This window comes from Vampirovibrio sp. (genome assembly GCF_041737375.1).
In the GTDB taxonomy this organism is placed as follows: Bacteria; Cyanobacteriota; Vampirovibrionia; order Vampirovibrionales; family Vampirovibrionaceae; genus Vampirovibrio.
In genome coordinates this window covers 57,672-114,471 of the sequence record NZ_JBGSRV010000020.1, presented here as the reverse complement: position 1 = coordinate 114,471, position 56,800 = coordinate 57,672, and the positions used below count along the sequence as shown (strand labels likewise).

The 56,800-nt window shown below is 50.4% G+C and carries 55 protein-coding genes and 1 tRNA gene (1 of these 56 running past the window's edge); 26 read left to right on the top strand and 30 right to left on the bottom strand.

Features of this window, described 5'->3' with window-relative positions; translation table 11 throughout:
• The 5 genes from ACEW81_RS13535 to ACEW81_RS13515 all read right to left on the bottom strand — a co-directional run.
• On the bottom strand, nt 1-318 hold the 5' portion of the coding sequence (locus ACEW81_RS13535) for a flavin reductase family protein (RefSeq protein ID WP_373533529.1). It extends 306 nt beyond the left edge of the window; only the first 318 of its 624 coding nucleotides appear in the window; the start codon lies at nt 316-318; the stop codon falls past the left edge of the window.
• The gene (locus ACEW81_RS13530; protein ID WP_373533528.1) at nt 315-1,427 is read right to left on the bottom strand and encodes a homogentisate 1,2-dioxygenase; all 1,113 of its coding nucleotides are present in this window, start codon (nt 1,425-1,427) and stop codon (nt 315-317) included. The genes ACEW81_RS13535 and ACEW81_RS13530 overlap by 4 nt, the downstream gene beginning before the upstream one ends.
• A 118-nt stretch (nt 1,428-1,545) precedes the next feature.
• Nucleotides 1,546-1,908 (bottom strand): hypothetical protein, encoded by a 363-nt coding sequence (locus ACEW81_RS13525; protein WP_373533527.1) that lies wholly within the window; start codon nt 1,906-1,908, stop codon nt 1,546-1,548.
• A 145-nt stretch (nt 1,909-2,053) separates the two neighbouring features.
• Nucleotides 2,054-2,608: a hypothetical protein gene (locus ACEW81_RS13520; protein WP_373533526.1), complete on the bottom strand. Its 555-nt coding sequence runs from the start codon at nt 2,606-2,608 to the stop codon at nt 2,054-2,056.
• Between the two features lie 211 nt (nt 2,609-2,819).
• Nucleotides 2,820-3,848, bottom strand: coding sequence for a fumarylacetoacetate hydrolase family protein (locus ACEW81_RS13515; protein WP_373533525.1), 1,029 nt, complete (start codon nt 3,846-3,848; stop codon nt 2,820-2,822).
• A gap of 424 nt (nt 3,849-4,272) precedes the next feature.
• Between ACEW81_RS13515 and ACEW81_RS13510 the strand changes: the two genes are divergently transcribed.
• Both ACEW81_RS13510 and rlmD read left to right on the top strand, forming a co-directional pair.
• Complete coding sequence (locus ACEW81_RS13510) at nt 4,273-5,295, top strand: acyl-CoA thioesterase (RefSeq protein ID WP_373533524.1); 1,023 nt, start codon at nt 4,273-4,275, stop codon at nt 5,293-5,295.
• A gap of 13 nt (nt 5,296-5,308) precedes the next feature.
• The gene (gene rlmD, locus ACEW81_RS13505; protein ID WP_373533523.1) at nt 5,309-6,613 is read left to right on the top strand and encodes a 23S rRNA (uracil(1939)-C(5))-methyltransferase RlmD; all 1,305 of its coding nucleotides are present in this window, start codon (nt 5,309-5,311) and stop codon (nt 6,611-6,613) included.
• Here the strand turns inward: rlmD and ACEW81_RS13500 are convergent.
• Complete coding sequence (locus ACEW81_RS13500; protein WP_373533522.1) at nt 6,597-7,901, bottom strand: glycosyltransferase family 39 protein; 1,305 nt, start codon at nt 7,899-7,901, stop codon at nt 6,597-6,599. The two genes, rlmD and ACEW81_RS13500, sit on opposite strands and share 17 nt — an antisense overlap.
• A gap of 224 nt (nt 7,902-8,125) precedes the next feature.
• Between ACEW81_RS13500 and ACEW81_RS13495 the strand changes: the two genes are divergently transcribed.
• Nucleotides 8,126-8,959, top strand: a complete 834-nt coding sequence (locus ACEW81_RS13495; protein WP_373533521.1) for a hypothetical protein — start codon at nt 8,126-8,128, stop codon at nt 8,957-8,959.
• 32 nt (nt 8,960-8,991) lie between these two features.
• Here ACEW81_RS13495 and fliI read toward each other — a convergent pair whose 3' ends face one another.
• The 7 genes from fliI to flgB form a co-directional block, all read right to left on the bottom strand.
• Entirely contained in the window at nt 8,992-10,323 is a 1,332-nt protein-coding gene (gene fliI, locus ACEW81_RS13490) for a flagellar protein export ATPase FliI (RefSeq protein WP_373533520.1), read from the bottom strand.
• Nucleotides 10,323-11,558 carry a FliH/SctL family protein gene (locus tag ACEW81_RS13485; RefSeq protein WP_373533519.1) on the bottom strand — a complete coding sequence of 412 codons (1,236 nt, stop codon included), beginning with the start codon at nt 11,556-11,558 and terminating at the stop codon, nt 10,323-10,325. Before ACEW81_RS13485 ends, fliI begins: the two co-directional genes overlap by 1 nt.
• On the bottom strand, nt 11,551-12,579 hold the full coding sequence (fliG, locus tag ACEW81_RS13480) for a flagellar motor switch protein FliG (RefSeq protein WP_373533518.1): 1,029 nt from the start codon (nt 12,577-12,579) through the stop codon (nt 11,551-11,553). The genes ACEW81_RS13485 and fliG overlap by 8 nt, the downstream gene beginning before the upstream one ends.
• A gap of 73 nt (nt 12,580-12,652) precedes the next feature.
• Complete coding sequence (gene fliF / locus ACEW81_RS13475) at nt 12,653-14,239, bottom strand: flagellar basal-body MS-ring/collar protein FliF (protein WP_373533517.1); 1,587 nt, start codon at nt 14,237-14,239, stop codon at nt 12,653-12,655.
• Nucleotides 14,240-14,308: 69 nt separating this feature from the next.
• On the bottom strand, nt 14,309-14,653 hold the full coding sequence (fliE, locus tag ACEW81_RS13470; RefSeq protein WP_373533516.1) for a flagellar hook-basal body complex protein FliE: 345 nt from the start codon (nt 14,651-14,653) through the stop codon (nt 14,309-14,311).
• A 65-nt stretch (nt 14,654-14,718) separates the two neighbouring features.
• Nucleotides 14,719-15,246 carry a flagellar basal body rod protein FlgC gene (gene flgC, locus ACEW81_RS13465; protein WP_373533515.1) on the bottom strand — a complete coding sequence of 176 codons (528 nt, stop codon included), beginning with the start codon at nt 15,244-15,246 and terminating at the stop codon, nt 14,719-14,721.
• Between the two features lie 2 nt (nt 15,247-15,248).
• Nucleotides 15,249-15,710: a flagellar basal body rod protein FlgB gene (gene flgB / locus ACEW81_RS13460; protein WP_373533514.1), complete on the bottom strand. Its 462-nt coding sequence runs from the start codon at nt 15,708-15,710 to the stop codon at nt 15,249-15,251.
• A gap of 316 nt (nt 15,711-16,026) precedes the next feature.
• On the opposite strand from flgB, the gene ACEW81_RS13455 reads away from it, so the two are divergent.
• The 3 genes from ACEW81_RS13455 (at nt 16,027) to ACEW81_RS13445 (ending at nt 19,121) form a co-directional block, all read left to right on the top strand.
• On the top strand, nt 16,027-17,268 hold the full coding sequence (locus tag ACEW81_RS13455; protein WP_373533513.1) for a hypothetical protein: 1,242 nt from the start codon (nt 16,027-16,029) through the stop codon (nt 17,266-17,268).
• 84 nt (nt 17,269-17,352) lie between these two features.
• On the top strand, nt 17,353-18,450 hold the full coding sequence (gene hppD, locus ACEW81_RS13450; RefSeq protein ID WP_373533512.1) for a 4-hydroxyphenylpyruvate dioxygenase: 1,098 nt from the start codon (nt 17,353-17,355) through the stop codon (nt 18,448-18,450).
• Between the two features lie 11 nt (nt 18,451-18,461).
• The gene (locus ACEW81_RS13445; protein ID WP_373533511.1) at nt 18,462-19,121 is read left to right on the top strand and encodes an NUDIX hydrolase; all 660 of its coding nucleotides are present in this window, start codon (nt 18,462-18,464) and stop codon (nt 19,119-19,121) included.
• On the opposite strand, the gene ACEW81_RS13440 is transcribed toward ACEW81_RS13445, so the two are convergent.
• The 8 genes from ACEW81_RS13440 to tsaE form a co-directional block, all read right to left on the bottom strand.
• Complete coding sequence (locus tag ACEW81_RS13440) at nt 19,114-19,317, bottom strand: hypothetical protein (RefSeq protein ID WP_373533510.1); 204 nt, start codon at nt 19,315-19,317, stop codon at nt 19,114-19,116. The genes ACEW81_RS13445 and ACEW81_RS13440 overlap by 8 nt on opposite strands.
• A 112-nt stretch (nt 19,318-19,429) precedes the next feature.
• Entirely contained in the window at nt 19,430-19,903 is a 474-nt protein-coding gene (locus ACEW81_RS13435) for a hypothetical protein (RefSeq protein WP_373533509.1), read from the bottom strand.
• Between the two features lie 191 nt (nt 19,904-20,094).
• Nucleotides 20,095-21,375 carry an aminotransferase class I/II-fold pyridoxal phosphate-dependent enzyme gene (locus tag ACEW81_RS13430; RefSeq protein WP_373533508.1) on the bottom strand — a complete coding sequence of 427 codons (1,281 nt, stop codon included), beginning with the start codon at nt 21,373-21,375 and terminating at the stop codon, nt 20,095-20,097.
• Nucleotides 21,376-21,585: 210 nt separating this feature from the next.
• Complete coding sequence (locus ACEW81_RS13425; protein WP_373533507.1) at nt 21,586-21,867, bottom strand: hypothetical protein; 282 nt, start codon at nt 21,865-21,867, stop codon at nt 21,586-21,588.
• Between the two features lie 273 nt (nt 21,868-22,140).
• Nucleotides 22,141-22,653 carry a DNA starvation/stationary phase protection protein Dps gene (gene dps / locus ACEW81_RS13420; RefSeq protein ID WP_373533506.1) on the bottom strand — a complete coding sequence of 171 codons (513 nt, stop codon included), beginning with the start codon at nt 22,651-22,653 and terminating at the stop codon, nt 22,141-22,143.
• Between the two features lie 254 nt (nt 22,654-22,907).
• Complete coding sequence (locus tag ACEW81_RS13415) at nt 22,908-23,060, bottom strand: lmo0937 family membrane protein (RefSeq protein ID WP_373533505.1); 153 nt, start codon at nt 23,058-23,060, stop codon at nt 22,908-22,910.
• A gap of 199 nt (nt 23,061-23,259) precedes the next feature.
• Nucleotides 23,260-23,940 (bottom strand): tRNA (adenosine(37)-N6)-threonylcarbamoyltransferase complex dimerization subunit type 1 TsaB, encoded by a 681-nt coding sequence (gene tsaB / locus ACEW81_RS13410; protein ID WP_373533504.1) that lies wholly within the window; start codon nt 23,938-23,940, stop codon nt 23,260-23,262.
• The gene (gene tsaE, locus ACEW81_RS13405; RefSeq protein ID WP_373533503.1) at nt 23,940-24,437 is read right to left on the bottom strand and encodes a tRNA (adenosine(37)-N6)-threonylcarbamoyltransferase complex ATPase subunit type 1 TsaE; all 498 of its coding nucleotides are present in this window, start codon (nt 24,435-24,437) and stop codon (nt 23,940-23,942) included. The genes tsaB and tsaE overlap by 1 nt, the downstream gene beginning before the upstream one ends.
• Nucleotides 24,438-24,669: 232 nt before the next feature.
• Here tsaE and efp point away from each other — a divergent pair, with 232 nt between their 5' ends.
• The 4 genes from efp (at nt 24,670) to uvrB (ending at nt 29,697) form a co-directional block, all read left to right on the top strand.
• Nucleotides 24,670-25,227, top strand: coding sequence for an elongation factor P (gene efp / locus ACEW81_RS13400; RefSeq protein ID WP_373533502.1), 558 nt, complete (start codon nt 24,670-24,672; stop codon nt 25,225-25,227).
• A gap of 13 nt (nt 25,228-25,240) precedes the next feature.
• Nucleotides 25,241-25,744 carry an acetyl-CoA carboxylase biotin carboxyl carrier protein gene (gene accB / locus ACEW81_RS13395; protein ID WP_373533501.1) on the top strand — a complete coding sequence of 168 codons (504 nt, stop codon included), beginning with the start codon at nt 25,241-25,243 and terminating at the stop codon, nt 25,742-25,744.
• Between the two features lie 125 nt (nt 25,745-25,869).
• Nucleotides 25,870-27,216, top strand: coding sequence for an acetyl-CoA carboxylase biotin carboxylase subunit (accC, locus tag ACEW81_RS13390; protein ID WP_373533500.1), 1,347 nt, complete (start codon nt 25,870-25,872; stop codon nt 27,214-27,216).
• A 447-nt stretch (nt 27,217-27,663) separates the two neighbouring features.
• Nucleotides 27,664-29,697 carry an excinuclease ABC subunit UvrB gene (uvrB, locus tag ACEW81_RS13385; protein ID WP_373533499.1) on the top strand — a complete coding sequence of 678 codons (2,034 nt, stop codon included), beginning with the start codon at nt 27,664-27,666 and terminating at the stop codon, nt 29,695-29,697.
• A 143-nt stretch (nt 29,698-29,840) separates the two neighbouring features.
• Here the strand turns inward: uvrB and ACEW81_RS13380 are convergent, their stop codons facing one another.
• The 4 genes from ACEW81_RS13380 to ACEW81_RS13365 form a co-directional block, all read right to left on the bottom strand.
• Nucleotides 29,841-30,464 carry a pseudaminic acid biosynthesis-associated methylase gene (locus ACEW81_RS13380; protein WP_373533498.1) on the bottom strand — a complete coding sequence of 208 codons (624 nt, stop codon included), beginning with the start codon at nt 30,462-30,464 and terminating at the stop codon, nt 29,841-29,843.
• Between the two features lie 126 nt (nt 30,465-30,590).
• Complete coding sequence (locus ACEW81_RS13375) at nt 30,591-31,877, bottom strand: YibE/F family protein (RefSeq protein ID WP_373533497.1); 1,287 nt, start codon at nt 31,875-31,877, stop codon at nt 30,591-30,593.
• Nucleotides 31,878-31,922: 45 nt separating this feature from the next.
• Nucleotides 31,923-33,119, bottom strand: a complete 1,197-nt coding sequence (gene ruvB / locus ACEW81_RS13370) for a Holliday junction branch migration DNA helicase RuvB (protein WP_373533496.1) — start codon at nt 33,117-33,119, stop codon at nt 31,923-31,925.
• Nucleotides 33,120-33,184: 65 nt separating this feature from the next.
• Entirely contained in the window at nt 33,185-34,441 is a 1,257-nt protein-coding gene (locus ACEW81_RS13365; protein WP_373533495.1) for a cysteine desulfurase family protein, read from the bottom strand.
• Between the two features lie 74 nt (nt 34,442-34,515).
• Here ACEW81_RS13365 and ACEW81_RS13360 point away from each other — a divergent pair, with 74 nt between their 5' ends.
• The 3 genes from ACEW81_RS13360 (at nt 34,516) to ACEW81_RS13350 (ending at nt 37,659) form a co-directional block, all read left to right on the top strand.
• Nucleotides 34,516-35,454, top strand: a complete 939-nt coding sequence (locus ACEW81_RS13360; protein ID WP_373533494.1) for a carbamate kinase — start codon at nt 34,516-34,518, stop codon at nt 35,452-35,454.
• A 77-nt stretch (nt 35,455-35,531) separates the two neighbouring features.
• Nucleotides 35,532-36,338 carry an undecaprenyl-diphosphate phosphatase gene (locus ACEW81_RS13355; RefSeq protein ID WP_373533493.1) on the top strand — a complete coding sequence of 269 codons (807 nt, stop codon included), beginning with the start codon at nt 35,532-35,534 and terminating at the stop codon, nt 36,336-36,338.
• A 46-nt stretch (nt 36,339-36,384) separates the two neighbouring features.
• Complete coding sequence (locus tag ACEW81_RS13350) at nt 36,385-37,659, top strand: DUF445 family protein (protein WP_373533492.1); 1,275 nt, start codon at nt 36,385-36,387, stop codon at nt 37,657-37,659.
• A 43-nt stretch (nt 37,660-37,702) separates the two neighbouring features.
• Here the strand turns inward: ACEW81_RS13350 and ACEW81_RS13345 are convergent, their stop codons facing one another.
• Nucleotides 37,703-38,518, bottom strand: a complete 816-nt coding sequence (locus tag ACEW81_RS13345) for a tetratricopeptide repeat protein (protein WP_373533491.1) — start codon at nt 38,516-38,518, stop codon at nt 37,703-37,705.
• A gap of 93 nt (nt 38,519-38,611) precedes the next feature.
• Between ACEW81_RS13345 and rpsO the strand changes: the two genes are divergently transcribed.
• From rpsO to ACEW81_RS13305, 8 genes are all read left to right on the top strand, one after another.
• The gene (gene rpsO, locus ACEW81_RS13340) at nt 38,612-38,884 is read left to right on the top strand and encodes a 30S ribosomal protein S15 (protein WP_373533490.1); all 273 of its coding nucleotides are present in this window, start codon (nt 38,612-38,614) and stop codon (nt 38,882-38,884) included.
• Between the two features lie 227 nt (nt 38,885-39,111).
• Nucleotides 39,112-41,298: a polyribonucleotide nucleotidyltransferase gene (pnp, locus tag ACEW81_RS13335; RefSeq protein ID WP_373533489.1), complete on the top strand. Its 2,187-nt coding sequence runs from the start codon at nt 39,112-39,114 to the stop codon at nt 41,296-41,298.
• A 10-nt stretch (nt 41,299-41,308) separates the two neighbouring features.
• Complete coding sequence (locus ACEW81_RS13330) at nt 41,309-42,682, top strand: aminotransferase class I/II-fold pyridoxal phosphate-dependent enzyme (protein ID WP_373533542.1); 1,374 nt, start codon at nt 41,309-41,311, stop codon at nt 42,680-42,682.
• Nucleotides 42,683-42,862: 180 nt separating this feature from the next.
• Nucleotides 42,863-43,111 (top strand): hypothetical protein, encoded by a 249-nt coding sequence (locus ACEW81_RS13325; protein ID WP_373533488.1) that lies wholly within the window; start codon nt 42,863-42,865, stop codon nt 43,109-43,111.
• Nucleotides 43,112-43,449: 338 nt separating this feature from the next.
• On the top strand, nt 43,450-44,148 hold the full coding sequence (locus tag ACEW81_RS13320; RefSeq protein ID WP_373533487.1) for a hypothetical protein: 699 nt from the start codon (nt 43,450-43,452) through the stop codon (nt 44,146-44,148).
• A gap of 64 nt (nt 44,149-44,212) precedes the next feature.
• A complete protein-coding gene (locus ACEW81_RS13315; protein ID WP_373533486.1) occupies nt 44,213-44,794 on the top strand; it encodes a Spy/CpxP family protein refolding chaperone in 582 nt (193 codons plus the stop codon).
• Nucleotides 44,795-44,860: 66 nt separating this feature from the next.
• The gene (locus tag ACEW81_RS13310) at nt 44,861-45,451 is read left to right on the top strand and encodes an RNA polymerase sigma factor (RefSeq protein WP_373533485.1); all 591 of its coding nucleotides are present in this window, start codon (nt 44,861-44,863) and stop codon (nt 45,449-45,451) included.
• Complete coding sequence (locus ACEW81_RS13305; RefSeq protein WP_373533484.1) at nt 45,448-46,233, top strand: hypothetical protein; 786 nt, start codon at nt 45,448-45,450, stop codon at nt 46,231-46,233. Before ACEW81_RS13310 ends, ACEW81_RS13305 begins: the two co-directional genes overlap by 4 nt.
• An 11-nt stretch (nt 46,234-46,244) precedes the next feature.
• On the opposite strand, the gene ACEW81_RS13300 is transcribed toward ACEW81_RS13305, so the two are convergent.
• The 4 genes from ACEW81_RS13300 to ACEW81_RS13285 all read right to left on the bottom strand — a co-directional run bounded on the left by ACEW81_RS13300 (nt 46,245) and on the right by ACEW81_RS13285 (nt 51,873).
• On the bottom strand, nt 46,245-47,087 hold the full coding sequence (locus tag ACEW81_RS13300; protein ID WP_373533483.1) for a carbohydrate ABC transporter permease: 843 nt from the start codon (nt 47,085-47,087) through the stop codon (nt 46,245-46,247).
• A 2-nt stretch (nt 47,088-47,089) separates the two neighbouring features.
• Entirely contained in the window at nt 47,090-48,019 is a 930-nt protein-coding gene (locus ACEW81_RS13295; RefSeq protein WP_373533482.1) for a carbohydrate ABC transporter permease, read from the bottom strand.
• A 223-nt stretch (nt 48,020-48,242) separates the two neighbouring features.
• On the bottom strand, nt 48,243-48,671 hold the full coding sequence (locus ACEW81_RS13290) for a winged helix-turn-helix transcriptional regulator (RefSeq protein ID WP_373533541.1): 429 nt from the start codon (nt 48,669-48,671) through the stop codon (nt 48,243-48,245).
• Nucleotides 48,672-49,140: 469 nt separating this feature from the next.
• Nucleotides 49,141-51,873, bottom strand: a complete 2,733-nt coding sequence (locus ACEW81_RS13285; RefSeq protein WP_373533481.1) for a hypothetical protein — start codon at nt 51,871-51,873, stop codon at nt 49,141-49,143.
• Between the two features lie 482 nt (nt 51,874-52,355).
• Between ACEW81_RS13285 and ACEW81_RS13280 the strand changes: the two genes are divergently transcribed.
• The 5 genes from ACEW81_RS13280 (at nt 52,356) to trbB (ending at nt 56,788) form a co-directional block, all read left to right on the top strand.
• Nucleotides 52,356-52,571: a hypothetical protein gene (locus ACEW81_RS13280; RefSeq protein ID WP_373533480.1), complete on the top strand. Its 216-nt coding sequence runs from the start codon at nt 52,356-52,358 to the stop codon at nt 52,569-52,571.
• A gap of 110 nt (nt 52,572-52,681) precedes the next feature.
• Nucleotides 52,682-52,758, top strand: a tRNA-Pro gene (locus tag ACEW81_RS13275).
• A gap of 117 nt (nt 52,759-52,875) precedes the next feature.
• Nucleotides 52,876-54,240 (top strand): tyrosine-type recombinase/integrase, encoded by a 1,365-nt coding sequence (locus ACEW81_RS13270; protein ID WP_373533479.1) that lies wholly within the window; start codon nt 52,876-52,878, stop codon nt 54,238-54,240.
• Between the two features lie 157 nt (nt 54,241-54,397).
• The gene (locus ACEW81_RS13265; protein WP_373533478.1) at nt 54,398-55,588 is read left to right on the top strand and encodes a Fic family protein; all 1,191 of its coding nucleotides are present in this window, start codon (nt 54,398-54,400) and stop codon (nt 55,586-55,588) included.
• Nucleotides 55,589-55,825: 237 nt separating this feature from the next.
• Nucleotides 55,826-56,788: a P-type conjugative transfer ATPase TrbB gene (trbB, locus tag ACEW81_RS13260; RefSeq protein ID WP_373533477.1), complete on the top strand. Its 963-nt coding sequence runs from the start codon at nt 55,826-55,828 to the stop codon at nt 56,786-56,788.
• Nucleotides 56,789-56,800 lie beyond the last annotated feature (12 nt).

The following is a 56,800-nucleotide window of genomic DNA, read 5'->3' as shown; positions in this document are numbered from 1 at the left end:
CAATTCGGCGGCGGTTTGGTTCATCTGGCTCACAATGGCCTCGTTTACCACATTCACCACAAATTCCCCGGTGGCCTCAATATTGAGCAAGGTATCTTTCTTCTGCCCATCAGACCCTCTGACCATGGGGCAAAACAAAATAGTGGGCGGGTTGGAGCATACCCCGGTAAAAAAGCTGTAGGGGGCCAAATTCAGTTGCCCCTGTGGGGACTGGGTAGAGACAAACGCAATGGGTCGAGGCACCACACTGCCAATCAGCAATTTGTAGTTATCCTGGGTGGAATTTTCAGCAGGATCAAGGGTAATAAAACGACTCATGGGTTGTTGCTTTCCTGTTTTGATTGCCAGGACAGGTAATACTCCTGCCACTCCACGGCCTGGGCTTCCGGGGTCATACGCAACGGCTTTTCAGCATCCAGCATAACCGCCACTTCATCGGTTGCCGTTTTTTGTTTGCTGGCGTTCACCGCTTTGGGATGCGGCCCATGGTGAATGCCCTGCGGGTGAAAGGTGATCATGCCCGCATCAATGCCATCCCGGCTAAAAAAGTGACCGGAGTGGTAGAACAGCACCTCATCATAATCAATGTTGCGATGGTAAAAAGGCACCCGCACGGCTTCTGGGTCTTCCTCCAGCGGGCGGGGTACGAAGGAGCAAATGACAAAACCACTGCCCTGAAAGGTGGTATGCACACTGGGAGCCAAATGCGCCCGATGGGACATCACCGGTCGGAAATCGCGGATATTCAGTTGCCAAACGGTTAAGTCGCCCTTCCAGCCCACCACGTCCATGGGATTAAAGGGGTAAAACACGGAGGTCAGCTCATTCAGCCGTTTAATACGCACCTCCCATTCGCTATTATCCTCAATAGGCTGGGGAGAAGGGGTTTTAACCATAGCCGGATCATACAAGGCATGTTGCCCCATCAGCCCTCGATCGGGTTGATGAATGCGGCTGAAGGATTCAATCACCAAAAACGCATTGTCGGTGGTTTCCGGCAGCAAGCGATAGGTGGTGCCTCTGGGAATAACCAAGTAATCGCCCGGTTCAAACACAAGCGGCCCAAAGTCGGTTTCAATCACCCCGTTGCCACGATGAATAAAATACACCTCATCCCCATCCGCATTGCGGAAATAATAGGGCATGGGCTGGGTGGGGCGGGCGTAATGAAGCACCACATCCTCGTTATAAAGCAACGGCACCCGGTCCAGCATGGCGGCAGAATTAGGGCCAGAGGCTTTGGCGCAATCAAAAGCCCGAGGCTTCAGAGGGCCCTCAATCCGGCTCCAGCCAGTGGGGGCATGGGTTCGGTACAAGTGAGATACCGGGCCGTAAAAGCCATCCCGACCATGCTCGTCCTCAAAGGTTCCTTCCGGCAATGCCACATGCGCTTGCCGGGTCACAATTCCCTTCACTAACGGATACATAAACCCCTCTTTCCGTCTGTTAAGCGCTCAAACCTGGCCATAGAATAGCAGAAAAAGAACCTGCCCTCCATAGGGTTTACGGCAGGCAAGCCAATAAGTTGGAGTGCTTTAATGAGGACTATCGACTTTGGACTGAACGCAGGGCGTTAAACTGCCCCAAATTTAAGCGTTTTTTTAAGTCATCCATTTGCACAATCATAAAGCGTTGTTCGTTAAACAGCCGGGTTTGATTGCTTTGAATGCGATCCTGAGCATTGGCCAGCACTTGATACCCAGCCGCCTGTTCCTGACGCTGACGATTCAATTGCTCTTGCATCGCCTGACGGGTTTTAAACTGATCTTGTTTCAGTTCATTCAAACTTTCCACAATTTGCTGATGGTAATTCGAAATCATATCGGGTTTTTGCGAAGGAGCGGAACTGGCAGGGATGATGGGAGATGAAGCGGTATTAAGCCCCAAACGGGAAAATAGGCTGAACATAACGGTGAGTGAACCTTCTGAATTAATTGCAAGTTTACTTTCAACATTTCAAGTTCCCATGAACATCGCAATCTGCCAAGCATGATTGTGATTTCAAGCCCTGTTTCCTGCCTATTAAAACTTGTGCCAAATGATGCTGACCGTTTTAAAACTCGCCCAAATGGATGGTACTGCCATCGGAAATATAACCTTGCTTTTGCAACAGCGGAGGAGGCACTTCCAGAGTGGATAAACTGGCCTTAAACTCACGCTGCACCGCTTCCAGATAGAGAGCCGCCCGGTCGGTCTCTAAAGACAGATAAGCGTCCCGCACCTCTTCCAGCTTTTTTTTATTGGGCAACAAGGCCCTGAATTTACACTTGTCCTGATAATCCTGAGCGAATTTGACCAGCCCCAGTATCCGCTGAGAGACGCTTTGCCGCTCTTCCGGCTCTAAAACCCGCAAATAGTTAAGGGCCACATGAAATTCTGCCACCTGATCGTAATCCCGCCGTTTGTTTTTGGATTTATACAACGGCAAAATGGTCTCACTGCCCAGTGATTTCAAGTTGCCCAACCGGTGATCCGCCTGATGGTCCTGAATCGCTATAAAGCTAAACCCGGCGGCAATCACCCCTTGCAAATCCTGAGTTAATTGCCGAGTGATGTTAATGGAATCCCCGACCAAACGATCCCCATCGTAAAAACGCCTGTCCGACATTTATGTTTTCACTCCCGCTATGCTCAAATCCCAGTCAAGCCCAATGAAAGTTAGCGTTCAAATGCTGACCCCAGTGGACGCCTGTTCGCCTGCCTCACCCAAATATTCAATAACCCATATACCTGATTTAATCATTATAATGCATCTTTAAAGACCCGCAAGGCATGCCTTTGGATATACAGCGTTGAGAAAGACAGCCTGATTAAAGCGCTTACGGCTGAAGAATCTGGTTTCTGAGGATGCCCAGCCCGGTTATTTCAAGCTCCAGGGTATCGCCAGCCTGAGGCCAACGATCCAGCTCCAGCCCACAGCCGAAACCAACCGTTCCAGAGCCTAAAATGTCTCCCGGATAAATCCATTCCTCTTTGGAAACATGCTCGATCATCTGCTCAAAAGTCCAGTGAGAGGTACCGGCATTGCCATCCGACCAAACCTCGCCATTAATGCGGGCTATCATTCGTAAATCACGGGGATTTTTAATTTCATCCGCCGTAACCAGCCACGGGCCAACGGCGGTGCAAAAATCTTTGCCCTTGGCCGGTCCCAAGCGGCACATCATTTCGTGTTTCTGAATATCACGGGCGCTAAAGTCGTTCATAATGGCGTAGCCCACAATATAATCAGCCGCTTTTTCCGCTGTAATATTTTTACCCTGTTTGCCAATAATGCAGGCCAGCTCCAGCTCATAATCAAAAATTCGGGTATAGCTGGGCCACATCACAGGCTCGTCATGCCCAATTAAAGTATGAGGGTTGCCCTTGTAATACACCGGCATTTTGTACCAGGCATCAGGAATAGGCTCGTTGCGCCGCTTAAAGCCATTGGCCGTATGCACTTCAAAGGACAGAAAATCCCGCATCATTTTGGGGTTGGGAACCGGGGTTTTCAGGGTCACTTCATGCCGGGCAAACGCTAAACGCTGCCCAGCGCCGCCCCATAAATCTTCTGGCTGGCTATTTTTTAACACGGCCAAAAATCGTTGCTCCACCTCACGGGCAGCATCCAGGGCCGGTTCACCCAACTCCAAAAAGGCGCGCATATCCGCCGGAAACAGAAAATCGGCCCATCGCTGGGGACATGGCTTTTGCCCTGCTTCCAGCAACATCCAGGCATAGGCGGCATTCAGGTCAACCAGCGTGGGGGCCTGAGTATTAGGGTCACTTCCGGGTGGAAACAGCACCAGTCCAATGCGTTGAGCCGATCCTAAGCTGGTTTTCACTTCAAACGTGGATAACTTCATACAGTACGCCGCCTCCTGATTGTGAAATCATCCAACGCCTGTGGAATCATCCAGCCCTGACAAACCCCAGTGTAAACCCTCAAGCCATAAATGAAAGCCGCCCCCTTTGCTTATGGATCTTTATTTTTCAATGTAAAAAAGGCAATTATGGATTGCGGATAAACTTGTGTGTTCTATGATATGAAGGTGAAACTATGAGATTGTCATCTTTTGTCAGGTTTTTAGCCCAAGGGCTTTGTCAAACTACAATTTCGATTACATTTGTTTGATTGCATCTTGTTTTATTGTTGATTGCATCCTACGACGCTCTTTTTGTCATCCCATCTAGTCTCGGCTCTATGATCAGTCATTCCTCTCATCCCAACCGGTTAAGACCCGCTCCGCCCGTCTTGCCAATCGTCACCAACCCACCGGGGACATCTTTATGACCAATCCGCACGACACCAACCCTGTTCCGCATCACCTGATCCGTACACCAGCCTACCCCTGGCTGCTGGATGAGGCTGGATTTATGCGCGCGGGCCATGTATTGAAGCTGATTGACATTGTGGGCAGTGAAGCCGCCTTGCGCCACCTGAATCAGGATGGCAAAAAAGGGTTGGTAGTAACCGCGTCACTGGATCGCACCAACTTCCACCAGCCCATCCTGCTTTGGGAAATGCTGCGGCTGGAAAGCCGGGTTAGCCAGGTTTGGCGCAGCTCTATGGAGGCCGAGGTTAAAGTTCAGGCGGAAAACATTATTAGTGGGGAAAAGCGGGATATCGCCACTTCCTATCTGGTTTTTGTGGCCCTGAACGACAAAAACCGGGAAAGAATGACCTTCCCCCCTTATCAGCCTCAAAGCGCTGAGGAATTTCAACTGGCGCTAGGGGCGGACTTACGCAAGAAAAACCGGGCCGCGGAAGGCAAAACCGCTCCTTTTATTCCCATTGAGGACAGCGATGAGCCGTTGGTGGTTAGTCGTTTAATGACCCCCAATGATGCCAATGCCCATTCCAACGTGTTTGGCGGCATTATGCTGTCCCTCATCGATGAGGCAGGCAGTCAGGTTGCCAGAAAACAAGCTTTGAACCAGCCGGTGGTGGGTGTCCGTCAGGATCGCATGAGCTTTATTGCCCCTACTTTTATTGGCGAAACGGTTGAAACCAAGGCCATACTCACCAAAACCTGGAACACCTCCATGGAAGTGCAGGTAGAGGTTTACGCAAAAAATCCCAATCAACCCGAACCCCGTCGGGTGGCCAGCAGTTATCTGGTCTATGTAAAATTGGGTCCCAATGGGCGGCCGGGTGAAGTACCGCCCTGGACGCCTTACACCACCACTCAAACCCAACGGGCCGAATTGGCGGATGTGCGTCGAGAAATCAGAGAACGGGAAGAGCTACAGGCCCTGGGCTTTAAAGGCAACAGTGAGCCGGTTGGCGCTTCTCCCCAAAGTCAATTATAAGCGAGGTTATATTTTGGAACTAACCATTGAAAAACTGGTTTACGGCGGAGAAGGTCTAGGCCGCACGCCGGAAGGCGAAGTTATTTTTGTACCCTACAGCGCCCCGCAGGACATCCTGAGCGTGGAGCGGGTTCGTGGTAGCGCCAAACCAGCCAAGGCCACCATTTCAAGCATTGTAACCCCCAGCGGCGAGCGGGTTGAACCCGCCTGCTCGGTGTTTGAGGAATGTGGCGGCTGCCAGTGGCAGCATCTTTCCATTACCGCCCAGCGTTCCTGGAAGCATGACATTGTGCTGGAAAGCCTGAACAGAATTGGAAAAATGCCGGATGTGGCCGTACTGCCCACCTTGTCTGTTGATGATGACGGCTGGAAAAGCAGAAACCGTGTGCAGTGGGAAATTGAACCCGCTGGGGACGAGCTTGCCGGAAACCCCATTCATAAACTGGGCTATTACCAGGCCCAAAGCCATGACATTGTTGAGTTTGATCACTGCCATGTCATCCCTGACGCTTTAAATCAGGTGGCCCTTCGCATGCGTCAACTCATCCGGGAAAACGCCAGTTTGGCATCCGGCCTGTTACGGATAGAGGCGTTCATTAGCCCCGCCCCGGAAGAGGAAATTTTGTTAACGCTGAGCGGTGAAAAAAATCAGGCCTTAAAACCGCTGGCTGAACAGTTGATGCAAGAGTTCCCGACCATTCAGGGGGTTTGCTATCTGGATTCTGGCAACAAGGACGCCACACCCCGCCCACTGGCAGGCGACTCCGCACTGGAATTTTCGCTGGCCGGAAACCAGTACCGGGTATCCGCTGGCCACTTTTTCCAAACCAGTTACGCAGGCGCGGAAACATTGCTGAACATTCTGGAAAAAGCGCTGCCAGAGTCCATTGATTCTTTGCTGGATGTTTATGCTGGCGTGGGACTGTTCTCTATTCACTTTGCCAAACGCACCCAGCGGGTTCTGGCCATTGAATCCTCCCCGTCCACTGAAGCCGACGCCCACGAAAACTTCAGCATGAACGAGATTATCAACGTGGCCTGGAAAACAGGCGATGCCCGTCAGTCGCTGCGCGCCCTCAATGAAAAATTTGAAGTGGCCATTGTGGATCCCCCTCGGGGAGGGTGTCAGCCGGAAGTACTCAACTGGCTGAGTCAGCACATTGAAAAACAGCTGGTGTATGTCAGCTGCAACCCCACCACGCTGGCTCGTGATTTAAAACTGCTGGTAGCTCAGGGCTGGAAAATTGACATGGTGCAGCCCGTGGATATGTTCCCCCACACCTATCACGTGGAAACCGTGGTTAGCCTCTCTCGCTAAGCACAGGTTGAGTGTTTGCTTTCGCCTGGCGGGCTTTGGTCTGCCAGGCGTTTAAGCTGCCAAAAATCCCCACAGCGGCCAAAATAAACACAAACGGAATGCCCGGATGACGATAACGGGTGTAATACAACGCAATGGCCGGAAACACATAAAAGAAAAAACCGAGAAACCCCAGATAAACCCCATGGGGATAGCGCACGATCACGCACACCATCAGCGCCAGCAAGGCCACGGTTTGCAGGGTGACCCGAAAGGCCAGATTGAGGGCCGTGTTGTGCCAGGGAATGCGGTTCCAGTGGTAATCCTGAAAATAAAATTCGTGTTCTGAAACCACATAATAGCCCACCCGCTTAAAAAACAGCCGAGCGTATTGCCAGGGGTGCTGTTGAATCCAGAGCCGGTTGTTGTGGATTAAATGCCGATCCAGCTCCACAATATTCCTGCTTTTCCGCAACGCGTCCTGATACATCCAGCTCTGATCATAGCCGCGCGTGTAGTCCCCTTTGCCCTTATCGTTATTGCCAGCAACCAGATTCACCCCCGATGAGTTATCCACCAGCACCCATTCATGAAACTCCAGATAATTGCGAATCACCCAGGGGGACAGGGTCAGGAAAAAAGCAGCCAGTACATTCAGCAAGGATTTCCAGCCCATTTGGCGGTACAACCACATCAGCGACAAAAGCCCCAACAAAAGCGGCAAACTAATGGGGCGGGTTAAATTGGCAATGCCCCATAAAAAACCGGTTAACCACCAGCCCTTGGCGCTCTGCTTTGGGTTCAGCGTTAGCCACACGGCCCAAACCAGCAATGTCATAAACAGGATTTCAGACAGAAGAATGCCGCAGTACGCAATGAGGGGCGGATAGAGCACACAAGCGGCCATGGCCGTTAAGCCCACCGGCCTTTGAATGGCGGGAGTGGACACTCGTTTGCCTAACTGGTAAACCCCAACCAGCAACAAAAGCCCCAACAAACTTTGGGCAATATAGGCATTGCGAACCTGTGGCCCAAACAGCCGATAGATGCCTGCCAAAAACAAAGGATAAAAAGGAGGCCGATACGTAGAGGCCCCAAAGCTCAAGGCATCCTTACTGGTGTTAAAGGCCCCTGTTTCCATTAAAGTGAGGGCTTTGGCGTTAAAACTGGACATATCCGACTTTAAAGGGGTATCCACTTGTAAAGCAAATTGCAGGCGAATCCAAAGCCCAGCGAGCAAAATTAGCCAAAAACCAATTTTTTGCAAACGAACCATCGTGAAACCGGAAACCGAAAAGCGCATCATCATTCAAACCTGACCATCCAACAGCTAAAGCCCATTATAAGCAAAAGGGCTGGTTCTCACGTAATACAGGCTAGACGTAGAGAATTAAAAGCCTGCATTCCAGGCTATTTTTAGCAAAGCGCCCCAACAATTGTAAATAAATGCCAACCTGAACTTCAGAAAGCGGAGAAGCGATCGATATTCAATATGAAGGCTCTATGAGTAGTGTTCCCTCCAGAAAGGGTGTTATGTTTCAGCTTAAACCAACTCCTCTAAAGCAACATCGCGGCAATACCATGGCTGAATACGCTTTAATCGCCAGCATGGTTTGTTTGGTATCCCTGACCACCTTGCTGGCCTTTAGTGGGGCCTTTAGCAATCAGGTTGGTAATCTGAAAGTAAGCATGAAAGCCAACACCATGGCCGCCAATGAGCAAGCCACCGAATTAGCGGCCATCAAAGCACTGGGCAATCAAAATAGTGTTTCCAGACAAAATTTAAACGCCGATGCTTTTTCTGCCCAGAATGATGTGGGTAATACACTGACCACTGGCGCCAACGGAAAAATATTGGGCCTGAACGCCATGGCGGGAGACAACCTAGCCAGTGCCTTGCCCCATATTTCCAGGGAAGATAAAAACCTGGTGAAAGATGTGGCCAATACCGCCCATCAAATCGCCCGGTTTCAGGAGATGCTGGAACAGCTTTCCGAATATAGCAACGGGGATATGGATAAATTTAGAAACAGCGTGGTAGTGGTGGATGGCAACAGAATGACCGCCTTTGAACTGGCCTCAACATTAGGCGATACAGGCCTATCTGCCAAACTGGCAAAGATGAAGCAGCAAATTTTGTCTTCCGGGATGGGCAACGCAGTGAAGGGCAAGGTATCCAGTATTTCAGAAGAAATTAGACACGATGCCAATACCACCAGTGATACCACCAACGAAGTGCTGTCTGAAAATACGAACCCCAAAAAGGTGAGTGACGTCACCGATTCAAAAGAAACCGATCAAAAGGCCAGCATGATTTGTAAAAGCACTGGCGGAAAAGATACCGGAAAAAATTGCGGAACACCCTAAAAGCATAAGGCACAAGCGAGCGGTGGCTGACGCTAAAACTTGGCTTTGGCCGCAATTTGCAACATTTTTTCAACCGTTTCCGAAAAAGGCGCGTTGGACTCAATTTCCTGCTTGAGCAACTCGTCAATCTCATTCTTCAAAATCACGGCCTGATCCAGCTTGGGGTTTGCCCCTTGCACGTAGGCGCCAATGTTAATGAGGTCTTCAGAGCGCTTGTAAAGGGCCATTAAATCCCGAATTTTTCCTGCGGCGTCCCGGTGCGCTTTATCGGCAATGGCGGTCATCAAACGACTGACCGAGGACAGCACGTCCACCGCCGGAAAATGATTCTGGTGAGCCAGCTCCCGGCTTAGCACAATGTGGCCATCCAGCAAGCCTCTCACTGTATCGGCAACTGGCTCGTTCATATCGTCGCCTTCCACCAGCACCGTATACAAGCCGGTAATAGAACCCTTATCAGAAGTACCGCTTCGCTCCAGCAACTTGGGCATAAAGGCGAACACGCTGGGGGTGTAGCCTCGGGTGGTAGGGGGTTCTCCAACCGCCAGACCCACTTCCCGCAAGGCCATGGCCACACGGGTTAAAGAGTCCATCATCAGCAGCACATTTTTGCCATTTTTACGAAAATACTCGGCCACGGTGGTCGCCACCAAAGCGGCTTTTATTTTCATCAATGCCGGTTGTTCCGAGGTGGAAACCACCACCACTGAACGCTTCATACCTTCCGCCCCCAAAGAATGCTCGATAAAATCCTGTACCTCACGGCCCCGTTCCCCAATCAGGGCAATCACACTTAAATCCGCTTCGGTATTGCGGGCAATCATACCCAGGGTGGTTGATTTACCCACCCCGGAACCCGCAAAAATCCCGATTCTCTGGCCTTTGCCAATGGTATTGAATCCATCAATGGATTTCACCCCCAACGGGATGACCTCGGTAATTTCCTTCCGCTTTAGGGGGTGGGGGGCATGGGCGTGCACATGAAACTTTAAATTATCGGAAATGGGATAGCGATCATCAATGGGATTCCCCAAGCCATCCAACACCCGCCCCAAAAGCTCTGGCCCCACATTTACCTGAAAAGACTGGCCCGTGTTAAACACTCTGGCGCCGGGGGACAAGTTTCCCATTTCGCCCAGCGGCATCAGCAAAATTTTTCCTTCCTTAAAACCCACCACTTCCGCAGGGATATGGGGGGTAAAAGGATCACCGGTCTCAATCAGGCAAACATCGGCAATTTTGGCTTTAGGCCCTTTGGACTCGATGACCAGCCCAATGACCTGATCCACCAGACCAATCTGCTGATAAGGCTCGGCCTTGTCCAGCAAGTTCAGCAAGGCTCCAATGTCTTCAGGGGCCAACATTAAAGCAAATCCTGTTCAGGGTCCAGATCCTGAAAATGGTAAGGTTTTACCCCCGAAGGCGACTCTGGCTCTGGCAGGGGCGCTGAGAGAGAAAGCACATCATCCAGCTCACCAAGGGCCTCTGGCAGGGCCGCCTTGGGGTCACTGGGTTCTGCCGCCTCAAACGCCTCGGCCAACAAAAGTTCCGGGGGGAACACCAAAGGCCCTTCAAGCGAGTCTGCCAATAGGCCAGCCTCCACAGTCAGTGCCGGGGCATCTTCCAAAATGGTTTCTGAGGCCGCTTCCGGCTCCAGTAAAGACAAATTCAACGCATTGGCCGATTGCAAGTCCGTGGGGCTATCGATGTTCTCAGCAGATGGATCGGTGTGGGTATCCATCGTTTCTGGCCGGGGTAAGCTTACCGCAGCGGCCAAGGGGGCCATTAACTGGGCCACCTGCTTCTCCATACTTAAATCAAAAGCGCCCTCTTCGCTCACAATAAAAACCTGAGTCAGTTCCAGCAAAGGGTCCACCACAAACTCAAAGCGGCTCATGCGGGTCATGGCCGATTCCGTGGCCCCGCTAAAGGCCCGCAGCTCCTGTAAAACCTGAGGGTTTAACACCATCTTGATTTTCCCCGTCAAGTAAAGGCTTTCCACGGCATGATGCACCATATTCAGCAAGGTTTCAGAATCATCCTTCAACTCTCGCTGTAGAATTTTACGAGCCAGATGTTCAATCAGGGCCAGCGCATTTTTCTCATAATTTTTTAAAATCAGCTTTTCAGCCCGATATGCATTGTCAGTCACCAGATGAGCGCTTTGCAAGAGGCCAACCACCTCTTGCTCCACCTGAGTGGTGGCATCGGCGTAGCCTTCCTGAAAACCCATCTTAAAGCCTTCCTCATGGGCAGCTTCTTGAATGGAATCCACCTGAGCCTGAGCGGTTTCCACCATCTCTTTGGCCTGAGCGTTGGCCTTGCTTAAAATATCATCCGCAATTTGCTTGGCATTACTTTCAGCGGTGCGCTCCGCAACCTGAACCAGACCAATGGCCTCATCTTCGGCTTCCTGAAGCCGTTTTTTAACAATTTCGGATAACGATTGCTCCAAATCCCGTTTAAACTGGGCATCGCTTTCCAAATGATAGGTCTGCCCAACAGCAACCGCTTCCCCCTGAATGTGAGAAGCTGAGCTGAGCGGGTCCGCCACCGGCTCGTAGCGGTATCGAACCACTTTCTGGACAAACTTACTCAATGAAGTCGTCCTCCTCACTACCTCGAGACACTACAATTTCGCCAGTGCCTTCTAACGCTCGAATAATACTGACGATAAAGGTTTGTTTTTCCTGAACATCCTTGGCTCGTACTGGGCCCATGTAGTCCATATCATCCTTGAGCATGGTGGTGGCCCGTTCAGACATGTTGCGGAAGATTTTTTCCTGTACATCGGTATTGGAGCCTTTGAGAGACAGGGCCAGATCCTTGGTATCCACTTCACGCAGCACCCGCTGAATGGAACGATCGTCCAGATGAATAATATCCTCAAATACAAACATCAGTTCCCGCACCTGTTCGGCAATTTCGGGATCTTTCATTTCCAGACTATCCAGAATGGCTTTTTCCGTGGTGCGATCGCTACGGTTGATAATTTCTGCCAGTGATTCCACCCCACCCGCCATACTAAAGTCGGCAGTTACCACAGAAGAGAACTTGTTTTCCATAATCCGCTCCACTTCCCGCAGTACTTCCGGGTTGGTGCGATCCATTTCGGCGATGCGCTGAGCCACATCGGCCTGCATTTCGGGAGACAAAGCCCCCAAAACCGCAGCCGATCGTTCCGGCTTGAGATAAGCCAGCACCAGCGCAACCAGTTGAGGGTTTTCATTTTGAAAAGAAGTGGCCAGCTGAGCGGGATCCGCGTTGTTGAAAAAATCAAAAGGGTTGGTTTGCAGGGTGGCTACCAGACGTTCCAGAATTTTATCCGCCTGATTTTCCCCATAGGCCTCGTTCAACAGTTGACGCGCGTATGAAACCCCACCCGAGGCCAAGTAGCCGCTGGCTTGAAACAGGGAATAAAATTCAGCCAAAATGGCGTTCAGTGTTTCCGGGTTAATACGCTGCAACGAGGCGATTTCCAGGGCGATATGCTCGACCTCAATCTCGTCCTCGATGTTTTTCATAATTTCGGAAGCCGTTTTGGGCCCCAAGGCAATCAGCAAAGCCGCTACCTTCTGGGAATTGGTCATATGCCTGATGGAAAGGGCTTCGCTGCTCATAATGCTGATGAATCCGCCTAACGCTTACTGAGTCCACACCAATTGATTGTTTTTTAATTCATTATCGCAGATCTTACATCTCTTTCATATAGGTCATCAATACTCTGGCCGCTTCCGCCGGATCATCGGTTACCAAAGTGCTAATCGAAGATTTCATATGCTCCACCTCAGGGTCCATCTTGGTTTCCAGGGCGGGGAAGGAGGTTTCTTCCAGCAATTGAGTGGCGCTGTCCTCGGCGCTCAGGTAGCTGTACTCTTCTTCCGATTCTTCCACAATCTGGCCTTCAGCAGGCTTTCTGAACAGCGTATAGAAGATAAACATAGCCGCGATACCCAGAATCAGCATGGCGCCCACCGAGGCCAGTTGCAGATAGAAATTCTGCTGGGCGGCGGCCTTGGCGGCCTGAGTTAAAGCCTCTTCCGGGTTGGTGGGCTTGGAAGAGAACTGGAAGCCTTTAATATCCACCGAATCGCCCCGAGAAATATCAACACCCGCCGCGTTCTGTACCAGCTCACTGATTTCCTGAGTTTCTTTAGCGGTTAATACCTTGTTCAGCACCACGGCCACCGTCATCCGTTCCACCGTACCGGGGGCGTAGATGACTTTCTTATGCTCTTCGGAGTTGGTGTAGTTGGTGGTGGTTTTGCTGCGCTTGTAATTGTTGTCCTTGTCTTTCTGGACTTCTCCCTGATAGGAAGGAGCGGCGTTGCTTTCCACACCGGCGGGTCCCCCTTCGGAGGTGGGCTTTTTGCCGCCCGAATACTCTTCTACATCGCTTTGCTGGCTAACCGCAAGACCAGTGGGGTTTTCCGATCCACCGCCTGAGGGAATCACCCGGTTAATCTCGGATTCAGCCTGATCAAAATTCAGGATGGCGCTGACGGAAACCACGGCGTTTTCTTTCCCGACCACCGGGGCCAAAATACTCAGCACTTTTTTGGTAACTTTATCCTCGTAGGCTTTTTGGCGTAAGTCCGCCTCGCTTTGACCATTGGCCATCACGCTACTGGGGCCCACCAGGGGGTTGCCGGAGTTATCGGCAATGGCTACATTTTCGGCCTTCAAGCCCGGTACGGCGTGAGACACTAGGTTTTTAATCACTTTAATCTGTTCATCGTGCAAGCGAAAACCGGGTTCCACCATCAGCATGACTGAGGCGGTGACCGGTTGCTCATCATCAGAAAACACGGAATGCTCCGGCTGGCTGACAATCACCTGAGCGTTTTTAATGCCCTGAATCGAATTTAAAATCCCGGCGATTTCCTGGGTATTCAGCTTTTTAATCCACTCTTTTTGCACATCGCCTTGCAGCACGGGTGGTATTTTAGCTAAATTTATGGTGTTTTCCCCGGTTAATTCATTGGCGGTGGCCAAAACCAGCTCATTCTTTTTGCCACGAGGCACCAACAAGGTGTGGCCGCCATTGGCTATGCGGTAAGGCTCGTGCAGACCCTTCAGTTTTTCAACCGCCGCCGCAGCGTCCGGCAAGCTCATGTTGTCGTACAGAATATCATAATCATCGTTGGTGCGCTGAAACACGAAAAAAGTAGACAGAATCATGGCCATCAACAAAGTACCCAGCATCACTCTCTGATTGAAACTGAGCATTCCCCAACGGGCGGCAAATCCGCCCAGTATTGAATTCATTCTTTCGTTCATGCCCTGCTATCCACTTTCCGCTACGACATCGTTTAAATCTATTGAAACCGGCTAACGCTTTGAAAACCGTTACACCGACATATGACTCACTTCCTGATAAGCGGCCACCATCTTGTTGCGCACTTGCATGGCCAGTTGCAGCGATAATTCCGCTTTTTCGCCCGCAATTAACACGTTGTGTAATTCAATATCCCCACCGGTGGCGTAAATTTGCTTGGCTTCGCCCGCTTCCGCTTCCAGTTGGCTAATATGGCCTATTTGCTCTTTCAGGATATTGCCAAAGCTGTTTAAAACGCCGCCAATGCCATCGGCACCATTTTCCTGCTTGGCTTCCGCTTTTTTAATGGCCGAATCCGACTGCATGCGGCTAAGCAAAATATCGCTTCCGGCTAAATTATTGCTGATACTTTCCACGGTGTACGCTCCTGAATCCACTTGTAAGAAACGTGTCGTTTCTCAATTGCTAAATCTTATAAATCCTAAATTTCCAAAGCGGCCTGATTCATCCCTTTTACCGACTGCAAGGCGGTTACATTGGCCTCATAAGCTCTGGAGGCGGAAATCATATCCACCATCTCGGTTACCACATTCACGTTGGGCATTTCCACATAGCCCTTTGCGTCGGCATCCGGGTGTTGGGGGTCATAAACCATGCGCATGGGGTTTTTGTCATCTTCGTTAATTTGAGTCACCTGCACCCCCGCCCCGTTAAACTCGGCATGACTAACGCTGCCCGTGAGCAAAGGCCGCCCATTGGCCCCGATGCTTAAGCCATTTTTGGCCCCACGCATGGGAATGGAATCCCCGAAGTTGCCGCCACCCGGCATGGAAAACCGATTGCCCGCCTGCTCCATAATGGGAGCGAAAACCACATTTTTACGACGATAGGCCCCGATAGAACCATCCGGCTTGCGGGTGGTGTTGACGTTGGCCAGGTTGCTGGAAATGGCATCCATCCGCAAGCGCTGGGCGGTCAGGGCTGACGCCGTAATATCAAAAGAATCCATAATTAACTACCTCCACCGGTAATCACGGAGCGCAGCCCCCGGAAATAACCGCTTTCCATTTTGGCCACTGCGTTAAACCGTTCCGTATTTTTAGCCAGTTGCACCATCTCGGTTTCCACATCCACCGAGTTGCCGTCCATGCGGTATTCCATATCCTCGGCTTCGGTAAAGGCCGGATTGACCTCCTCTAAAGAGGCCGCCATATGGCCCACAGGAATATGTTCGCTGCGACTGACCCGCATAGGGAGCGGATCCTCATTAGAAGCTTGCTTACGGGCCAGAGAACCCTGCCCTTTGATCTCACGAATGGCGTGATTGAGAGCGCCTTCAAAGGTAACGTCCCGCCGTTTGTAATGGGGGGTATCCACGTTGGCCAGGTTGCTGGCAATGGCTTTATGCCGCTTGGATAAGCCATCCAGCGCCTTGTTCATTACCTGGGATGTGAGAGATGTAATTAAATCCATCGCTTAGTCCACACCAAATCTTTATTGATCTCACTCGTTTCCTTCTTTCAATTTAGATGAGCGCCCCCCGCTTTTCCTCATCCACAGGGTGTAACTTGCCTATTAAAGGCTCCGCCACATGGCCGATGTTTAGCGGCCAACTATCCGGCAAACTCCTGCGTCGCGTTTAACTTTGGCCATGCCTCCCTCCCAATACAATCGTTTCTGATCATCAGAACCGACTACCCAAAATTTCCGTTTTGCCAAAATTGAAAAGGGCACAAAAAAAGCAGGCTCGGTTTTAAGTTGTACAAGTTGATTGTGAGAATTAAGTTCGATGAAAATTGCAACTGAAAAACAAGCCTACCCTAGGCCCGATATCATAAATAGAGACAGAAAAGCATTTGTCCACAAATCCCCTCTTGCTTCAGCTGTATTATTTGGAAAAACCATAACCACTTCAAAGGAAGAAGTTACCCCTTCTGATCCGAAGCTAGAAAAGGAATTAGAGCGACTTATTCAAAGAGCGCCGAAAATTTTTGGTCAATTTTTCATCACAAAAGCTCAAAAGCCACTTTTCCAAAAAAGAGCCCAATATAACTTAAACCAGAATCCAGATTTATTAACCAGTGTTTTACCCTACCGGCAAATCCTGACTCAAAAGAACGATTTAAAGCATTTAAAACAATACGATGCTTTGGTTAACAACATTATGAACCAAGCTGAATTTTATGAAATGAAAACATTAAAGCCTGCAAAAAAGGCAATTCATAAACTTTATAACTTGCAGGATATTCCTACTCACCCTTTTAAAAAAAACGGCATTGACACGCTTTGGAAAATCATCAAGCTTTATGTGTCATTCCCTTTTAGCAAGCAGGCTAGAAACACTTTATTTAAAATAATTGTAGAGATAATGCAAGAAAACGCTAAGCACATCTCTGATCAAAGTTTATCCAAGCAGGTTTTACAGTCTGGCGCAGAACCATTGAAAGACCCTTCCACCCGTTACTTAATTGCCTCCAGCATTTCAGACATACTATTTAAAAATCCAGAGCAAGCCAAACAACTATTAACTGACTCCAAACATCCACTGCGTTTCATTATCGGAAAAGAGAGGGCATGGGCCAGCTCCGGGCAGTTTAAACCTGGCTTTAATTTAATTTTTCTAAATGAAGAATCGTTATGGCAAGAAGCCCTTAAGGGAATGAAGAGGCCTTATACCTCTCAACATGAGTTTATTCATGCTTTAAGCGATAGCACGGGTGGTGAAGTATTACCCAGCATGTCTGAAACACAAAAAAACCTTTTTTTAAAAGCCCGAACACAATTAAAAACGCTACATTCTAGAAAAGACGCAGGACCACCTGGCTGGATTCGCTCACTGTGGAATCGGCATACGGCAACCGGATTAAGAGGTTACGCTTTTTTCAATGATTTAGAGTTTTTGACAGTCACTTTGGACACCTTTAAATCAAACCCTCAGGAACTCTGCCGCACTCAGCCCGGAAAAGAGATTTATCAAATTTACAAAGAGATTTTTAAATTAGACCCGCTTCAAGACTTTAAAGCCGCTTAAAAAGTCCTGAGCTAACCTTGGGGAATGGGTGTCTTTTTGATATGCTACTTAGCATGTCGTGGAACGCTTTGGGAGGGAATCAAGATGGGGCATGTATCCGAGTATCAGGGAGAAACGGTTAATCCACTGGGGCTAAAAGGGATTGAGTTTATTCAATTTGCCACCCACGAGCCGGAATACGTGGACAAAGTGCTAAAGGGGTTTGGCTTTTCCAAGCTCATGAAGCATCGGGAGAAAAAACTGTTCTACTACCGGCAAAATGACATTCATGTGCTGGTAAACCACGGAGAAAGCGGGTACGAACGGGCTTTTGCCGAACAACACGGCACCTCCATTTGCGCCATGGGCTGGCGGGTAGAAGACGCCGAAACCGCCTGCCAAAAAGCCATTGAACTGGGGGCCAGCCCCTTTGAACCCGGTAAAATCGGGGATTGCGATTTGGCCTTACCCCGCATTTATGGCATTGGGGATAGCGTTATTTATTTTGTGGGCAACCCGCAATCCGTTAAACTGGATGCCGCCAACCCCAGCCAAACCAGCTTTCTGCAAAGCGAAGGCTTTGTACCGCTGGAATCGCCAGAAATAGTACCGGATAAAGGCTTTTTGGTGGTGGATCACCTCACCAACAACGTGTATAAAAACACCATGGCCTACTGGGCAAATTTTTACAAACATATTTTTGGGTTTAATGAAGTCCGCTATTTTGACATCAAGGGCCAAAAAACCGGGCTGACCTCCTTTGCGCTGCGCTCCCCGGATGGCTCATTTTCCATTCCCATTAACGAGGGGAATGAGTCCAAATCGCAAATTGAAGAGTACCTGCGGGAATACCGGGGCGCTGGCGTCCAGCATCTGGCTTTCCTGAGCGCCAACCTGCTGGAATCGGTTGAAAAGCTTAAGGGTACAGGTATTGAAACGCTGGATATCAGCGACAGCTATTATGATGAGGTCTTTGAGCGGGTACCCAACGTCACCGAAGACCGGGCAGGCATTCAGCGGCTGCAAATTCTGGTGGATGGTGATGAAGAGGGCTACTTGCTGCAAATATTCACCAAAAACCTGTTTGGCCCTATCTTTATTGAAATGATTCAACGTAAAAACCATCACGCCTTTGGCGAAGGCAACTTCAAGGCGCTGTTTGAGTCCATTGAGCGGGATCAGGAACGCCGGGGCGTATTGTAGGAGTGGAGCACATGCCGTCTGAGCCTTCTTCCGCAACCAACACCAGCCCTGGCTTGATTCATCCCTGGCTGGAGTGGATTAAGCAAGTTCACGCCATTGCCCGCTGGGGGCTGACTTATGCCAAAGATCCTTTTGATCTGGAGCGCTATGAAGTGCTGCTGAAATTAAGTGTGGCCATGATGGCCGACTTTGCCCAAATGGATACCTCTCGGGTGGAAGACCTGTTTGCCAATGAGGAAGGGTATCTTACCCCCAAAGTGGATGTGCGTGGCGTAGTGTTTCAAGCGGGCAAGCTGCTGATGGTGCAAGAAAAATGGGATAGTCGCTGGACCATTCCCGGTGGATGGGCCGATATTGGCCTCAGCCCCGCTGAAGTAGCGGCCAAGGAAGTGCAAGAGGAAGCGGGACTGGAAGTTCGCCCCGTTAAAATGCTGGCCATGCTGGACAAAAAATTCTATTCCCACCCCATTTCGCCTTATCATATTTATAAGGTGTTTATGGCTTGTGAAATAACGGGTGGAAGTATCTCCACCGGGCTTGAATCCCAAGGGGTTGGCTTTTTTGGGCCAGATGAGCTGCCTGAGCTTTCTACCCAGCGCATTACGCCTGAGCAAATCGCCCTTTTATTTGAGCATCACCGTAACCCGGATCGACCCACCGACTTTAATTAACAGGCGGCTTTTGTTTAGCAAGCTGACTGGACAATTGCACCAAATCGTTATGCAGTTGGCTAAAGCCCAGGGTCAAAATGTCCACTTGCGCGTGATTGGCGGTTCCTGGCTTTAAATGCGCCTGACGCCGATTTTGCTCCATGGCGTTTAAAAAGGCTTTATTCATGTCAGGTACGTTCACGTTTTGTATCGACATACTCAAAAAAATCCCACTCCACTGGTATGAATGCCATCATACAACCTCAAAACCATAAGGCCAGCAAAACACAACCCGCAAGATACCCCCCGCAAGACACACAAGGAAGCGCTTATTTTTTAAAAAAGCCTTTAAACAAACCAAGAATCCCTTCCCCGGCAGACGCCTGAGCGTTCGGGTGCTGGGTTAACTCGGCTTCATAAGCCTGCTTGGCGATAGAGTGGTAATACCAGGCCAAAGAATCCTCTTTACCGTTCTCAAAGCGCTTCTGGGCTTTATCCAACGGGTAAATCACATCGATAGGACCCACTTCATTCACTTCGGGCTGGCCCTGTTCGTTCCAGTGGCCGCCCAAATGGCGGATAATCACTTCACCCACATAGCTGCCAATTCTTAATAGCAGGGTTTCACCCACGTCCTTGGCGCTATTGCTGTCAAAATGCTCACTAATAAACTGATCGAGGCGCTGCAAGCTTTCCACCGAATAATCCAGCTGGATTTGAGGGGCCATTTCGCCCATGGTGGACAAAAAAGTGCCTGCTTCTTCCTGATAACGCGACTGAGGGGCGGGCTGTGGGGATGCCATACCGTTCTAACGCTCCTTGGGAATTTTTTGGGGAAAAGCCTATAGCTACTTCTATTATACAAAGCCATTGCTTGTGGAGCATCCCTCTGAAAAAAGGAGTTTTCGCAGGAAACATCCGTTCAAACCAAAACCCGCCTTTACAAACGCAAAGGCGGGTTTTCAAGTCATTCAAAGTTTTTTAAAAAACAGGCTTAATAGAGGAAGCCATCTTCTTCCATGCGGTTGATGACCGCTTCCAGCTCGTGCCGGGGGTTTACCAGAGACAAACGAACAAATCCCTCGCCGGTTTTGCCAAAGGCCGTTCCGGGAACCAGCACCACCCCTGATTTTTCCAGCACGTCAGCGGCAAATTTCTCGCAAGAGGTGTAGTTACGGGGAATGGGCAACCACAAGTAAAAAGTGGCCTTGGGGGGATTGAGATCTTCCACCGGCCAACCCAAACGCTTGAAGCCAGCCACCATCATTTTCTGGTTCTCGGCGTACATCTGGTTGCAGTTTTTAATGTACTGATCGCACTCGGGGCTGGTGAGGGCAAAGGCGGCCGCTTTTTGCACCGCTCTGAAGATGCCGCTGTCCATGGTGCCTTTTACTTTGGCCAGAATACCCACCGCATCGGCGTTGCCCACCGCAAAACCAATCCGCCAGCCAGTCATGGCATAGGGCTTGCTCAGGCTGTGGAATTCAACTGCCAAATCCTTGGCCCCTGCCACTTCCAGAATACTGTGTGGCGCTTCCTGCCCGTTAAAGTACATTTCAGAGTAGGCCACATCGCTAATCACCAGAATCTGATGCTTGCGGGCAAAGGCCACGACTTGCTCATAGTAGCTAAATGGAGCGGTGGCCCCGATGGGATTGCTGGGATAGTTGATAATGACGGCTTTTAAACGGGCCGGATCGAAACCGTCTTTTTTCAAATTCTCAACAGCCACATCCAAGTCCGGCAGGTAGTTGTTTTCAAGGTTCAGCGGAGTGGGGTAACTATGGCCACCCGCGATTTCAATGGCATCCACATAAGAGGCGTAGCCGGGATCGGGGGTTAAAATAATATCCCGTTCCTTCATATCCAGCCGGGGGGTGATAATGGCCCGAAACATATTGGCCAAGCCTTCTTTGGAGCCAAGGAGAGAAGTAACTTCAGTGGCCGGGTTTAGGTCCACCCCAAACCGGGATTTCATGCGCTGGGCAATGGCATCCAGCAAAAACTTTTCGCCCTTGGGTACCGAGTACGTGTGGATGTTGGGTTCGGACAACGTTTTTACAAAGTAGTCCAGCAGGGCTTTGGGAGGCTCGATGGTGGGAGCGCCAATGCTCATTTTGATTGGCGGGCGGCCTTTTTTCTCCAGCTCGGGGGTTAATTCCACTACCCGAGCCGAAATACGGAACATAATATAGGTTTCCATATTGGCGCAGTAGTCGGAATACAGATTTTTAACGCTAAATTCACCGGATTTGGCTTCAGAAAGGGTGGTCATGGCCGGATGGTTCCTTTATGGTGCTTTAACACAGAGCGAACACGAAACGGGAATGCAAGAAAACAGAGCCCACAAGGCACTAAAAAATGCTGGAAGATGGGGGTAAAAACTATCTATATATACCACAAAGCCAAAAAATAGGACGAAGCCCAAACCAAACCTTGAACAGTCACTCAAGCCCTTTGGGGCAGCGCAAATACGCTGGAATCACTATTTTTTGTTTTTAAAACGCTGAAAAAATAGTTGCAGGGGTAAGGCCACTATTGCAAATACAGCGGAAACAGAACTGCCCACGGTGATCACCAGCTCTTTAAAAACATCCTTAAACACAGCCCAAAAATCTTTCAGCGTCCATGGCTCTGATTGCTTCACCGTCGGAGCGGCTTTTTGAGGGGCCTTTCCTGAAAAACAAGGTTGGCTAAATTGACCAGAGTACTTTGGAACTACCCTGTTGTCAGGAACAAAACGCAAGTGATAAATTCTGCTAAACATGATCTCCTTAAACATTAGGTTTGCTTATGTTGATGGAATATTGCGAGTTTAAGAGGCACCCATAGCAGCCCTTCTTTTATGATTTTATGCCTTAGCAAAGAAACTTAACTACATTCAACAAACCCTCGCTCATGAATGAAAAAACGGCTTTAAATCTTTTAACGTACCTGAAAAAATAATGGTGCTGCTAATGGTTCAACTTTTTTCAAACCTTCAAGCAAAAGCGGCGCTTCGCTGGTGTGAAGCGCCGCTTGATGCTGGTTAAAGGGTGTTTTATGCCTGGATATGGGCTTCCAGAAACCACAGTCGCATATCAATATTACGAGATATCTGGGTGTACAAATCGGCGGTGGTGGCATCGCCTAACTCGTCGCAGGTGTCAATCGCTGTGCGAATATGCGCACCGAAGGCCGCAAAGCGTTCTACCAATGCTTTAATATGCTCCAAACCGGTAAAAATATCGTGGGGATATTCCGGTAAAATGGAGTTTTGGGCGGCCAAGCGGGCAGTACCCATAGCGGTTCCGCCTAATGTGGTGACCCGTTCGGCTATCAAATCCACAAATTCCTCAACTTCACCGGCAATTTGATCAAACAATTCATGCAGCTGGTAAAAATCTTTGCCTTTGACGTTCCAGTGGGCCTGCTTCACATGGGTTTTCAGGTCCAGTGTGGCTGCCAGAGACTGGTTCAGCAATTCAACCACTTTGAGCCGGGTCGGTTCAGACAAGTCAATTCGGGTGGAATGTAAAGTCTGCTTGGTGGATGCTTTGGGCATAGTCGCCATATGGTTCTCCTTCGTTCAAATAGGTAGGGTTGTGTCCTGCAAATTCTGGCCCGAGCCTCGGATGCGAATAGCGTCAATCTCTGTTGACTTGATTCTATTGAACCCAAAACCCGGATGAATTGATATTAGCCGAAAGCCTTATAAATCCAATCATCCTCCTCGGGAAGCAACATTTCAAAGCAGGCTCACCTAAAATCATCGGATAAGCCTACCCCCGGCAAGCTTACCCGATGATAGAAAGGCTTAAGGCTTTTTTATACGGCGGTTCTGCCCCCACCAATCACTCGAATCAGGAAAACAGCGATGGCGACCACCAATAGAATATGGATAAAACCGCCCATGGTGTAATTAGAAACCATGCCTAACAACCAAAGTACTAGTAAAATGGTAAAAACAGTCCACAACATAATAAAACCTCACTTCCCGATCAGTAAATCAATGCCAACCCAACCAAGGCTGTCAATAAAAAATATATAAACAAAACTGCTGTAATTTGATATTTTACAGAAACGAGGGCGTTACAGATATGACCCACTAGAGGGTAGCCCGTTGGGTACTAGAGAGTAGGCCAAAGAATGTAACCCCAACCCTGCAAAAAAAATGCGCTTAAACCAAGCCCTTGGAGGGTTTGCTTTTTAAGGTAATGCTGGGTTCCTGCACATAAAGTGGCTTTACCGCATCCCAACGCTGCTGAAAACGCTGACCATAGCGAGCAATCAAACTCAGCATCGGCTGAACCGGACTGAACGCTTCTGAAATCAACTGGGGAGAGCAGTCCGAACCAAACAAGGGCCTCAGCGTTTCAGCAATCAACAAAGTCGATGCCGAGCCAGACATTTCACCAGACTCTAACAGCTTGAGTATTGGTGTTTGCAAGTAAACAGGGCCATTTGCCCTAAAAGAAAGCGTGGCCATATAGGCCCGGCTCCGCAGGGCATCTATATAAACCGAAACCGGAGCATCCGCCTCAAAAGCCAGCAATTCAAAAGCGTTAAAGGTGTAAACCGGAATTTTTAAAAACTGGGCCAGGGTTCGTGCCGTAATAATGCCGGTACGAATACCCGTAAAGCTACCAGGCCCCAGGTTCACCGCCAGAGCCGTCAAGCACTGCGGGGTTAAATCTGCTTGCTGAAGCAGTGCCTGAATGGCTGGCACAATGACAGCCGAGTGATAGCGATGAGACTGGCAAGGCTGACAAACTTCCACCAGTACCTCTCCATTGCGGCTTAAGGCCAAATGCAGGCGAGCGGTGGTGGTGTCCAAATGCAAAATAGTCTCCGCCGCCATTATGACAAGCCTCCGGCATCGTCTGTCATTTCAAACAAAGGACGATTTGAGCTGATTTCAATGAATCGTGACTCCGGCAAGGCGGGATCGGCCACGTGCTGAATGGACAGGCTGAGCGTAATCAGCGCATCCAGAAAAGGACCGTATTCGGCCCACTCTACCAAAACCACCGAACGACCTTCATCAACCAGCGCATAAAGCTCTTCGGCTAAAGACGCCGTGTTTTGCGGGCCCAGTCGGTATAAATCCAGATGAATCAGCGGGTAATCGCCACTGTGGTATTCATTCATCAAGACAAAGGTGGGGCTGCTAATGGGCTCCTGAATACCCATGGCTCGCCCTAACGCTTGGGTGAGTGTGGTTTTGCCAGCCCCCAGCGGGCCATTCAGCGCCACCAAATCACCCGGCTTCAAAAAGGCAGCCAATTGAACCGCAAAGCGCTCTAGCGCTTGCAGGGAAGAAATTGGCAAACAGGATTGATAAGTCAGGGTAGCCATGCTTTTTGTTGCTTGAAGGGGCTATGGATATGGTAACCTTATACCAAATCGCAATCAAACAGAAGCCTGCTTGATTGCTTGGCGTGGGCCGGGTAAGCTTATAACTTGCCGGAAGCGTTCCGCACCCCGGTGTCTCTTTTGGGAAACGGCAAGACGTTAAAGCGTATATTTTGGGATTTTTGACCGTTGCCGCCTACCCAAACTTATCAGTGAATAGGGAACAAAGACTGAAATGATTTCCAGTAACGACTTTAAAACCGGTTTAACCATTATTGTGGATGGAAACCTTTGGCAGATTGTTGAGTTCTTGCATGTAAAACCGGGAAAAGGCGCTGCCTTTGTTCGCAGCAAGCTTAGAAACGTAGAAACAGGACAGGTTCTGGAAAAAACGTTCCGGGCCGGTGAAAAAGTAGACACTGCCCACCTGGAAAAGAACGAAATGCAATTTTTGTTCACCGATGGGGAAGAGTTCACATTTATGAACACCTCTACCTTTGATCAGGTGGCCATTCCCAAGTCTTCAATCGGTGATGGGGTTAAATACCTGAAGGAACAGATGAATGTTCATATCCTATTCCACGGCACCAAAATTATCGGGGTGGACATTCCCACACACGTTGAATTAAAAGTAACAGACACCCCACCGGCAGAAAAAGGCAACACCGCTCAAGGGGGCACCAAGCCTGCCACCCTGGAAACCGGGGCCGTGGTCAACGTGCCTTTCTTTGTGGAAATTGGAACCACCATTCGGGTTGACACCCGTGATAACAAGTATCTGGATCGGGTATAGGCGGTAGGACGAGATGGATATTAATACAGAAAAAATTCGTGAACTGGCCGATTTGGCCCTTGAAAAAAAACTGGCGGAGCTGATTGTGAGCGACGGCGATAAAAGCGTTACCATTAAGCTGCCCGGCTACAACATTCAACCCATGTTGCATCAGTCTCCGGGCCATCAGCCCATGGTTTACACCCCTGCCGCTCCGGCGCCAGTGGCTGAAATCCCTGCGGTCTCCTCGCACACCGTGAATGCGGAAAGCGCCAAAGCGGCCTCATTGGAAGACAAGTACAGCAAAGTGACCTCCCCCATGGTGGGCACCTTCTATTCTGCCCCCTCACCGGACTCTCCCGATTTTGTCAGCGTGGGACAAAACATTTCCAAAGGGCAAACCGTGTGTATTATTGAAGCCATGAAGATGATGAACGAGCTGGAATCCGAAGTGTCGGGCAAAGTGGTTCGCATTTTAGTGGAAAATGGCCAGCCTGTTGAATTTGGTCAAGCCATTATGCTGGTAGAGCCTGCATAACCAACACGCCTGTTTTTTGAATTTGCGTGTTTGCTTTTACAACAACCGAATGACGCTGATCAATTTATCGCTTCTCTTTGTGTTTCTTCATCAAACAGTTAGCTAACAACAAGGAATTGTAACGTATGTTCAACAAGGTGCTTGTTGCCAATCGAGGTGAAATCGCACTTCGTATCATTCGTGCTTGTCATGAACTGGGTATCAAGACGGTCGCCGTCTACTCCCAGGCAGATGAGGAAAGCCTTCATGTCCAGCTGGCTGATGAGGCTTACTGCGTGGGGCCAGCCCAGTCTGCCAAAAGCTACCTGAATATCCCCAATATTATGAGCGTGGCCCTGATGTCGGGGGCGGAAGCCATTCACCCCGGTTATGGCTTTTTGGCGGAAAACGCCACTTTTGCTGAAATTTGCGCCGATCACCAGGTGAAATTCATTGGGCCTTCTGCCCACATGATTCGCACCATGGGCGATAAGGCCACCGCCAAAAAAACCATGGCCGATGTCGGCGTTCCGGTGGTTCCCGGACTGGATGGCACCATTGCCGATGCCGAGCTGGTGAAAGGCTGGGCCAAGCATGCCGGTTATCCCATTATTGTGAAAGCCACTGCGGGCGGCGGCGGTAAAGGCATGCGGCTGGTTAAATCCGAGGATGAAGTGGAAACCCAGCTGGAAATGGCCCGTGCTGAAGCCAAAGCGGCTTTTGGCAACGATGAGGTCTATATTGAAAAATACATCCTCAACCCGCGCCACGTTGAGTTTCAGGTATTGGCCGACCAGTTTGGCAACGTGGTTCATCTGGGAGAGCGGGATTGCTCCATCCAGCGCCGCCACCAAAAACTGCTGGAAGAAGCGCCCAGCCCAGTGGTTACCCCCGAAATCCGGGAACGCATTGGCAACATTATTTTAAAAGCCATTCGCAAAATTGGGTACGAAGGGGTAGGAACCATTGAACTGCTTTGCGACAGCGATTTAAATTTCTACTTTATGGAAATGAACACCCGCATTCAGGTAGAGCATCCGGTAACTGAAATGATTACCGGTATTGACCTGATTAAGGAACAAATCCGGGTGGCTTGCGGTGAACCGCTTCGCATTACCCAAGATGACGTGGTATTGCGTGGACATGCCATTGAATGCCGCATTAACGCCGAAGATCCCGATAAAAACTTTATGCCTTGTCCTGGCTCCATTGATGGCTATGTGGCACCCGGTGGCCCAGGGGTTCGGGTGGATAGCCATATGTACTCTGGCTACAAAATCCCGCCGTATTACGATTCACTGGCCTCTAAACTCATTGTATGGGGCGCGGATCGCGAAGAGGCCATTGCCCGTATGAAACGTGCTTTAAACGAGTACGCCTTAACCGGTATTAAAACCACCATTCCTTTTCACCTCAAGCTGATGGACAACCCCCATTTCAAAGAGGGCAAAGAGGTTTACACCGACTTTATTGTCCGTCACTCATTGGTTTAAATACGGTTTTTTAATTCAAAGCACTCCTGATGACCTTAGGAGTGCTTTTGACGTTGTATTGATATCTTTATTATGGATGTTTCCTGATATTTTTTTACACGCCAGTGGGCAATCCCCGGCCAAAAAATGTTTTTATTAATACAAGAGGCTTCAATCAAGAGACGCCTTACAGAATTGAGAGAGAGAGAAAATAAAACCGCCCAAGGCCCCGGCTATTATCACAACCTGTAAAGATACCAACCCGTTGTGATTCCAGCCCCATACCGAAATTGGCGAGTTTTAACTGACTAACAGTGGTGAACAGGGTAGGTCACTTCGGTGACGTGGATTATACTATGCTATGCGTGTAATCCCTCCAAGCAATTGGGGGGATTTTCTTTGCCTAAAAGTCAGCCATTCGGGATAAAATGGCTTGCCAAACCTGCCTTACAAGGGGATGATCGATGGATGTCCAAACTGTTTTCATTAGCCTCTCATTATCAGCCCTCAGGCGATCAACCCCAAGCCATTGATTTATTAACGCAAGGGCTGAACGACGGGCTGCCCGCCCAAACGCTGTTGGGGGTTACCGGATCGGGCAAAACATTTACCATGGCCAATGTCATTCAGCAGGTTCAACGGCCCACCCTGGTGGTGTCCCACAATAAAACACTGGCCGCTCAACTTTATAACGAACTGCGAGAATTCTTCCCGGACAACGCCGTAGAGTACTTTATTAGCTATTACGATTACTATCAGCCAGAAGCCTACATTCCTCGTACCGATACCTATATTGAAAAGACAGCCAGCGTTAATGAAGAAATTGACCGGCTGCGACACTCAACCACCCGCAGCCTGTTTGAACGGCGAGATGCGATTGTGGTGGCCAGCGTCAGTTGTATTTACGGCCTGGGCTTGCCAGACAACTATTTTAAAGCCGCCATTCGCCTGAAAACGGGCGGCGAAATGGATCGCGATGACTTGCTGATGACCCTGATTCGCAACCAGTACCACCGGAATGATCTGGATTTAAAACGGGCGCATTTTCGGGCCAGAGGCGATATTATCGAAATTCATCCCGCCCACGAGGAAAAAATTATCCGGCTGGAGCTGTTTGGAGACGAAGTTGAGCGCATTAGCGTTGTGGACCCGGAAACCGGTGAAATTCTGGATATGCCGGAAGACGTGGTCATTTACCCCGCCATTCACTATGTGGCCAACCGGGACGATGTAGAGCGAGCCACCCGACAGATCCAGTTTGAGCTGGATGAGCGCTTACGAGAACTCTATGATATGGGCAAAATGCTGGAAGCCCAGCGGCTGGAACAGCGCACCATCCGGGATTTGGAAATGATTCGGGAAGTGGGCTACTGTAACGGCATTGAAAATTACAGCCGCATTTTTGAGGATCGCCCCCCCGGCACCCCGCCCAAAACCCTGCTGGATTACTTTCCCAAAGATTTTTTGCTGATCATCGATGAATCGCATGTGACCATTCCCCAGTTGCGTGGTATGTACCACGGGGACCGGGCTCGCAAGGAAACCCTGGTGGATTATGGCTTTCGCCTGCCTTGCGCCAAAGACAACCGCCCGCTGATGTTTGAAGAGTTCTGGGAGCGAGTGGGGCAGCGCATTTATGTTTCCGCCACTCCCGCCCAGTACGAACTCAACGAATCTCTTCAAATTGCCCACCAAATTATCCGGCCCACCGGCCTGCTGGATCCGGTGGTTGAAGTGCGCCCCACTCAAAATCAGGTGGATGATTTACTGGAAGAAATTCAGGCCCGAGTGGCACGCAATGAGCGGGTGCTGATTACCACCCTAACCAAGCGCATGGCCGAAGATTTAACCGAGTACTTTGAGACGCTGAGCGTGAAAGTGCGCTATCTGCATAGTGAAATCAAACCCATTGAGCGCATGGAAATTATTCGGGATTTACGGCTGGGCGATTTTGATGTGCTGGTTGGGGTGAACTTGCTGCGAGAAGGGCTGGATTTGCCGGAAGTAACGCTGGTGGTGATTATGGATGCTGACAAGGAAGGCTTCCTGCGCTCAGAATCCAGCTTGATCCAGACCATTGGCCGGGCCGCCCGAAACGCCGCTGGCATGGTAATTTTGTACGCCGACAATATCACCGAGAGTATGCGCAAGACCATGGATGAAACCTCTCGCCGTCGGGACATTCAAATGGCCTATAACCAAAAAAATGGCATTACCCCCAAAACCATTCAAAAAGATATTACTTACGGCTTGCTGGAAATTATCGGCAACATGGGTGGTGATGAAGAGGGTGGCAATGGGCGGGGGGCTAGCCGTAAGGGCAGTCGTAAAGCCAAAGCGGCCATTGAGGAAATAGCGCCCAAAGACTTACCCGCTTTAATTGAAGCGCTGGAAATAGAAATGAAGGCGGCCGCCCGTATGCTGGAATTTGAAAAAGCCGCCCAACTGCGAGATCAGATGATGGCCTTCAAAAAAGCCATGGAAAACCAGGGCGTTTCCTGAGCATTACGCGCCAGCGTGAGCAATACGGTATTGATGCCATGCCCATGTGCGTACAAAAAGGCTGGTACGGCTCAATAACAGTCAGTCGCCTCAAACAGAAGCGACTGACTGGACATGATTCAAACTGAGTGGCAAAAAGCGTTCTAAATTTTCTCGAATAACCACCAGGTGGAGTTATCCCAGGAAGGCTCTACCCGCTGCCACAGAAAACCGTAATCAACCAGTTTAACCTGGCCTTCATTGGCGTCCCAGAACTCGCCACCAAAATCCCGTTTGAACAATTTGCCCTCGTGGCCCCGGTAGCCCAATTCAACCGGAGAAGGATTATAGTATTCGTTAATTAAAATATATCGATTGGAAAGCTGGCACATTTTTTGATAAGCGGCGGTTAAATCATCGGGGTTCAGGTGAATCAGCACACCACAGGTATACACCAAATCAAAAAGCCGATTGGGATTAAACGTTTGAATAGAGCCTTGGACCCCTTCTAACCCCGCATGGCTTTTCAATTCTGCCAGCGCATTGGGATTCAATTCCAAACCGGTTAATTGGATTTCAGGGTTCAGCGAGTGAATGGCCAACAGGTTATGCCCTTTATTGGCTCCCAATTCACACACCGACTGAACGCCAGGTGCCAATTTTAAAATTTGGCCGAAAAACTTGGTTCTCTGTTCAGGTTGAACGGCATTGCGAACGGTATAGGTACTCCCGAATTCGCCCTCCCAAAACTGTTCCTGCTCGGACTTTATCCGTGTTGATTCTGCCATGGCTCTCTAAATCCTTACCCAACATTTATTCATTTCAATTGTGCCATAAACGACTGCAGGAAAAACCATCAGTCCCTTCCAGAGAAAAAAATATTTATGGTTCGCACTAAAACATACGTTAATACGTTAGGATTCACGCTCCACATGGGCCTTGGTGCTGAGCCGCCAACCGGCAATTAGAGCCGTTAAGGGAACCGTCAGCATTAAAGTTAAACCACCCGAAAAAGCAAACGCAATTATAGAGGCGGTACTTTCCAGATTCACAAACTGGGCAGTGGGGGTGCCTTCCATTTGCAACAAAAGGGGCATAAACAAACCCACAAACAAAAGCCCCAACGAGGAAATTAAAGGCCCCATCATGCGCCGCCCCCGCAGCATCACAATGTCAAAACGCTGCCAAAAGCTCAGCAACTCGCTATCCTTACGATTTTGAGCCAAAGTCCAGCACAGGTAAAACAAAAAACCCTGAAAGGCAAACAAAAGCCCCGCCATAAACAGCGTCCAGTAATCCATGTGCGGGGAACGATGCCAAAGCGAGGCCAATCCTTCGCTGGAATAACCATTCAAGGGGGTAATCTCACCCATCACCCACATAATAGCGGCCAGTATCAGCAACCCACCCAGCGTACTGAGGATGACCACCGACTGCTCCCGGCTAAACGCTTTACTGCCCGGTGTTTGATAAATAAAAGTACCTAGAATGGTAAACATCCCACACATCAGAAAAATCCAGTAGGGCCCGGTGGTGCCTGCCAACAAAGCCGGAAACAATGCCTTGTAGCAGCCGGTCAGCATCAGGGCGACCAAAACCGCATGCTTGGTCACTTCAGCACCCCCAAGCAGTACAATGGCCATGACCGTGATGGCCCCCAAAATCATCAATGCCGGGGTGCGGTTACGATTGGCCAGATAAAATTGCCACTGGGCGGTTTTTGCGTCTTTTTCGGCATGCAGCAACACTCTGGCTCCGGGCTTCAGGGGAATGTTATAAGCCGGATTCTCCCCCAGCACGTTTTCAACCTGAATCTGGTTGCTTTTCAGGTTCAGCGTTTTGGGATTGGTTTCCAGCCGAATGGTAACTGTTTGCAGCGTTTCAACGCCCTGAACAGGCTTGGAGAAAGGGCGCTCAGAGGCAGGCTGCCCCGATGGCTCCACCTTGATGACCACCCCGTAAAGCTCACCTTCCGTGGGCAGGCTTTTGGCTTCAGCAGGGTCGTCAGGGAGTGACACAGAGGGTGTGGCGGTGGTTGAAGCCTTTTTCTGAACAGGGGCAGGCGACAACTGAAGGGCTGAATAAGTGTCCTCGGCCAGTGCGTTGCCGTTGGTGGCTCCACCCAGCAGTCCCAATGCCATTAGCCCTGCCGCTACCATCCATAATTTCGCTTGATGGCGCTTGCCACTCTTAACCGTCACAGGTCCCTCGCTCTTCGTTATCGTGTAGCCCGTATCTCCAGACTCTCAATCCAGCTCAAGTTGTGCTTGTTCGGCCCAACCCATGGGCAAGCGGTATCCCAAATGCCGGTAAGCGTTCCCGGTGACAGTGCGCCCTCGCTGGGTACGGTTGATTAAACCGGCCTGCAGCAGATAAGGCTCATACACATCTTCCAGAGTGCGGGGATCCTCGCCCAATGAAGAGGCCAGCGTTTCCAGACCCACCGGGCCACCCGAAAAATTCTCAATCATCAGCTTCAGCAACTGCCGATCGGTGGGGTCTAACCCCAACGGATCAATCTCAAACAAATCCAGCGCCTGATTAGCGATGGTGGCGTTAATGACGGTTTCTCCCGCTTTTTTAACCGCCATAAAGTCCCGCACCCGGCGCAGCAAACGGTTGGCGATACGTGGGGTGCCTCGAGAGCGAATGGCAATGGTTAACGCGCCTTCCGCATCCGCTTCAATATTCAAAATTTTGGCAGAACGCAACACGATATCCGCCAATTCTGCGTGGCTGTAAAAGTTGAGCCGGTAAATCAACCCAAAGCGATCTCGCAGTGGCCCGGACAGGGAACCGGCTTTGGTGGTAGCCCCAATCAAGGTAAAGCGAGGCAGCGGCACCCGCAAAATTTTAGTGCCTTCGCCCTTGCCAATGGTGCGATCCAGGGCGAAATCTTCCATGGCCGGGTATAAAATTTCTTCCGCCACTTTGTTTAAGCGATGAATTTCATCGATAAACAAAACGCTGCCGGGCCTCATGCTCATTAAAATTCCCAAAATATCACGGGGACGCTCTAAAGCCGGAGCCGACGTAATATGAATCTCGGCGCTCATTTCCTGAGCAATCACCATAGCCAGCGTGGTTTTCCCCAAACCGGGCGGCCCGTAAAGCAACAGGTGATCCAGTGCTTCTTCCCTGCTTTTGGCGGCATCTAGCCCGATTTGAATACTACCCTTCAGCGCGGATTGTCCGATGTAATCGCCCAGGGTTTTGGGCCGAATGGTGTTTTCCAGCCGGTGATCGTAAGCCGTTTCTTTTTCCTTAAGTAAGCCAGCGCGTTCTTTAGCCACCGGCTTGGGTTGCAAGGCTTGGCGAACCGCTTCATCCACACTGGCAGCGGTTACTTTCCCGGCAGCCTTGGGGGGCTTATCGGGCGAGGAATTAGAGGAAAACTGGATAGTCACGTAAAGCTGCTCTCTGCGATTCAATCGGTGAAACATGGGCTGATCGCTTGGGATGTCCCTATTGTAGCACCGAGAAGTATAAAGCCCGAACAAGGCTCTCTTTAAGGATTCCCCTTCTTTATGAAGCGGTTTACAATGCCCGGCAATACGGTGGCCACCCGCTGCACATCAGCCGCCGTGTTATCTCGCCCCAATGAAAAACGCACCGTGGCCTTGGCAATGGCCTCGCTTTTGCCCAAGGCCTGAACCACTCGGGATGGTTCAATCACCGCGCTATGGCAAGCCGATCCACTGGAAACCGCAATACCCTTCAAATCCAGATGCAACACCAGCGCCTCGCCTTCCGCGGGCGGAAACGAAAAATGCACGTTCCCCGGCACTCGTTGGGTGAGATTTCGTGGCCCATTCAAAATAGCGTCAGGCACCGCCAATTCAACCGCTTGAATCAACTGCGCCTGTAAGTCCTGTAATCGAGGGGTTTCCACACTCAAGTTTTGCACACATCGTTCCAGCGCCTTGGCCATACCCACAATGCCCGCCAAATTCTCAGTGCCAGAGCGCACACTCAATTCCTGACCACCCCCCATCACCTGAGCCACCGGCAACGGGCAACCCTCGCGAACATACAAGGCCCCTATCCCCTTTGGCCCGTAAATTTTGTGGCCCGAAAAACTCAGATAATCCACCGGTAAGGCCGATAAAGTGAGAGGCAATTTGCCCACCGTTTGCACGGCGTCCACATGAAACAAAACGTTGTGAGCGCCCAACAAGGCCCCCAGTTTCTGGATATCCTGAACGGTTCCAATTTCGTTGTTGCCATGAATGATTGAAACCAGCGCCGTATCAGGACGCAAGGCGGCCAGTAACGACTCAGGGGACACAAAGCCCTCGGCATCCACAGGCAGCCAGGTGACCTCCCAACCTTGCGACTCCAGCCACTGGCAAGGGCTGGCAATGGCCGCATGCTCAATTTGGGTGGTAATCAAGTGACGTCCCTTGCTTTTTAAAACTGGCCCCAACCCCAATATGGCCAAATTATTGGCCTCTGTGGCCCCACTGGTAAAGTAAATTTCTCCCGGCTGGCAGCCCAAAGCGTTAGCAAGGGTTTGCCGAGACGCTTGCAGGGCCTGACGAGCCTCTCTACCCCAACGGTGTAAACTGGAGGGGTTGCCAAAACGCTCCTGCCAATAAGGCAGCATAGCCTCTAACACCAAAGGGTCCAGCGGGGTAGTGGCGGCGTGATCCATATAAACAGGTAGCTGGGGAGATAAGGTCATGCAGGGTGCAGGGCGGTTCTTACTGGCCTCAAAAGGCCGGATTGTGCTATGGTTTTTATTATAGGCAAATGGCAGGCTCACGCAAAGCCCCGGGGCCTTGAACGAGTGACAATATTGAGTGACGGCAGCCGTCTGGAAGGTTGGAACGTTCGGTTATGGAATCGGTTTTAATCGCCATTGGGGGCAATGCCCTCTACGATAAAAAAAGTGGAAATAACCTTTGCCCGCAAATGGTTCGCTCCGTTTGCCAAAAAATTGTGCAGGTTTATCAAAGCGGTTATCTACCGGTTATTACTTTTGGCAACGGGCCTCAGGTGGGTAATCTGCTGGATATGGCGGAAACCTCGGCCCGTTTGTTTGAAACACCGGTTACGCTGGACACTTGCGTATCCTGGACTCAGGGCGAAATTGGCTATTGGCTCACCCGTGAATTGACCAGACAATTGCTGGAAGCCGGGATTGAAAAGCCGGTTATGGCGGTAAATACGCTGGTGGAAGTCAACCCCGATGACGCAGCCTTCCAGAAGCCCAGCAAGCCGGTAGGCCGCTTTATTAACGCCGATGAGGCCCAGCGCCTGTATGATGAACGGGGCTGGATTGTCGGCCCGGACGCCAATCGGGGCTATCGCCGCATGGTTCCCTCTCCCAAGCCTTTGCGAATTTTAGAGGCAGCCCCCATTCGACACCTGATTGATCATGAATTTCTGGTGTTATGTTGCGGAGGCGGGGGCATTCCGGTGTACAAAAAAGATGGGGTGTTTCAAGGCATTGAAGCTGTCATTGACAAGGATTTCACCTCCTGCCTGCTGGCCAAAACCCTGAAAATTGAAAATTTGATTATTTGTACCGAGGTAGAAAACGTGTGTCTCAATTTCGGTCAACCCAATCAAAAAGCGCTATTGCGCCTTTCTTTGGCCGAAGCTGAACAGTATCAGGCGGAAGGGCATTTTGGGGCCGGTAGCATGGGGCCTAAAGTGGCGGCCATGATTGATTATGTGCGGCACGGTGGCAAACGGGCCTTTATCACCAGCCTGGAAAAAACGGTGGAAGCTTTGGCCGGACAAGCGGGTACTGAAATCCATGCGGGCAGCTAAGCCAGAAGCCATTGCTATTGGCCCACACCATTTGCCCAATAAGTGCCATTGAAACAGTCAGCAAAGGAATCAACTTTATGGAATTGCTACATAGCCTGATTTTAGGCATTGTGGAAGGGGTTACCGAGTTTTTGCCCATTTCTTCCACCGGGCATATGATTTTGACCAGCTACCTGCTGGGCATTAAAGGCGAAGTGGTCAACGCCTTTGAGGTGTTCATCCAGCTGGGGGCCATTTTGGCGGTAGTGGTGCTGTACCGGCACCGGTTTGTCTGCTTGCTCGATTTCAAGTCCAAACAAGGGTTCAGCGGCCTGCGAGGGCTGAGCATGCTGGCGGTGACTTCACTGCCCATTTTGGTATTGGGCAAACTCACTGAAAGCTTTATTAAAAGCCATTTGTTTAACCCGGTGACCGTATCCTGGGCGTTGGCCATTGGGGGTGTGGTGCTGTTGTTTATCGAGCGCTTCCGCTTTAGCGATTCGGTAGATTCCATTGATAAAATGGATTGGAAAAATGCCTTGAAAATCGGGTTATTTCAATGTTTGGCGCTTTGTCCGGGTGTTTCCCGGGCGGCCAGCACAATTATTGGGGGTATGTTTACCGGCTTGCAACGCACCGTGGCTGCGGAATACTCCTTTTTAGCGGCAGTACCCATTATGCTGATTGTTTGTCTAAAGGATTTGCTAGAAATCTGGCATCAACTCGGCCCCAACGATATTACCGCATTCGGCATTGGCTTTGGGGTTGCGTTTGTTTCGGCCTTATTGGCCGTAAAAACCTTTATTTTAATGCTGCAACGCTCATCCATGGCCCCCTTTGGCGTTTACAGAATTCTGGTGGCCATCCTGTTTTTCATCCTGATGCAAAACCGTCCCCTGTCCTAGTCAAGCGAGCCATCCTCTCAACCGATCCCAATGCTAAAATAAAGCAATGGAAACATTCTTTGTCTGGCTCATCCAAAGTTTTTTCCGGCCCGCTTTCTGGTTTCAGCCGTTGTTTTATGCTTTACACGGCTGGTTAGCCACAGAAATGGCCATCTGGATGCTGTTTCATCCTTACAAGGCCCAGTTTATACCCGGTACCGGGCTCCAAATCCCTTTCACCCCCGGCATTCTCCCCCGAGGGCGAACCCACCTGTTTGAAAGCATTGCCAGCACCGTAACCCGATCGCTTTTAAGCGAGTCGGACTTACACCAGCAGGCCGAAAAACTAATCACCCCCGCCAATCTGGTTCGGGGCATTGAAGCCTTGGTTGATTCCGTGGAGCGGGAAATGCGAAATACGGAGCAGATTCGCCGCATGTACCGCTATGGGGAAGAAGTGATTCCAGCGCTACTGAGCGGGTTTACCACCAGCCTGATTGATAAACTGGACAGCGATCAACAGGGCAAGCTGCACGACTGGCTTTGCCAATGCATCGGAAAAGGACTCAGCCAAGCCCACCTAAGCTACACCCAGTCTGAATTTATGACCGAGACATTGTTTGATACCCTGCTGACCCCTCATTGCCTCCGCAAAATTATGGCAGAAGGGCTGACGGAGGGTAATATTCTGGTGATTGAAAAAAGCCTGGCCCAGCAAATTGGAGGGGTCAAGGGGTTTCTGGTTCGCTTTATGGGCGTGGCGGAAATGCTGGGCGGTTTACGAGACTTTTCACAAACTCACCCTGAGGAAACCGAGGCCCAAATTACCGAAATTCTGGATCGGCTGGAAATTCGGGAACGGTTGGCCGAGCGTATTTCCCACTTCTCGTTCACGGATTTGCCCATTGAGACCCAACTGGCCGTAAAAACCTATATTGCCACTTTAAGCACCGAAATGTTAGCGGATAACCGGGTTGAAATCCGGGAAGCAATCGCCACCTGGAGCGGGGCTGCCAGCCGCTTGGTGATTAACCGACTGCTTCAAATCAACCTGAAGCAATGGCTCAATGAAAAGCGCCCCGATCTTAAAACAGAACTGGCCCGCTTTATGGATAAATACCTGCACCGGGAGCTGGAAGTGATGATTCGTGGCCTGCTTCCTGTTTTCAATATTGAACAAATGATTGTGGAAAAACTGAACCAGTTTTCAAACCAGCAACTGGAGCGTATGATTTATGGCATTTGCCAGCGAGAATTACGCTGGCTGGCTTTTTTAGGGGCCTTTTTGGGTTTTTGGCTGGGCCTGGTGTCCAACCTGATTAACCACTTCCTGTTGGCATAAAGCCCCCAGAGGCGTGATGGTTAGCCAATCAAACAAAGGCCGCTTAATCCGATGAAGACTCCTCAACCACAGCCTGCTCCTCAGCCTGCTGATCGCGTTCTGCCTGAGAAGCGGCAGGAACGCTCAAGCCCGGATTCATCAGCTTCATGTTCTCGACCATTTCGGTAATCCGCTCTCTGGAAGCGGGATTGGTGGTGAACTCTAAAGCCTGATTACAGTCCTCAATAGCCTCTTCATACAATTGCAAGCGGGAACGAGCGGCACAGGTGGCAATTTGAAAATTCACCTGTGTTTTCAAATCATCATCCGGAATATGCTGAAAACCCTTGTCCAGAACCGTCAAGGCCTCGTCATCCCGGTTAATGGCCGTCAGGCTGGTGGCCAAATCAAAATAGGTCTGATTGTTTTTGCGATCCCGCTCGAGAGCCTGATTAAAGTTAGTGATGGCGGAATGCTGCAAACGCTCGGCCTGTTTGGGGTCATCACTTTTTTGAGCCCGGTAGCTGAGCAAATAGCCTCGCAGGTGGTAGGTTTCCGCCAGTTCCGGGGCTAAAGATTCCACTTTGGCCAGCTCTCGGGTAGCGCTATCGGGATCGCCGGTATACAGGTAGAGCCACCCCAGATTCAAATGAAGGTTAGGATCTCTGGGAGCCTGATTGAGGGCCTGATTCAACTGTACAAAAGCGGCTTCAAAATCCCCTTGCTCAATCAGTTGCTTGGCTTTTCGAAGTTGAGGGCTTTCCTCATCGGTTTGAGTGGCTTGACAGCCGGTTAACAGAAACACACACAAACCCAGCCCCATTGCTAATTGGGCCGATTGTGTGAACATGTTGCGTAATGCGAGAAATTGCGTGGTCATTTTTAAAAGCACTATTGTAATTTTCTTATCACCGTACATAATAGGCTCCATATTACCTGAAGTGAAATAAAATCAAAAGGCGATAAAACGAATATGCCCCTGACTTCTGAACAGAAAAAAGATATCTCCAAAGAATACGCCGTCAGCGCCAATGATACCGGCAGCGCCCAGGTGCAGGTGGCTATGCTCACCAAGCGTATCAGCGAATTGACCGAGCATTTGAAAGAGAACAGAAAAGATTTCGCTTGCCAGCGTGGTCTGCAAATTCTGGTTGGTCGGCGTCGTCGCTACCTGAACTATTTTAAAAAGACTTCCACCCCCGAAGCTTACAAAGAGCTTATTACAAAACTGGGTATTCGGAAGTAAACAAGCCAGAAAAACGGGCCTTGCGCCCGTTTTTCATTTTGCCGGAAAGACACTTTGCCCCGGTTGTTATGGGAAACACGGGCGCAATGGGAAACTCTGGGGGGAACCAGGAAAATCCAGGCTATTCCAGCCAGTGATGCTGACGCCACCCCTGAAAAGGCGTAAAATAACAGCATGAATCAAACTCGGAAAAAACAGTTGAAGTAGAGAAAGAAGAAATTAATCCTATGAATGAACAGATTCTGTTTCCAAACCTGCAAACCAAAACTTTTAAAATCGGCGACAAGGAAGTCCATCTGGAATCCGGTCGTCTGGCCAAAGCCGCCACTGGCTCTGTACTGGTGCGTTGTGATGATACGGTTCTTCTGGTAACTGCCACCGGCAGTGAGAAGCCCCGCCCCGGCATCGATTTTTTCCCTCTGCTGGTTGATTTTGAAGAAAGAATGTACTCGGTGGGCCGCTTGCCCGGTGGTTACTTAAAGCGGGAAGGCAAGCCTTCTGATAAAGCAACCCTGACCTCTCGTTTGATTGACCGTCCCATTCGCCCCTTGTGGCCTGATGGTTACCGCAACGACGTGCAGGTAGTCACCACCCTGATGAGCATGGACACCAACATTCAGCCAGATGTACTGGCTATTTTCGGGGCTTCGCTGGCTCTGGAATTGTCGGGTCTGCCTTTCTCCGGCCCTGTGGGCGGCGTGCGCGTGGCTCGTCTGAATGGCGAGTTCATTGTGAACCCCACCTTTAAACAAACCGAAGAGAGCGACCTGGACTTGGTGGTAGCCGGTACCGAAGATTCCATCATGATGGTGGAAGCGGGCGCTGACTTCATTGCCGAGGCTGACCTGTTGAAAGCCCTGAGCTTCGCTCACGAGCATATTAAAGAGCAAGTGAAGGTTCAACGCGAATTTACCGCTCAGTGCGGCGTTGAGAAAAAACCTTTTGTGTTTGAACTGGAAGCCGATGTTAAAAAAGTATTGGCTTTTGTGGAAGAGCTGGCTGAAAAAGACATTTTTACCGCTTACCACGAGTTTGATCGGGTAACACGCAAAGGGTTGCTAGACGCTGCCAAACAAAAAGTAAAAGCGGCTTTGGAAGCCAAAGCGGACACCGATCCGATCAAAGCTTTCTTGCTAGCCCAGCCTTTGGATTACTTGGGTGAATCCTTCAAAAAAGTGGAAAAACGCGTTATGCGGGCCATGATTATTGATGAAGGCGTTCGCGCGGATGGTCGTCGCAACGAAGACATTCGTCCTATCAACTGCCAAACCAGCATTTTGCCCAGAGTTCACGGCAGCGGCCTGTTTACCCGTGGCAACACCCAGGCTTTATCGGTAGTTACCTTGGGTTCTCCCGGTGAAGCGCAGCGTTTGGATGGCGTGGACCCTGCCACTGAAAAACGCTGGATGCACCACTATTCTTTCCCCGGCTACTCCGTTGGCGAAGTAAAACCCATGCGGGGCGCTGGCCGTCGGGAAATTGGTCACGGCGCACTGGTAGAGCGTGGTATTTTGCCCGTACTGCCTTCCAAAGAAGCCTTTGGTTACACCATTCGTATCAACTCCGACATTCTGGAATCCAACGGCTCTACCAGTATGGCCTCCACCTGTGGCTCCACACTGGCGCTGATGGATGCGGGCGTTCCCATTAAAGCCCCGGTCGGCGGTATTGCAATGGGCCTGATTAAAGAAGGCGACAAATCCGTGGTTCTGTCTGACATTCAGGGCGTTGAAGATTTCCTCGGCGATATGGATTTCAAAGTAGTTGGAACCCGTGAAGGCATCACCGCCCTGCAAATGGACATTAAAATCCAGGGTATTTCGGTTGAAATTATGAAAACCGCTCTGGAACAGGCACAAGTGGGCCGTCTCACCATTCTGGACAGAATGACTGCTGCCATCGCTGAACCTCGCAAGGAACTATCGCCCTGGGCGCCTCGTATTATCACCCTGACCATTGATAAAGACCAGATTGGTACCATCATTGGACCCGGCGGTAAAATGATTCGCTCCATCATTGATGAAACCGGCGCCAGCATCGATATTGAAGACAGCGGTCTGGTCACCATCACCTCGGTGGATGGCGAAGGCGCAGCCCGTGCCAAAGACATCGTGGAGCGTCTGACCCGCAAAATCGAGCGTGGCCAGGTGGTAATGGGCAAAGTGGTGCGTACCATCCCCATCGGCGCTTTCGTGGAACTGTTCCCCGGCAAGGATGGCATGGTTCACATCTCCCAGCTTTCTCCTCAGCGGGTACAAGCCGATGAAGACGGGGTAAAAGTGGGCGATGAAGTGCTGGTCAAAGTCGTCGATATCGACGAGCGAGGCCGCATTAACCTGACCATGAAGGGTGTTAGCGACGCGGAGCGGGCCCAGCACGGCCTGGAGCCTCTGAGTGCGGCCAGCCCCAACTAATCAGCCTTCAATGCCTCTGGTTGAGGCGTTAATCAGATATGACCGGCATGACCGCAGGCGCTTCCATGTGCCGGCCCATGCCGGTCAAAATCTGTCAGGGTTTAATCTGCTCGCCGATCCGTTCCGCTATGACCTGACCGAGCTGGATGGGCTGGATGTGTTGTCTGAACCCAGCGGGCCCATTGCGGAAACCCAGGCCCTGATGGCAGAAGTATTTGGGGTGGCCCATAGCTTTATGCTAATCAATGGCGCTTCTGTGGGATTAATGGCGGCCATGCTCAGCCTGGTGCAACCGGGAGACAAAGTGCTGGTGGCTCGCAACGTCCACCGGGCAGTATTGAGTGGGCTTATTTTAACCGGTGCCCATCCGGTGTGGTTTTTACCGGATCAACTGGCCGAGTGGGGACTATGGGGCGGGGTGAGCGTTGAACAGGTGCATGCCCAATTAACGGCCCACCCCGATGTGAAAGCCCTGTTTATAACCGCCCCCACCTATGAGGGCATTGGCAGCGACACGGCAGCCATCGCCCAATGTTGCAGGAACGCTGGGGTGGCACTGGTGGTAGATGAGGCCCACGGCAGCCTGTGGCCCCTCACCAGCGAGCTTCCCCAATCCGCCTGCCATAGCGGGGCGGATCTGGTGATACACTCTTTGCATAAAAGCGGTGGTAGCTTAACTCAGGGGGCTTTGGCCCATTTGCCCGCAAATTCCAGGGTGGATGCGGACATTTTTCAACAAGCGCTGAATACCTTGCAAACCACCAGCCCCTCTTACTTACTAATGGCCAGCCTGGAAAGCACCTGCGCCTTTTTGGGAAGCACGGCGGGCCAAGCGCGCATTCAGCAATTACTCGGCCAAGTGGGCGTATTGCGACAGCATTTCAAGCAAAAATTGACCCAATTGCGGCTTTATGTGCCCCCAGAAGAGAATCTTCGCTTTTGGGATCCTTGCAAATTCTATTTCAGCCACCCATTAGAATGCGGCGAGGATTGGGGCGCAAGGCTGGAGATTGATCCAGGCATTGCCTATGAGTCCGCCAACCCTTCCGGGGTGCTTTATCTGGCGAATATCGGGCTGAGTGACAGCGACTTCAAAGCGTTTCAGCAAATGATTTTATATGAAGACCAGCGAATTCCTGCCTTTGCAGGGCCATCTACAACCGCCCCTGAGCTGGAAGTATGCCTCCCTGAAATCGTAATGCCGCCCAGAAACGCCTTCTTCGCCCTTGGGGAAACGGTGGCCGCTCATCAGGCCCCAGGGCGAATCGCCAAGGAAACCGTGGTGCATTGCCCGCCCGGTATCCCTGTGTTAATGCCGGGGGAGCGTATTCAAGCGTATCACCTGCCGCTTTTGCCTGAGGCGGGAGTCATGGTAGTCTCCTGAGCCGTTGGGTCTATATCCCCCGGTATAAGCCACCCGCCCGATGAAACTCCTCACCGCTTCGCTCATGATGGGTATATGAGCGCCGTGCGCCTCATCAGGAAAGAGCTTCGTTTTTTGGGTATTTTTTATATGGGTTTCATTGAAATGGGTTTGAAATAAAGTGTGGAAAGGGGTTACCGCATGGAAAAGCATCCTGAAAACAACCAGAAAACAGGACGCCGTTTGGCATGGCTACGAGAACACAACCCTGACGCCCTGCTGAACGTTCACCGGGAACAGCAACTGCGCCAATCTCTGGAAATTATGAACCAGTTGATCAACGAAAATGCCCATCGACCAGAATCCATCCAGCTCTTGCGGAAAATCCTGCGAGAAAGAGCCGAACTTCAGATGGTGCGCCACGATGATAAAAATAGCCTATCTGGCTGATTTTGGACGTAATTTTTAAAAAAGCGTTGCGAGCCAATCCAGTCATGGGGGATAATAACAACAATCCCTGGATGTGGTTTGATGTCTTGACTCTACCCGCCATAATCGGGAGTCCTGATAACGCGATGGCATCACCGTATACCAACCCTGTGCAAGCAGGCTTGTTGGAAACCTCGATGACCACGGAGGACACCCACCTGTTGAGAAAACAGGAGGCCAAGACGTCACCACGCGAAGTCCAGGGATTACCCATTTCTTCTCCTCCTTTCAACCCGAACCGTCCGGGTGGCCAGAATCCGCTATAATAAAGCGTAAGTGAGTGTTGGGTGGCCAGTTGATTGAGAAATTTAGCGGCTAAATTCGCCATTTTATCGGCCCGGTGGGAGCCGGATCAGCGTGCCGATACGCAAGCCTATCTGGATTTATCGCCAGATGCCATGCTGGATCGCTATCAAGCCCTGTTGGGAATTGAAAACTGGGGCGTGGTAATGTTTGGCTTTTCAGGCCAGGCGGTCATCGATATTTTAGATGAAGAGTTTGAAATTGATATGGAGCGAAACGTGTTGCTGTTTCGCAAAACCTATCTGGATGCCCGCAGCATTCGTTTGGCCGGGGGCGGGCGGGCTTCCGCCGAGGATTACCCCTTTACGGAAACCGAGCTGAAACTGGTGAGCAGTTTGGCGGATTGGCTATTGGAGGCCACCCGTTCTTTGTATAGGGGCGATTTGGGCCAAAACCGGCTGCAAGATGTTCAGGAGGAGTATACCGAAAATTTCAGGGTGTATGCCTGTAAAGCTGTTTCAAATTATGTGGCGGGAGAGGCCGAGGAATTACTGCGCTCTCTGTTTGGCTCCGTCAAATCCATGACCGCATTTTGTCACTCCTTAACCGTGGATGCCCTGTTTAAAGGCGATGCCGCCAAAATGCTGTTTGGAGAAAGCTCCGGCTATTATCAGGCCTGGTTTCGCAAACAGATTTTCCGGCACATGATGTCCAAGGCTGTGGAAGAGTATATCAACGCCTGCCTGATTGATTAAATAGGACATTGTCCCAGTCCAATCAGGGAGTATGCTTGAAATCCATTCAAAGGCTGTTTTGGGCTTGAAACTTTTCAGGGCCAGCCAGCGTAATGTTTATGTAAGCACCAATCAGGAGATCAGCATGCACAACCGGACGCCTTTTCAAAAACCGGCTTTTTGGGCGCTTCCGCTGGCATTCTTGCTTTGCTGTGCCTCAGGATTTACCGCCGCTTATGCAGGAGAAGGCGCCTCGGGGTACTCGGGGCAGTTAATCGCCCAAAGCGCCTCAGCCAAAGCAGCTGCTGACAAGCATTCCCAAATGGAGCAAGCGCTGGGGCTCAGCCCGGAGCAGGCTCAAAAGGTAAAAGCCATTATGGCGCATGGCAAATCGCAAAGCGAAGTATTGCGACGGCAGCTTAAAACCAAGCGGGAAGCCATGATGCGCTATGTGCAGTCGCCCAGCGCCAATGAGGCGGGAGCCCGCAGCCTGAACGCTGAAATTAATGAACTGCAAAGACAATTGGGCGAAATTCGTTTGAAAACCTGGTTCTCCATGCGCGCTGAGCTAACACCCGAGCAATTGGAAAAGCTGAAGGCCCTTAAGGCGCAAAGAAAATCACAAAGGCCAGCAGGAGGCCATCATGCCGAAGGCAGTGATTTTTAAACCCGCTGAATATCCTTTATGGATGGTTAACCCTGTGCTGTTTGATTCAGAAGCCTAGAAGATTCAATGACATTTACTTCTCCACCCACCACGGCCCTGCAACCCGGCGATGCCGAGCTGATTGAGCGTGCCGTCAAAGGAGATCAAAAAGCATTTTCCCAACTGGTTAACCGCTATTTACCACTAGTTTACAACTACTTATACCGAATGACCCAAAACCATGAGGTCAGTGAAGAAATGGCTCAGGAAGCATTCGTGAAAGCCTACCAAAACTTAAAAAGCTTTGATCAAAGCCGCAACTTCAAACCCTGGATTTTGCGCATCGCTTCCAATGCGGCCATCAGTCAAATCCGCAAACAATCCCGGCTGGTTTCCCTCAACGCTTTGGAAGAAGAGGGCGTATGGGGCGAAGCCGAGCATCAGACCTCTGAGGATATCGTGACTCAATTAGAGCGAAAGCTCTCCGCCCAAGAGGTGTTGAAAGCTTTAGGAACGCTGGATGACAAATACCGACAAGCCTTACTGCTCCGCTACCAACAAGAGCTGAGTTACGAAGAAATCGCCGACGCGCTGGGCATTCCGTTAAATACGGTACGTACCTGGATTAAGCGGGGCATGGATAAACTTAGGAACGAAGTGAAGGAGATGGCGCTATGAGCGACACACAGCCTTTTAAAACAGAGTTAACCCCTTGCGATCGGACGCAGGAAACCATTTTTGACTTAATGGAAGCGGAACCCGTCTCCCAAGCCGAGCAAGACGCTTTAAGCGCCCACTTGGGCCAATGCGCCTCCTGTCAGGCGTATCAGGAAACCATGAACACGCTTTCCCTATCCATTGTAGACCTGGAAGAAGTGCCGGTTCCAGTGGGGCTGGAAGCACGCATTATGACCCGCATTGCGCAAGACGATTCATCCCGTTCGCAAGCGATCCCCATCTCCTGCCATCCCCGCTTCCGGTGGAAACCCTATGGGGCCTTGGCCGCTGCGGTTTTAATGCTGGCGATTGTGATTCCCATAACCCTTAAAAACGGCACACCCGACCAACAAAACCCCACGGTGGCCATGCTGAATGGTACGACTGATGAGATGATTTTGCAGCAATCCGGCCGCCCCAAAGTGGCCCCCGCTAAGCCCAGTCTGGATGAAGTTCAGCCGCAAAGCAAACCGCCCGTTCAAAGTGGTAAGGAACAGCGAGATCAACTGGTCACCTCGGAGATTAACCCCAAAGCCACTGTTTCCCGTCAGGCGCCAGCTGAAAGAGCAGCCGAAAAAACAGTTCAACCATCAGACGAGAAATCAGACCTTGAAGCAGACATCGAAAAGGGAACTCAGCTTGCCTTTGCAGGCTCAATGGGTAATTCACTGCAGCACACTTACGCCAGTGAAACCGATGGCGATGTGTACTACGATCCGGTCAGCACGCTGGTTGGCTTTTAGCCAGCCGGTTGCTACCCTTTAACCGCCCCGCTGGTCACGCCAGAAACGAAATATTTTTGCAAGGCGAAAAAGAAAACCAGCATGGGCACCATGGATAGCAGCGTTCCTGCGGCGATTAGCTTCCAATCGGCGCTAAAGGCGCTTTGTAGCTGCACAAGCCCCACGGGTAGCGTGAAGTGGTTGGGTTCCGATAAGATAATGCTAGGCCACAAAAATTCGCCCCAAGTGGCCATAAACGCAAAAACCGCCAAAGTAGCCAGCGTTGGCCGAATCAGCGGCAGTAGCACATACCATAAAATCTGCAAGCTGTTGCACCCGTCCAGCACCGCCGATTCCTCCAGCTCTTTGGGCAGGGTAATCAACGCCTGACGCACAAAAAAGATACCAAACCCACTGACCGCAAAGGGCAGCACCAAGCCCAGCCAGCCGTTCACCATGCCAGCGCTGTCGGTCAAATTCAGCTTGAGGCAAATCAGGTACAGGGGAATCATTAACACCTGAAAAGGTATCATCATGGTGGCCAAAATGCTGAAAAAGATAGCGCCTCGGCCTTGAAATCGCATGCGGGCCAAAGGGTAAGCGGCCATGACGCTGAGGGCGATATTTAAAACAATGGTAAACAGGGTCACAATGATGCTGTTGAGAAAAAACCAGAACATGGGAACCTTGTTCCACACGCTCACAAAGTTGTCCAGGGTGGGATGAAGCGGGATAAAGCGGGGCGGATAGGCAAAAATGTTTTCTCCGGGGCTTTTTAGTGCCGTGGAAAGCAGCCACAGAAACGGCAAAATGGAGAAGGCCACCAGTAAACTCAAAATCAGGTATTGCAGGGCTTTTTTCAGGACTTTTTTCATCGTTAAATGGCCCCGGTTTGATTGGGAAGCAACGGAGAGGGTGCCTTTTTGAGCGCTTCAACCGGTTTGGCCACCGCAGGCTCATCCTTGGGGGATAATTTCATTTCAAGCAAGCTAAAGGCCAGCAAAATGAGCATTAAAACAATTCCGGCAGCGCTGGCAATGCCCAAATCCAAATTCTCAAAGGCCCGCTCATAAATGTAATAAACCAGCGTTTTGGTGGCGTTTACCGGGCCGCCGCGGGTCATTACATAAATTTCGGTAAACACTTTCAGGCTGCCAATGGTGCTGATGATACCCACCATCACCATGGTAGGGCGTAAGTGAGGCAAGGTGATATTGAGGTGTTTTTGCCACAGGTTGGCCCCGTCAATCTCGGCGGCCTCGTACAAGTCCTGAGACAAGCTTTGCAGGTGCGCCAGATACATCATCATGTAATAGGCCAACCCTTTCCAAACCACCACGATCATCACGCTGTACAGGGCGATATCGGGGCTAACCAGCCAACCCACCTTACCTACACCAAACAAAGATAAAAACCAGTTGATCAAGCCATCATCGGCGTACAGCCAGCGCCATGCAATGCCCACCACCACCATGGAGATGACCACCGGAATGTAAATCAGGCTACGAAAAACGGAAATGCCCTTCAACTTACCGTTCAGCAACAAGGCCAGAAAAATGGGCAACACCACCATGGCAGGCACCACCCCCAGCAAAAACACAAAGGTATTGCGTAAGGCATGCCAAAACGGGGCGGACTGAGCTAAATGGGCGTAATTGGCCAAGCCCACAAAGGCTGGATGGTAGATATCCCGGGAATAATCGGACAGGCTGATGCCGAAGGCCATGAACAGCGGCAAAAAGAAGAAACCGATCATAAAAATAGCCGGTAAAATCAGGTATAAATAGGGCGTTTGTTTACGGAACATGCCAATCTTTCCGTTCTCTATCCCAACCATTCTAGCGGATTTAAAGCCGTTGGCGATAATTTTTAGCAATTCCCGCCCCAAAGTGCCTCAAAAAACACGAAAAAACCGGCCCGCTGTTGAAAGCAAGGCCCCGCTCAACCATTGAGCATTCAAATCCACGATCACGCCAAACGCAAGCAACGCCCTGCATGGCAAGGTTCAACTTAGATACGTCTAGCCGGAACTAGCCGCCAGTGCTGGGAGCGTAGGGAAACCAGCGGTCTGCCCAGGTTTTCAGACTGTTGAGCGTACTGGCCAGATCCCTGCCCCGTTCCGTTAACTCATACTCCACCTTGGGGGGAATGGTGGGGAATTGGTGCCGGTTAATGAGTCTAAACTTTTCAAGGTGCTTCAGTCTGGCGCTGAGGGTGCGGGGAGAAATGCCCGTAATCTGGTGTTCCAGCTCCACAAAACGCTGGCGCTCCATCTGGTAAAGCAAATGGATGATTTGAAAGGAATATTTATCGCCAATTAACTCCATAGCCCGCTCAATGGGAGATTCTACCCCATATAGGCCCGCATGCATCAGGCGGTTCAGGTTTTCGGTCACATCCTGCAAATCTTGGGGATCAATGGCTTCTGGCGCAAAAGTACCCGTCATTTTATCAACCATTTTAGACACGTAATCGTATCCTTATAAAAACTACTTTACTTCTTAATAGTATAGCCATCGAACTTATCAAGATCAATCCTTTACCCACTCAAAACTGACAAAATGTAATATGGGGGGGATCAATCATGCCTTTTGTTCTGTCCTATCGCAAGCCATTACCTGGAATTTCCGCTCCTATGGGCAAATACGCCTTTGCCAACCCTTAAACTCAATGGGGATAAAACCCCACCCGTATCAACAAATGTAAGGAAAGCAGCAATTTCGCCCTTATTTTTGTTTTTTAATCATTAGTGACCTATACCAATAGCGGCAGGCATTTATGCGAAAAGCGATTCTAACTCTTGAAATTCTGGGCTTTATAAGCCTGATGACCTGCGTTCTGGTTTTGACAGGCGTGGCCAGCAATGACCCAAACCAGCAAATGAAAACGCCTCAGCTCGTGATCACTGGAAGCCTGGGTTAGGGATACTTAACTTTGATAAGCGGCTTGACCCAGACTGGGGAAAGATTGCCGTGTGGTTTGCCCCACAAACACGCCGTTCGGGCTGGTTCCTGACGGCTGCGATGTACTAGAATCCTTTTGTCGGTTGAATAAGCGGGTTTCTGCTTGAAAAGGGTTTCCCGCACTATCTTTACCATAGCCTAATGCATTGGCCGCACTGGCGATCCCGGGGTTTCTATCTTTGCCGGTTAACCGCTTGGTAATGGTGGTTTGCACGTGAGGCACCAGCCAGCCCAAGCAAAACATGGTGCCCAATAGCGCCACCGATCGAGAGGCGTAATTCAAGTTGCGATTCAAATTCAGAAAGCGCTTTATCTCGGCTTGTACCTCTTTTTCAGGCACATTTTTCAATCGGCCCAGCAAGGCATCGCCGTATTTGCCGATAGAAGCGCGCATTTCAGCGGCCTTGGCCGAATCCGCAAAGTCTCGGGAGTCCGGGGTAAACTGCCCCACCACCTGTTGGGCTTTCCGCAAAAAGGCCGTATCGTTGTGCAGCCCGCCTTGCAGCATTTCCCGTAACTTCTGGCTCAGCCCCTCATCCCCCTGATCAATGGCCAGCGAAAACAGACGACCGGTGTCTCCATTCAGCAGCTTGATGAGTTGCGCTTTGTAGGTTTGCAGCAGCGCTTTTTCGTGGCTGGAGCCGGACTGCTCGGCAAATTGAGTCAACTTGGCCATCAGGCCCTCTACACGCTGGGGACCCGTTTTATGCAGGGCCACACTTTTTTCCAGTTGGCTCAATTCCTCCAGCGTTAAATGCCGACTTTTGGCGTTATCCAGCCAGTCGGCCAGCGATTCCGCCTCTTTTAAATCCTCTAGCCCTTTGGGCTGTTCTTTTAGTTTATCCCGCAACAAATTAACGGAGCGACGGAACAGAGAGTGGGCCTGATCCAGCGCATCGATCCGGGCCATCCGTTGAATCCGACTGCCAAAGGCCGTGGCTTCCTCAGCATTCAGGAGATTCAAGGTTTCACTCAGGCCGGGGCACTGCTTTTTGAGCTGTGCCATCATCCGAGTGGTGTCCTTCAGCCCGGTCACTTCCATGCCCACCGTGTGCCGAAACGCTTGCTTCAGCGCCACACTCAAATTTTTACGCTCCGCGTCTTTCAGGGTTTGAAAGGGGCCCTTGCCCGTTGCCAGCTCGTCCAGCCAAGCCTGCACCTGCTCGGGCATCACCCGCGTTTGGTTGCCCAGCATCTGCTGATCGATCAAGGTATCTGCCTGATGGCTACCCAAATAAGCACGGGCTTCCAGTTTCAACCAGTCGGCCAACTTTTTGGCCTTCACGGTGCGCATTTCTGTTTTCAGGGCACCTTCCGGCAGTAGCAGGCCATTGGCCGAACTGCCGTGCAACACCGCTTTGATATGTTCCACAGAATAAGGCTGATTGCCCTGCTGCAACCTGGCTTTAATTTCCTCATTCACCCGATCAGCCACTTTGGGCTCCAGATTAACACTGGTTTTAAGCCCAGAATCAATGGCCCAGCCTAGCCCCTTCATAATATGTGGCACGGATAAGATATAGAAATAAAGCGAGCCAATATCGCGAACCAGCACCTCTACGGTTTCAAAAGCGCTGCGCTTGCTGGCCACATAGCTTCTGCCGCCAGCAATGCCCGCATCCACCACCAGAATGCTGCCGTAAGCGGTTTGATCCACCATATGGCCTAGCCCTTGAACCAGAGAGCCTCCGGGCATAGCCCCAAACTGGAGCGGTTTAGCAAGCGGTTTTAGTGGCCCCTGAGCAGAAGACGCAGGCGCATGATTTCCAAAAAATGGATGAGAGAAGCCACTTTGAGGCTGTGCGGCTCCCCGTGGGGCAGGTTGATAGAATGGATTCCCAACGGATAATGAATTGGAACTTTTAAAAGGTGTGTTAAAAGATGATGGATGGCTATCAGGCTTTAAAGGCGACAAAGGAGTGTGTTGCTGACCAAATGCGGTGCTGGCGGAATAATCCGGCTCACTCAAACGGTGAGATCCCGCCGAGGCCACGGGATCGCCAAACTGAACGTTGTCGCCTTCCTGCGAGCGTTTTCTGCGAGACAGTTGATAACTCATAATGGCCTGGGTTTTAAGCTGGTTTAAAGTAGGCACCACATAGGCCACCCCTGCCAAAGCCAGCCCAACGCTGAACAACCAGCGCGCTGATTTCAGGCGTAACAGGGAGTTAATTTCGGTACGATTTTTAGCAAACAGCTCCTGAGCGGTTAAATCAACCGTTTTCACCTTGCCCCAGGGGCGGTTCCAGGCAATATCAGGGCTTAAGTGTTTATATTGAGGTAAAAATTTATTTTGGCCGGATTTAAAGCCATTTTTCAGAAAATCCACGCCTTTTAGCCAGATCACGGCGGCGGCAACTTCCTCAAAAACCCGCTCCTGAACCTCCATCCAGCCATCACGGCGGTAAGCGCTATTGGTTCGACCGGCAACCACTGCGCCTTCCAGAGGTAAAACCGCAGAGGCTCCCTCTTTGGAGGTGAAGAGAAATGCCTTTTGCATCCACTCCGGGGCATTGCCCATGGAAACAAGCTTGCTCAAGGCATCGCCGGCCCCACTAAATTTAAGAGAGGGCGTATGGGCTGCCCTCCCATGGTTTGAAGCAGGCAAAGGGGTGGCAGGAATTGATTCCGCCGAGTTTCGTTTCTCAAGTTGTCGGGGATGAGCGGTGTAAGCGCCAATCCCGGTAGGAGAAGCCATAACCCTGTGACCCTTTTTTACAGCCTGCTGATGTCCAATAAAAGCGCCTGAAGGAAATTTGATGCCATGAAATCACAAACAGACTTTATTCTGTTGTAAAAATTAATGGGCTACCCTGCAAACCGGGTAGGCACCACCACGTTTGCGGCCAGTTGAGCCGATTCCCGTTCAGCCCTTTCCAAAGGCTCCTTCATTATTCCTGACAGGTTCCACCCTGTATATCCAAGTTATGGGAAGCAAGAAAGCAAGGGGGGGGCATCCTATGCGGCAGTTCCGTCCCAGTCTCTAATGTAAAGGTTTGCAACGAAATGACAGTCATTTGGAGTCACTTGGCAATTCTAAGGCGCTGCAATTTTTATATATAGTATATCCATCACATTCATCTTTCTCATCATCCATTCCAACTTCCATCATTGCAATCATTCAGGTTACAGAAAACGCCTTGATTCAGGGTCGTTTCTATCAAAAAGAGGGATTTCATCATGCCTTTATTCAATCAAGGTCTTAATCCAGGTCAAAAACAAGTGCAACAGCTACAAAAACAAATTCAGGAACTTCAGCATGAAATGGAGTTCGTGGAAATTCTGGCTCAATTCTGGCCTTTACCCAACATGTCTCAAAAAATGGAACGGCTGGAGCAAAAGTTGAGCCTGCTCAATCAGCAATACCAGTTTCATCAAACCTTAAAAGCCGGTTAGCTTAGGCTACACACTAATTGCAAAAACCTGGTGCCAGATTTAGAGCTGAGAATAGACACCTGAAAAACATTGTTGTAAGATTACTTCAGTGAAGCCTCTTGGTGTTGTATCGGGATGTAGCGCAGCTTGGTAGCGCATCTGCTTTGGGAGCAGAGGGTCGCAGGTTCAAATCCTGTCATCCCGACCATTTCACCACAAAAGTATAGTGACTGACTCTGACCCTGACCCCCATAGTTGACCCGCAGACGGATTCAATGCAATAACATGACCAGTGCATGTTTCCGTTCTATTGGGAGGGTCAATTTTGTCCAAGGAATATACGCTATCTGAAGCGGCGGCCATTACTGGCCTAAAGTATGAAAAGTTGAAGGTAGACAGTCGACGGGGGCTTCTTCCGACAGAAGTACGACTTAACGGGAATAAACCCTATAAAGTTATTACTGCCGAAACGCTGGCAAAGCTGCTTCAGAACCAAGAGGCTGGTGGCTATTCAGACTTAAAGGCGCAATGGCGTCGAGAAATGCTCGCCGGAACGCACTCTGGAACGTCTACCCCGGTCAGTGAAAGCTATTTGAACGATTTGGACTGGGGATTTAAGAAATACTGGCGTGCCAATGGGGGACAAGAATCCATAGAGGGCTTAAACGCAGATGGTTTGCGCTTGGCCTTCGCTCAATTCCAGTTTGATGAAGCGTCTCGCCGGGATTACTACTCCACCAAGATGCATATTTATAAAGCCGTATCGAGCTTGGTTCAGTTTTTGATTCGCAAAGGGTACAAGACTCCCTCGGTGCTGGAAGAAATCAAGCAACTCCGCCCCAAGGCCAGAGTAAAGCCCCAACGGCATTCCCTGGACTTGGCGGAAGTGTGGGATGCGCTCAGTTTTAACAGCCGCTGGAACGATGGCCGCACCACCAATGATATTCAGACTATGGATTTGTTGCTGTTTTTATATGGCTTTGCGGGATTACGCAAGATGGAAGCGGCCAATATCAAGATTAGCGGGGTTGATTTCATCAAGAATGAAATTCTGGTGCCAGGCAAGTGGGGGAAAGAGCGCTTGGTTCCCATGCCGCAAGAGCTGGCTGACAAGCTAAAAGAGTGGATTGAAAATCTGCGCCCCGAATCGGATCTGCCCTATGTGATGGTCAGCAACCGGGGTAATCAATTGTCAGACAAGTCCATGGGCTCTCGCTTTACTCGTTTATCCAAAGCGCTTGCTTTAAATAAGGCGATTGCGCTAATCAAAGCGAGAGAAACTCAACCCGGTGCGACCAAAGAAACCGTCCAGTACACGCCTGAAGATGAAATTGAATTGTTTTTTCCGAGTAGAACCAAAGAAGCAGTTCTCAAAGAGGCAGAACAATTGGCCAAAACCCTGAATTGTGCAGTTCGGCCGCACGATTTACGGCGTGCTTACGCCAAGATGCTGGCGGACCAGGGCATGCCGTTGCCCAGAATCCAGTATGTCCTGGGTCATAATGATATTGAAACCACCATGAAGTACATCAATATCAAGCAAAAAGAGGCCACAGACTGGATTCGCGAGAATTTTGTCATCGCCTTGCCCAAAAAGGCCAAACCCCAGCCAGTCGAAACGGCGCTTTCAAAAAGCACTGAATCCGGACCTGCACCTGAGCCGAAACAGCAAAAGAAGTATCGTTATTAAGACTTCTGAGGAAAGTTCCAGTCAGTGAGCCCTGTTTTATCTGTGACATTGCGGGGGGTGATTGAGATCGGCAAAAAGATCGGCAAAAATGATGCGAAAATTGCCAGAAGAGATAAGATAGGAGCAGGTACTTCCTGTCTGAAAGATCGGCAAAAACATGACCTTAGAAACACCCTATCGCATTGAGCCTTGTTTACTTAGTCAGCCGCCAGCTTCGGTGGTGGATCGGATTGCCGATTTATCAGCCGCGTCACAGCGTCTGGCGCAGGGGCTTCATCCCCGCACTGCGTCTAGTTTGGCTGAGCTGGTGCGCATCATGAACTGTTACTACTCTAACCTGATTGAAGGGCATAACACCACCCCTCGAGAGATTGAGCAGGCGCTGGCTGGGCAATTTGAAGCTGAAGAAGAGCGTCGAAACTTACAAATTGAGGCCAAAGCGCATATTGAAGTGCAACGCTGGGTGGATCAGCAGGCTGCGGCAGGCCAGTTGGAAGAGCCTGCATCTGTAGCTTTTGTCCAGGAGTTACACCGTCGCTTTTATGAGCATGCCACGCCGAGCATGCTGCTCATTCAAGGCAACGGTCGTAGTTTTCAGATGACTCCAGGGGCTTTGCGAGCCAATCCGGGAGAAGATGTTTCGGTGGGCCGTCATTTCCCGCCTTCCAGTGAGCGTATACCTCATTTTATGGACTATTTTGAACAGCAATATCGTTTTGCTTCCTTGGGCCAGGGCAGTCGCATCATCGCAATGGCAGCGGCCCATCATCGCCTGAATTATATTCACCCCTTTCCAGATGGCAATGGGCGGGTCAGCCGCTTGATGAGTCATGCGATGGGCCTTCAAGCGGGAATTGGCGCTCATGGCTTATGGTCTGTCTCGCGAGGATTAGCACGGGGGCTAGAGAGTCGGGGCGATTACAAGCGAATGATGGATCATGCGGATATGCCCCGCCAAGGGAGTCTGGACGGACGAGGAAATTTATCCCAGCGGGCGTTAGAAGAATTTGTGACCTGGTTTCTTTCTGTTTGTTTGGATCAGGTGTGCTTTATGGAATCTTTGTTTGCTCTGGACGCGCTCAGTGAGCGTTTAAAAAAATATGTGGCCGAAATGGATTGGAAGCCAGAAGCATTTTATCTGCTGGAAGCTGTATTGATGCGGGGAGAGTTGCCCAGAGGAGAAGTAGAGCGTTTCACCGGATTAAAAGAGCGCAATGCTCGCAATTTGTTATCCGCCTTGGTAAAAGATGGGATTTTAACCTCTGAAACCCCTAAAAGTCCGGTTTATTTGGCGTTCCCCATTCACTCGATTGAAACGTTGTTCCCCAAGCTTTTTCCTGTTTCATGAGTTTTAATTTCCAGACTTTACCACGCTTTTGAATCCGCCTAGTGGAAAAGTAACCGTTCAATTCGCTCACTTTCCCTTCCACTCATGTGTTAAGCGGTTTGTAAAGGTCTGAAACATGGGGCTTGCATGGTTTTTAGATTAGTAGTTAACATGAGCCCAAGTTTTTCAAAATAACTTTCGCAAGTGGTTTCGTAGTCAAGCGCATTGGGTTTCGCGCTTATTTTGAGGCATGTAATTTTGACACGAGTCGTATCTTCTGTGAGGGAAGAGCAACATCAACGCTATCAGGCGCGGTTGCTGCAAGATATTCCCGATTTTATTCAAAACTATATGAGCGATCCGGCTATTATCGAAATCATGGCCAACCCGGATGGCAGCGTTTGGGTGGATGATTTGCGCTCAGGCCAGCGGTCTGTCGGAACCATTGAAGCGGCTCAAGTAGAGTCGCTCCTGAATGTGATTGCTTCTCTCAGTAATACTGCTATTACCAAAGAACAACCTATTTTGGAGTGCGAATTGCCCTACGATGGTTCCCGATTTGCCGGGATGGTTCCGCCGGTGGTAGAACGCCCCATTTTCAGTATCCGGCGCAAGGCCATTCAGATTTTCAGCTTGAACGATTATGTGACTGCGGGCATTCTGAGCAAGGCGCAAAAGGTCGTGATTGATAATTGGATCAAAGCCCGCAAAAATATTTTGATTGTGGGTGGTACTTCCAGCGGCAAAACCACGCTCATCAACGCCGTGATTCAAGCGATTACCGAACATAGCCCGGAACATCGCCTCATTCTGCTGGAAGACACTGTCGAGCTGCAATCGGCTGCATCTAATATCGTGGCAATGCGTAGCAGCCGGGATGTGTCTTTGCAAGCGCTGGTGAAAGCTACGTTGCGCCATCGGCCTGATCGCATCATCGTGGGCGAAGTGCGGGGGAAAGAAGCATTCGATCTGTTAACAGCTTGGTCAACGGGTCATCCCGGTGGTGTAGCCTCTTTGCATGCCAATAGCGCGGAAGGTGCGTTTTTAAGACTGGAACAACTCTTGGAACTGGCCACCCAATCACCCATGAAATCACTGATCGGGGAAGCGGTGGATGCCATTGTCTACATTGAGAAAACCGGCAACGGTCGCAAAGTCAAAACGTTGCTGACCGTGGATGCCTACCGGAATCAGCAGTATCAAATTCAAACCGTGGAATAAAAATTAATTAGA

Bases quoted from the DNA above. Each gene is read 5' to 3' on its own strand.
- ACEW81_RS13530 (WP_373533528.1), bottom strand. From the start codon at position 1,427: ATGTATCCGTTAGTGAAGGGAATTGTGACCCGGCAAGCGCATGTGGCA.
- ACEW81_RS13525 (WP_373533527.1), bottom strand. From the start codon at position 1,908: ATGTTCAGCCTATTTTCCCGTTTGGGGCTTAATACCGCTTCATCTCCC.
- ACEW81_RS13520 (WP_373533526.1), bottom strand. From the start codon at position 2,608: ATGTCGGACAGGCGTTTTTACGATGGGGATCGTTTGGTCGGGGATTCC.
- ACEW81_RS13515 (WP_373533525.1), bottom strand. From the start codon at position 3,848: ATGAAGTTATCCACGTTTGAAGTGAAAACCAGCTTAGGATCGGCTCAA.
- ACEW81_RS13510 (WP_373533524.1), top strand. From the start codon at position 4,273: ATGACCAATCCGCACGACACCAACCCTGTTCCGCATCACCTGATCCGT.
- ACEW81_RS13500 (WP_373533522.1), bottom strand. From the start codon at position 7,901: ATGATGATGCGCTTTTCGGTTTCCGGTTTCACGATGGTTCGTTTGCAA.
- ACEW81_RS13495 (WP_373533521.1), top strand. From the start codon at position 8,126: ATGTTTCAGCTTAAACCAACTCCTCTAAAGCAACATCGCGGCAATACC.
- fliI (WP_373533520.1), bottom strand. From the start codon at position 10,323: ATGTTGGCCCCTGAAGACATTGGAGCCTTGCTGAACTTGCTGGACAAG.
- fliG (WP_373533518.1), bottom strand. From the start codon at position 12,579: ATGAGCAGCGAAGCCCTTTCCATCAGGCATATGACCAATTCCCAGAAG.
- fliF (WP_373533517.1), bottom strand. From the start codon at position 14,239: ATGAACGAAAGAATGAATTCAATACTGGGCGGATTTGCCGCCCGTTGG.
- flgC (WP_373533515.1), bottom strand. From the start codon at position 15,246: ATGGATTCTTTTGATATTACGGCGTCAGCCCTGACCGCCCAGCGCTTG.
- flgB (WP_373533514.1), bottom strand. From the start codon at position 15,710: ATGGATTTAATTACATCTCTCACATCCCAGGTAATGAACAAGGCGCTG.
- ACEW81_RS13455 (WP_373533513.1), top strand. From the start codon at position 16,027: ATGAAAATTGCAACTGAAAAACAAGCCTACCCTAGGCCCGATATCATA.
- hppD (WP_373533512.1), top strand. From the start codon at position 17,353: ATGGGGCATGTATCCGAGTATCAGGGAGAAACGGTTAATCCACTGGGG.
- ACEW81_RS13445 (WP_373533511.1), top strand. From the start codon at position 18,462: ATGCCGTCTGAGCCTTCTTCCGCAACCAACACCAGCCCTGGCTTGATT.
- ACEW81_RS13440 (WP_373533510.1), bottom strand. From the start codon at position 19,317: ATGTCGATACAAAACGTGAACGTACCTGACATGAATAAAGCCTTTTTA.
- ACEW81_RS13435 (WP_373533509.1), bottom strand. From the start codon at position 19,903: ATGGCATCCCCACAGCCCGCCCCTCAGTCGCGTTATCAGGAAGAAGCA.
- ACEW81_RS13430 (WP_373533508.1), bottom strand. From the start codon at position 21,375: ATGACCACCCTTTCTGAAGCCAAATCCGGTGAATTTAGCGTTAAAAAT.
- ACEW81_RS13425 (WP_373533507.1), bottom strand. From the start codon at position 21,867: ATGTTTAGCAGAATTTATCACTTGCGTTTTGTTCCTGACAACAGGGTA.
- dps (WP_373533506.1), bottom strand. From the start codon at position 22,653: ATGGCGACTATGCCCAAAGCATCCACCAAGCAGACTTTACATTCCACC.
- ACEW81_RS13415 (WP_373533505.1), bottom strand. From the start codon at position 23,060: ATGTTGTGGACTGTTTTTACCATTTTACTAGTACTTTGGTTGTTAGGC.
- tsaB (WP_373533504.1), bottom strand. From the start codon at position 23,940: ATGGCGGCGGAGACTATTTTGCATTTGGACACCACCACCGCTCGCCTG.
- tsaE (WP_373533503.1), bottom strand. From the start codon at position 24,437: ATGGCTACCCTGACTTATCAATCCTGTTTGCCAATTTCTTCCCTGCAA.
- efp (WP_373533502.1), top strand. From the start codon at position 24,670: ATGATTTCCAGTAACGACTTTAAAACCGGTTTAACCATTATTGTGGAT.
- accB (WP_373533501.1), top strand. From the start codon at position 25,241: ATGGATATTAATACAGAAAAAATTCGTGAACTGGCCGATTTGGCCCTT.
- accC (WP_373533500.1), top strand. From the start codon at position 25,870: ATGTTCAACAAGGTGCTTGTTGCCAATCGAGGTGAAATCGCACTTCGT.
- uvrB (WP_373533499.1), top strand. From the start codon at position 27,664: ATGTCCAAACTGTTTTCATTAGCCTCTCATTATCAGCCCTCAGGCGAT.
- ACEW81_RS13380 (WP_373533498.1), bottom strand. From the start codon at position 30,464: ATGGCAGAATCAACACGGATAAAGTCCGAGCAGGAACAGTTTTGGGAG.
- ruvB (WP_373533496.1), bottom strand. From the start codon at position 33,119: ATGTTTCACCGATTGAATCGCAGAGAGCAGCTTTACGTGACTATCCAG.
- ACEW81_RS13360 (WP_373533494.1), top strand. From the start codon at position 34,516: ATGGAATCGGTTTTAATCGCCATTGGGGGCAATGCCCTCTACGATAAA.
- ACEW81_RS13355 (WP_373533493.1), top strand. From the start codon at position 35,532: ATGGAATTGCTACATAGCCTGATTTTAGGCATTGTGGAAGGGGTTACC.
- ACEW81_RS13350 (WP_373533492.1), top strand. From the start codon at position 36,385: ATGGAAACATTCTTTGTCTGGCTCATCCAAAGTTTTTTCCGGCCCGCT.
- ACEW81_RS13345 (WP_373533491.1), bottom strand. From the start codon at position 38,518: ATGACCACGCAATTTCTCGCATTACGCAACATGTTCACACAATCGGCC.
- rpsO (WP_373533490.1), top strand. From the start codon at position 38,612: ATGCCCCTGACTTCTGAACAGAAAAAAGATATCTCCAAAGAATACGCC.
- pnp (WP_373533489.1), top strand. From the start codon at position 39,112: ATGAATGAACAGATTCTGTTTCCAAACCTGCAAACCAAAACTTTTAAA.
- ACEW81_RS13330 (WP_373533542.1), top strand. From the start codon at position 41,309: ATGCCTCTGGTTGAGGCGTTAATCAGATATGACCGGCATGACCGCAGG.
- ACEW81_RS13325 (WP_373533488.1), top strand. From the start codon at position 42,863: ATGGAAAAGCATCCTGAAAACAACCAGAAAACAGGACGCCGTTTGGCA.
- ACEW81_RS13310 (WP_373533485.1), top strand. From the start codon at position 44,861: ATGACATTTACTTCTCCACCCACCACGGCCCTGCAACCCGGCGATGCC.
- ACEW81_RS13305 (WP_373533484.1), top strand. From the start codon at position 45,448: ATGAGCGACACACAGCCTTTTAAAACAGAGTTAACCCCTTGCGATCGG.
- ACEW81_RS13300 (WP_373533483.1), bottom strand. From the start codon at position 47,087: ATGAAAAAAGTCCTGAAAAAAGCCCTGCAATACCTGATTTTGAGTTTA.
- ACEW81_RS13295 (WP_373533482.1), bottom strand. From the start codon at position 48,019: ATGTTCCGTAAACAAACGCCCTATTTATACCTGATTTTACCGGCTATT.
- ACEW81_RS13290 (WP_373533541.1), bottom strand. From the start codon at position 48,671: ATGGTTGATAAAATGACGGGTACTTTTGCGCCAGAAGCCATTGATCCC.
- ACEW81_RS13285 (WP_373533481.1), bottom strand. From the start codon at position 51,873: ATGGCTTCTCCTACCGGGATTGGCGCTTACACCGCTCATCCCCGACAA.
- ACEW81_RS13280 (WP_373533480.1), top strand. From the start codon at position 52,356: ATGCCTTTATTCAATCAAGGTCTTAATCCAGGTCAAAAACAAGTGCAA.
- ACEW81_RS13265 (WP_373533478.1), top strand. From the start codon at position 54,398: ATGACCTTAGAAACACCCTATCGCATTGAGCCTTGTTTACTTAGTCAG.